At 70.2% G+C, this 40675-nt stretch carries 40 protein-coding genes (1 of these 40 running past the window's edge); 19 read left to right on the forward strand and 21 right to left on the reverse strand.

Annotation, left to right across the window (positions count from 1 at the left end):
- Positions 1 to 940, reverse strand: partial view of a pirin family protein gene (locus tag AB0I59_RS34850; protein ID WP_061256919.1) — the 5' portion only. Its footprint begins 47 nt before the window's first position; 940 of the gene's 987 nt are visible here — the first part of the coding sequence; it begins with the start codon at positions 938 to 940; its stop codon lies beyond the left edge, outside the window.
- A gap of 126 nt (positions 941 to 1066) precedes the next feature.
- Between AB0I59_RS34850 and AB0I59_RS34855 the strand changes: the two genes are divergently transcribed.
- The gene (locus tag AB0I59_RS34855; protein ID WP_061256917.1) at positions 1067 to 1531 is read left to right on the forward strand and encodes a MarR family winged helix-turn-helix transcriptional regulator; all 465 of its coding nucleotides are present in this window, start codon (positions 1067 to 1069) and stop codon (positions 1529 to 1531) included.
- A 24-nt stretch (positions 1532 to 1555) separates the two neighbouring features.
- Here the strand turns inward: AB0I59_RS34855 and AB0I59_RS34860 are convergent, their stop codons facing one another.
- From AB0I59_RS34860 to AB0I59_RS34875, 4 genes are read right to left on the reverse strand one after another with little or no spacing between them, the layout of a single operon-like run.
- Complete coding sequence (locus AB0I59_RS34860) at positions 1556 to 1936, reverse strand: VOC family protein (protein WP_061256915.1); 381 nt, start codon at positions 1934 to 1936, stop codon at positions 1556 to 1558.
- Between the two features lie 18 nt (positions 1937 to 1954).
- Complete coding sequence (locus AB0I59_RS34865; RefSeq protein ID WP_061256913.1) at positions 1955 to 2707, reverse strand: FAD:protein FMN transferase; 753 nt, start codon at positions 2705 to 2707, stop codon at positions 1955 to 1957.
- The gene (locus tag AB0I59_RS34870; protein ID WP_063818792.1) at positions 2707 to 3303 is read right to left on the reverse strand and encodes an FMN-binding protein; all 597 of its coding nucleotides are present in this window, start codon (positions 3301 to 3303) and stop codon (positions 2707 to 2709) included. The genes AB0I59_RS34865 and AB0I59_RS34870 overlap by 1 nt, the downstream gene beginning before the upstream one ends.
- Before the next feature lie 10 nt (positions 3304 to 3313).
- Positions 3314 to 4702, reverse strand: coding sequence for a ferredoxin reductase family protein (locus AB0I59_RS34875; RefSeq protein WP_358139742.1), 1389 nt, complete (start codon positions 4700 to 4702; stop codon positions 3314 to 3316).
- A 149-nt stretch (positions 4703 to 4851) separates the two neighbouring features.
- Here AB0I59_RS34875 and AB0I59_RS34880 point away from each other — a divergent pair, with 149 nt between their 5' ends.
- Together AB0I59_RS34880 and AB0I59_RS34885 are read left to right on the forward strand one after the other, a co-directional pair.
- Positions 4852 to 5580, forward strand: a complete 729-nt coding sequence (locus AB0I59_RS34880; protein ID WP_061256909.1) for a response regulator transcription factor — start codon at positions 4852 to 4854, stop codon at positions 5578 to 5580.
- Positions 5577 to 6998, forward strand: coding sequence for a sensor histidine kinase (locus tag AB0I59_RS34885; RefSeq protein ID WP_358139746.1), 1422 nt, complete (start codon positions 5577 to 5579; stop codon positions 6996 to 6998). The genes AB0I59_RS34880 and AB0I59_RS34885 overlap by 4 nt, the downstream gene beginning before the upstream one ends.
- Before the next feature lie 12 nt (positions 6999 to 7010).
- Here AB0I59_RS34885 and AB0I59_RS34890 read toward each other — a convergent pair whose 3' ends face one another.
- On the reverse strand, positions 7011 to 7955 hold the full coding sequence (locus AB0I59_RS34890) for a GNAT family N-acetyltransferase (RefSeq protein ID WP_061256906.1): 945 nt from the start codon (positions 7953 to 7955) through the stop codon (positions 7011 to 7013).
- 61 nt (positions 7956 to 8016) lie between these two features.
- Positions 8017 to 8388 carry a VOC family protein gene (locus AB0I59_RS34895; protein WP_061256904.1) on the reverse strand — a complete coding sequence of 124 codons (372 nt, stop codon included), beginning with the start codon at positions 8386 to 8388 and terminating at the stop codon, positions 8017 to 8019.
- Positions 8389 to 8767: 379 nt separating this feature from the next.
- On the opposite strand from AB0I59_RS34895, the gene AB0I59_RS34900 reads away from it, so the two are divergent.
- The 5 genes from AB0I59_RS34900 (at position 8768) to AB0I59_RS34920 (ending at position 11214) form a co-directional block, all read left to right on the forward strand.
- The gene (locus tag AB0I59_RS34900; RefSeq protein WP_358139750.1) at positions 8768 to 9283 is read left to right on the forward strand and encodes a phosphate-starvation-inducible PsiE family protein; all 516 of its coding nucleotides are present in this window, start codon (positions 8768 to 8770) and stop codon (positions 9281 to 9283) included.
- A gap of 250 nt (positions 9284 to 9533) precedes the next feature.
- Complete coding sequence (locus AB0I59_RS34905) at positions 9534 to 10085, forward strand: MarR family winged helix-turn-helix transcriptional regulator (RefSeq protein ID WP_358139753.1); 552 nt, start codon at positions 9534 to 9536, stop codon at positions 10083 to 10085.
- A gap of 72 nt (positions 10086 to 10157) precedes the next feature.
- Positions 10158 to 10355 carry a hypothetical protein gene (locus tag AB0I59_RS34910; protein WP_358139756.1) on the forward strand — a complete coding sequence of 66 codons (198 nt, stop codon included), beginning with the start codon at positions 10158 to 10160 and terminating at the stop codon, positions 10353 to 10355.
- The gene (locus AB0I59_RS34915) at positions 10352 to 10531 is read left to right on the forward strand and encodes a hypothetical protein (protein WP_358139759.1); all 180 of its coding nucleotides are present in this window, start codon (positions 10352 to 10354) and stop codon (positions 10529 to 10531) included. Before AB0I59_RS34910 ends, AB0I59_RS34915 begins: the two co-directional genes overlap by 4 nt.
- 155 nt (positions 10532 to 10686) lie before the next feature.
- A complete protein-coding gene (locus AB0I59_RS34920; protein WP_358139762.1) occupies positions 10687 to 11214 on the forward strand; it encodes a GNAT family N-acetyltransferase in 528 nt (175 codons plus the stop codon).
- A 283-nt stretch (positions 11215 to 11497) separates the two neighbouring features.
- Here the strand turns inward: AB0I59_RS34920 and AB0I59_RS34925 are convergent, their stop codons facing one another.
- On the reverse strand, positions 11498 to 12682 hold the full coding sequence (locus tag AB0I59_RS34925; RefSeq protein WP_358139765.1) for a serine hydrolase domain-containing protein: 1185 nt from the start codon (positions 12680 to 12682) through the stop codon (positions 11498 to 11500).
- Positions 12683 to 12723: 41 nt separating this feature from the next.
- Positions 12724 to 13101: a hypothetical protein gene (locus AB0I59_RS34930; RefSeq protein ID WP_061256897.1), complete on the reverse strand. Its 378-nt coding sequence runs from the start codon at positions 13099 to 13101 to the stop codon at positions 12724 to 12726.
- A 172-nt stretch (positions 13102 to 13273) separates the two neighbouring features.
- On the opposite strand from AB0I59_RS34930, the gene AB0I59_RS34935 reads away from it, so the two are divergent.
- The 3 genes from AB0I59_RS34935 (at position 13274) to AB0I59_RS34945 (ending at position 15108) form a co-directional block, all read left to right on the forward strand.
- A complete protein-coding gene (locus tag AB0I59_RS34935; RefSeq protein ID WP_358139768.1) occupies positions 13274 to 13609 on the forward strand; it encodes an aldo/keto reductase in 336 nt (111 codons plus the stop codon).
- Entirely contained in the window at positions 13561 to 14049 is a 489-nt protein-coding gene (locus AB0I59_RS34940; protein ID WP_358139771.1) for a GNAT family N-acetyltransferase, read from the forward strand. Before AB0I59_RS34935 ends, AB0I59_RS34940 begins: the two co-directional genes overlap by 49 nt.
- A gap of 84 nt (positions 14050 to 14133) precedes the next feature.
- Positions 14134 to 15108, forward strand: a complete 975-nt coding sequence (locus AB0I59_RS34945) for an aldo/keto reductase (RefSeq protein WP_061257254.1) — start codon at positions 14134 to 14136, stop codon at positions 15106 to 15108.
- A 58-nt stretch (positions 15109 to 15166) separates the two neighbouring features.
- Here the strand turns inward: AB0I59_RS34945 and AB0I59_RS34950 are convergent, their stop codons facing one another.
- The gene (locus AB0I59_RS34950) at positions 15167 to 15625 is read right to left on the reverse strand and encodes a cupin domain-containing protein (protein WP_358139774.1); all 459 of its coding nucleotides are present in this window, start codon (positions 15623 to 15625) and stop codon (positions 15167 to 15169) included.
- Between the two features lie 136 nt (positions 15626 to 15761).
- Between AB0I59_RS34950 and polX the strand changes: the two genes are divergently transcribed.
- The 4 genes from polX to AB0I59_RS34970 all read left to right on the forward strand — a co-directional run bounded on the left by polX (position 15762) and on the right by AB0I59_RS34970 (position 21176).
- Positions 15762 to 17447, forward strand: coding sequence for a DNA polymerase/3'-5' exonuclease PolX (gene polX, locus AB0I59_RS34955; RefSeq protein WP_061256886.1), 1686 nt, complete (start codon positions 15762 to 15764; stop codon positions 17445 to 17447).
- A gap of 257 nt (positions 17448 to 17704) precedes the next feature.
- On the forward strand, positions 17705 to 17941 hold the full coding sequence (locus AB0I59_RS34960) for a sulfurtransferase TusA family protein (protein ID WP_358139777.1): 237 nt from the start codon (positions 17705 to 17707) through the stop codon (positions 17939 to 17941).
- Between the two features lie 169 nt (positions 17942 to 18110).
- Complete coding sequence (locus AB0I59_RS34965; RefSeq protein WP_358139780.1) at positions 18111 to 19364, forward strand: sulfite oxidase; 1254 nt, start codon at positions 18111 to 18113, stop codon at positions 19362 to 19364.
- Positions 19365 to 19619: 255 nt separating this feature from the next.
- Positions 19620 to 21176 (forward strand): WS/DGAT/MGAT family O-acyltransferase, encoded by a 1557-nt coding sequence (locus AB0I59_RS34970; RefSeq protein WP_063818791.1) that lies wholly within the window; start codon positions 19620 to 19622, stop codon positions 21174 to 21176.
- A gap of 22 nt (positions 21177 to 21198) precedes the next feature.
- Here AB0I59_RS34970 and AB0I59_RS34975 read toward each other — a convergent pair whose 3' ends face one another.
- From AB0I59_RS34975 to AB0I59_RS35020, 10 genes are all read right to left on the reverse strand, one after another.
- Positions 21199 to 21741 (reverse strand): TetR/AcrR family transcriptional regulator, encoded by a 543-nt coding sequence (locus AB0I59_RS34975; RefSeq protein WP_228644681.1) that lies wholly within the window; start codon positions 21739 to 21741, stop codon positions 21199 to 21201.
- Positions 21742 to 21888: 147 nt separating this feature from the next.
- Complete coding sequence (locus AB0I59_RS34980) at positions 21889 to 23499, reverse strand: monocarboxylic acid transporter (protein WP_061256882.1); 1611 nt, start codon at positions 23497 to 23499, stop codon at positions 21889 to 21891.
- The gene (locus AB0I59_RS34985) at positions 23496 to 23828 is read right to left on the reverse strand and encodes a DUF485 domain-containing protein (RefSeq protein WP_061256880.1); all 333 of its coding nucleotides are present in this window, start codon (positions 23826 to 23828) and stop codon (positions 23496 to 23498) included. Before AB0I59_RS34985 ends, AB0I59_RS34980 begins: the two co-directional genes overlap by 4 nt.
- Before the next feature lie 175 nt (positions 23829 to 24003).
- Positions 24004 to 25500, reverse strand: a complete 1497-nt coding sequence (locus AB0I59_RS34990; RefSeq protein ID WP_358139785.1) for a sodium/solute symporter — start codon at positions 25498 to 25500, stop codon at positions 24004 to 24006.
- Entirely contained in the window at positions 25493 to 25915 is a 423-nt protein-coding gene (locus AB0I59_RS34995) for a hypothetical protein (RefSeq protein WP_061256877.1), read from the reverse strand. The genes AB0I59_RS34990 and AB0I59_RS34995 overlap by 8 nt, the downstream gene beginning before the upstream one ends.
- Positions 25912 to 26661 (reverse strand): LytR/AlgR family response regulator transcription factor, encoded by a 750-nt coding sequence (locus AB0I59_RS35000; protein WP_061256875.1) that lies wholly within the window; start codon positions 26659 to 26661, stop codon positions 25912 to 25914. The genes AB0I59_RS34995 and AB0I59_RS35000 overlap by 4 nt, the downstream gene beginning before the upstream one ends.
- A gap of 79 nt (positions 26662 to 26740) precedes the next feature.
- Positions 26741 to 27913 (reverse strand): sensor histidine kinase, encoded by a 1173-nt coding sequence (locus AB0I59_RS35005; protein WP_061256873.1) that lies wholly within the window; start codon positions 27911 to 27913, stop codon positions 26741 to 26743.
- A 10-nt stretch (positions 27914 to 27923) separates the two neighbouring features.
- Positions 27924 to 28349 (reverse strand): HIT family protein, encoded by a 426-nt coding sequence (locus AB0I59_RS35010; RefSeq protein WP_358139788.1) that lies wholly within the window; start codon positions 28347 to 28349, stop codon positions 27924 to 27926.
- A 67-nt stretch (positions 28350 to 28416) separates the two neighbouring features.
- A complete protein-coding gene (locus AB0I59_RS35015) occupies positions 28417 to 28794 on the reverse strand; it encodes a DUF3618 domain-containing protein (RefSeq protein WP_358139791.1) in 378 nt (125 codons plus the stop codon).
- Positions 28791 to 29189, reverse strand: a complete 399-nt coding sequence (locus tag AB0I59_RS35020) for a phage holin family protein (RefSeq protein ID WP_061256870.1) — start codon at positions 29187 to 29189, stop codon at positions 28791 to 28793. Before AB0I59_RS35020 ends, AB0I59_RS35015 begins: the two co-directional genes overlap by 4 nt.
- 364 nt (positions 29190 to 29553) lie before the next feature.
- Here AB0I59_RS35020 and AB0I59_RS35025 point away from each other — a divergent pair, with 364 nt between their 5' ends.
- From AB0I59_RS35025 to AB0I59_RS35040, 4 genes are all read left to right on the forward strand, one after another.
- On the forward strand, positions 29554 to 32004 hold the full coding sequence (locus tag AB0I59_RS35025) for a glycoside hydrolase family 48 protein (RefSeq protein WP_358139794.1): 2451 nt from the start codon (positions 29554 to 29556) through the stop codon (positions 32002 to 32004).
- Positions 32005 to 32116: 112 nt separating this feature from the next.
- Positions 32117 to 34498, forward strand: coding sequence for a glycoside hydrolase family 9 protein (locus tag AB0I59_RS35030; protein WP_358139797.1), 2382 nt, complete (start codon positions 32117 to 32119; stop codon positions 34496 to 34498).
- A 71-nt stretch (positions 34499 to 34569) separates the two neighbouring features.
- Complete coding sequence (locus AB0I59_RS35035) at positions 34570 to 36168, forward strand: cellulose binding domain-containing protein (RefSeq protein ID WP_358139800.1); 1599 nt, start codon at positions 34570 to 34572, stop codon at positions 36166 to 36168.
- Positions 36169 to 36303: 135 nt separating this feature from the next.
- Positions 36304 to 37743, forward strand: a complete 1440-nt coding sequence (locus tag AB0I59_RS35040) for a glycoside hydrolase family 10 protein (protein WP_358139803.1) — start codon at positions 36304 to 36306, stop codon at positions 37741 to 37743.
- Positions 37744 to 38236: 493 nt separating this feature from the next.
- On the opposite strand, the gene AB0I59_RS35045 is transcribed toward AB0I59_RS35040, so the two are convergent.
- Entirely contained in the window at positions 38237 to 40291 is a 2055-nt protein-coding gene (locus tag AB0I59_RS35045) for an HNH endonuclease signature motif containing protein (RefSeq protein WP_358139806.1), read from the reverse strand.
- Between the last annotated feature and the right edge of the window lie 384 nt (positions 40292 to 40675).

The raw sequence follows: 40675 nt of genomic DNA on the forward strand, positions 1-40675 counted from the left end.
TGCTGCCCAGGCGCCCGGCCTGGTAGTCCTCCATCGCGGTGATGATCTCCGCCTTGGTGTTCATGACGAAGGGTCCGTAGGCGACGACCGGCTCGCGGATCGGCAGGCCGCCGAGGACGAACACGTCCAGCCCACCGGTGCGGGAGTCCTGGCGGGCGTCCGCCGCGACGGTGATGGTGTCGCCCTGGCCGTAGACCGCGAGCTGCCCGGCGCTGATGGGCCGCCGCTCGGCGCCGACGGTGCCGCTGCCGCCGAGGACGTAGACCAGCGCGTTGAAGTCGGTACGCCACGGGAGCGTCAGCGACGCTCCGGGCGTGACGGTGGCGTGCACGAGCGTGATCGGCGTGTACGTCGAGCCGGGCCCGGCGTGGCCGCCGACCTCGCCGGCGATGACGCGGACCAGCGCGCCTCCGTCGTCGGAGCTGAGCAGCGCGACCTTGCTGGAGGTGATGTCCTGGTAGCGGGGCGCGGCGAACTTCTGCGCGCGCGGCAGGTTCACCCAGAGCTGGAGGCCGTGGAACAGCCCGCCGCTGGCGACGAGGTACTCGGGCGGGGTCTCGATGTGCAGGATCCCGGAGCCGGCCGTCATCCACTGGGTGTCGCCGCCTCCGATGAGGCCGCCGCCTCCGTGGGAGTCGGAGTGGGCCATCTCCCCGTCGATCATGTAGGTGACGGTCTCGAAGCCCCGGTGCGGGTGCCAGGGCGTGCCCTTGGGCTCTCCGGGGGCGTATTCGACCTCGCCCATCTGGTCCATGTGGATGAACGGGTCCAGGGCGCGCACGTCCACCCCGGCGAAGGCCCGCCGTACGGGGAAGCCCTCGCCTTCGAGCGCGCGGGGCGCGGTGGTCACGGAGACGACGGGGCGGTCGGCGGCGGTCAGCGGGTCGGGCAGGGGGACGCGGGGCAGGGCGAGCGTGTTCTCCACGGTGACGGCGGGCATGGGGGCCTTCCTTCCGGTCTCGCAGTGGTCGCGGGGCGGCGTACGGCACAAGGTCGTTTCGCCGTCAACGACATTCACTCTACCCAATGTCGTTTCGCCGTCAACTATTCCCGTAGGCTGGGCGGCATGGACGAGGTGCGGTGGCTCGATTCGGAGGAGCAGCGGGCATGGCGTGCCTACCTGGACAGCACGCGGCTGCTGATCCAGGCCCTCGATCGCCAGCTCGAAGCGGACTCGGGCGTCTCCATGCTCGATTACGAGGTGCTGGTCGTGCTGTCGGAGGCCCCCGACCGGCGCATGCGCATGCGCGATCTCGCCGACGCCGTGCTGTCGACCCGCAGCGGCGCGACCCGGGCGGTGACCCGGCTGGAGCGGCTCGGCTGGGTACGCCGTACCGACTGCGCGGACGACAGGCGCGGCACGGAGGCCGAGCTCACCGAGGAGGGCCTCGCGAAGCTCGCGGCCACGGCGCCGGGGCACGTCGCCGCGGTCCGTGCCCACATGTTCGACCTGCTCACGCCGCGCGAGGTGGAACACCTCCGCACCGTCGGCACCAAGATCCGCGACCACCTGCAACATCCGGCGTCCTGACCCCGGCCGCGAGCGCCCCTCTGGTCAGATCGGGGCGAGCCGATGGTGCAACAGGCAGAACTCGTTGCCCTCGGGATCGGCGAGCACGATCCACGGCTCGTGTCCCGTCTGCCCGATGTCGGCGCGGGTCGCGCCGGCCGCGAGCAGGCGCACCAGCTCGTCGGCCTGATCCCGGTCGGTCGGGTTCACGTCGATGTGCAGGCGAAGCTTCGCCGGCCTGGGCTCGACCGACGGGTTGAACACCAGAGTCGGCTGGAGCCCGCCGAAACCCCCCTCCGGGGGGCCGATCCGCACGCTGCCCTCGAGCCGGTCGAGCACGGCGAAGCCCAGGACATCGCACCAGAAGGCGGCGAGCCGTTCCGGGTCGCGGCAGTCGAGGACGAGCTCGGTGATACGGCATGCCATGCGGTCGGCATACCCGATTCAGCGCGCGTGGCCCACCACCGGAACCCCGGGAAAACCGGGCGTGCGCCAGGTGCCGCCATCGGACGTGACCGCGAACGCCTCCATCCCGTCGAGTCCCTCCACCCACTCCCTGGCCGCGCCGCCCATGGCGAAGGCCGCCGTCGCGTACGCGTCGGTCATGGTCAGGCTCGCGCCGACGAGGGTGATCGAGGCCAGCCCGGTGGCCGGGCGGCCGGTGTGCGGGTCGAGGATGTGGGGGCCTCGCTCCGCCGTACCCGAGGTGGCCACGGCGAGGCCAGACCCGGTCACCACGGTGGCGAGCTCGCCCGGCCGCAGCGGGTGGGCGACGCCGACGCGCCAGGGCCGCCCGGGGGCGGCGGACCCGGCGAGTTGGATGTCGCCCCCGCCGTTGACGCAGTGGTTCGGCGCTCCCGCTCGGGTGAGGATGAGCGACGCCCGCTCGATCGCCCATCCCTTCACCATGGCGGAGGGGTCGAGCCGGCCTCCTGGACGGGCGGTGAAGTACCCCCGTGAGGCGCGGGCCGCCGATTCGCACAAATCGAGGACACCCGCCACCTCCGCCGGGCAGTCCGCCAGGGCGATCTCGCCCCTGCCGAGCCGGCTGACCGGACTGTCCGTGCGGTACGTCGAGAAGGTCGCGTCGACACGGCGCAACCAGGCCACGGCCTCTTCGACGGCCCGGGTCGCGTCGACGGGGTCCCGTACGTCGAAGGAGAAGACGGTGCCCATGACGTGCTCGACGTGGCGCATCACAGCCCGGCCCTGTCGAGGGCGCTCTGCAACGAGGTGATGTACCCCTCGCTGGTGTAGGTGGCTCCGGAGACCGTGTCGATCCCGGCCGACTGGGCCGAGAGCGCCGCCTGGTTCAGGATCGGGAGCGCCCGGTTGTTGATGGCGATGTCCCTGTGGTTGTTGTCGGGGGCCTGGAGCACCTTGACACCGGTCACCTTGCCGCCGGAGATCACGAGCTCGACCTGCACCGGGCCCCAGCGCGTGTCGGCCGCGTCACCGGTGACCGTCTTGTCGCCGCTCGTCGCGCCCGCGCTCGCGCCGTCACCGGTCCAGGCGCCCGAGTTCGAGGAGACCCCGCCTCCCCCGTGGTCACCCGCGGGAGGACCGAACCCGTCACCGCCGCCGAACCCGTCACCGCCGCCGAACCCGGCACCGCCGCTGTCCTCGTCACCGTCGCCGTGGCCGTCGAACCCGGGGTCGCGGCCGGAGGCCGCATCGGCCCGCGCCCCGGCGGACGGGCGGTCGGCGGACGCGGTGATCTCGTGTGGTTTGAAGGACAACAACAGCACCAGGCCGACGGTGGTGGCGAGCACGGCCAATATCGCTCTGCGCATGAGTCTTCCTTCAGAACTCGAACGATTCGTGGTGGATGCGCCTCTTCGGCACTCCGGCGGCGCGCAGCGCGGACACCACGCTGCGCGTCATGCTCTCCGGTCCGCACACGTAGACCTCGTGCTCGCGCAACCCGGGGACGCGCTCGGTGAGCGTCTCCGGCGTGAACGGATCGCCGATCTCGCTCCGCGGTCCGACGCAGTAGTGCAACGCCGCCCCGCGGGCGGTGGAGATCGCCTCAAGTTCGGCGCGGAACACCAGGTCACCGGTGGTCCTGGCCCGGTAGAGGAGGGTGAGGTCGCCGGGCGCCGCCGGTACCGACTCAAACAGGGCGCGCACGGGCGTGACGCCCACGCCTCCGGCGATGAGCAGCACCTTGCGCCCCTTGAGGCGGCCCGCCGTGAACGCGCCGTACGGGCCTTCGGCGACCACCCGCGTGCCGGGGCGCAGGCGGGCGAGCGCGCGGCTCTGGTCGCCCAGGTCCTTCACGGTGATCCGCAGCTCACCGGGACGCGGCGCCGCCGACAACGAGTAGGGGTTGGGAGACCACCACAGGTCCCTGGTGAGGAACCGCCACCGGAAGAACTGGCCGGGTTCGGCCCCGAGCCTGTCGAGACGGCGCCCGGAGATGTGGACGGAGACGACGCCGGGAGCCTCCTGAACGACCCCGGCGACCCTGAGCCGGTGCCGGAACGCCTGCCGTACGGGCATGAGGAACCGGTACCAGACGACCAGCACCGCCACCGCGACGTAGAGGACGTACCAGGCCGTACGGGCGGCGGGGAACGTCAGGAACTCGCTGCCGTTCGCGAGCTGGTGCCCGAAGGCCAGCCAGGCCACGAGGTACGTGTAGAAGTGCAGGTGGAACCAGGTCTCGTAGCGCAGCCGGCGCCGGACGGCGCGGGCCGAGACGATCCCGACGCCGACCAGGAGCAGCAGGGCCACCGTGGCCTTGAGCACGTCGGGATAGGTGAGGTTGAGCGTCACGGTCTCGCTCACCACGTCGGCGCCGTCGGTGACCGCGTACCCCCAGATGATCAGCAGGGTGTGCGCGACGGCGAGCCCGACGACGTACCGCCCGCCCATCGAGTGCCAGCGGGCGAGCCTGTCGGAGCCCACCCCGCGCTCCAGCGCGGGGACCCGGGCCATCAGTGCGAGCAGCACCGCGAACGCGTATCCGGCGAGGAGCCCGGTGATCCGACCGGCGTTGGTCAGCCAGCCGTCCAGCCCGGAGACGCTCGGCGTGCCCGCCCACCACAGGCCGAGTACGGCGAGCGCGCCCACGGCGACGGCCACCAGGACGGCCTCGGGACGCGCGCGGGCGCCTCGCTGCGGCATGGCCCGGTGCGTGCCGTCGACGGCTCCCCCGTTCCGAACCGGCGACGTGAAGGCGGTGCTCACGGAGATGTCCCCTTTCATCGGTCCGTGGATCACCGTGCCAGTCGAACTTCTCAGTTCCCTATGAGGCGGGGCATACCGGAATGATTCATAGGATTCTCAGAGCCGGCTCAGAGCATCCGCCGGGGAACAGGGAGGACGTTGTCATCACTATGCGTACGACCTCCCGCGATCTCCCTGAGCTGGTCCGCCCGGACGGAACCCCGGTCCGTGTGCTCGTCGTCGACGACGAACCCGACCTCGTCGAGGTGCTCGCCGCCGTGCTGCGCTACGAGGGGTGGGAGGTGCGCTCGGCCGCCGACGGCACGGCCGCGGTGAACGCCGCCCGCGAGTTCCATCCCGACGCGGTGCTCCTCGACATCATGCTCCCCGACATCGACGGGCTGGAGGTGCTGCGCCGCCTGCGCGCCGAGGCGCCGCACGTGTGCGTGCTCTTCCTGACCGCCAGGGACGCCGTGGAGGACCGGATCGCCGGGATCACCGCGGGCGGCGACGACTACGTGACCAAGCCGTTCAGCCTGGAGGAGGTCCTCGCCCGGCTGCGCGGCCTGCTGCGCCGCGCGGGCATGGCCCGGACCTCCCAGGGAGCCCGCCTGGCCGTGGGCGACCTGACCATGGACGAGGACGCGCGGGAGGTGACCCGCGGCGGCGAGCTGGTGGAGCTCACCCCGACCGAGTTCGAGCTGCTGCGCTTCCTCATGCGCAACCCGCGCAGAGTGCTCAGCAAGGCGCAGATCCTCGACCGGGTCTGGTCCTACGACTTCGGCGGCCAGGCCCACGTGGTCGAGCTGTACATCAGCTATCTGCGCAGGAAGATCGACACAGGACGCCGCCCGCTGATCCACACGGTCCGGGGCGTGGGATACGTGCTCAAGCCATGAGACCGCGCACCCTGCGAGCCCGGCTGGTGATCGGCGTGCTCGCCCTGCTCGCGCTCGCCTGCGCCGCGGTCGGCACGGCCTGCTCCCTCTCGCTGGAGCGGTTCATGGTGGACCGGCTCGACGCGCAGCTGTCGATGACGACCGGGAAGTTCGCGGCGAGCCTGGAGCACGGGGGAAGGTACGGCGAGCGCGGCGACAGCCGCGGGCAGTCCCTCGGGACCCTGGGCGCTCGTCTCCTGAACGGCCGGGTGACGCACGCCGCCGTGGTGGCGCCGGACGGAGCGGATGTCAGCCTCTCCGCCGGAGACGCCGCCGCCCTCGCCGCCGTGCCGGCGGACCGGCGCGGCCACACCGTGGAACTGTCGGAGCTGGACGACTACCGCGTGATGGCGATCGAGGGCGCCGACGGCGACGTCCTCGTCAACGGCCTTCCCCTCGAGGGCGTCAACACCACGATCCACCGCCTCCTGATCGCCGAGATCGTGGTGTTCGCCATCGTCATGGTCGTCACCGGGATCGCCGGCGCGACGTGGGTGCGGCTGTCGCTGCGCCCCCTGCAACGGATGGCGGCCACGGCCCGCCGGGTCAGCACGCTGCCGCTGGCCAGCGGCGCCGTGGCGCTGCCGGACCGCGTACCGGACGAGGACCCGCACACCGAGGTCGGCCAGCTCGGGGCCGCGTTCAACCGCATGCTCGGCCATGTGGGCGAAGCCCTCGCCCGGCGGCACACCAGCGAGCAGCGGATGCGCACGTTCGCCGCCGACGCCGGTCACGAGCTGCGCACTCCGCTGGCGACGGTCCGGGCCCACGTCGAGCTGGCCAGACGCCACCCCGGCGAGGTACCGGACGAGATACGGCACGCCCTGGAGCGGATCGACGCGGAGTCCTCCCGCATGGGCACGCTCGTCGACGATCTGCTGCTGCTCGCCCGGCTGGACGCGGGCAGGCCGCTCGCCCGCGACCCGGTGGACCTGAGCCGCGTGGTGATCGACGCCGCCGGGGACACCCGCGTCTCCGCGCCGGACCATCACTGGCGGCTGCGGCTGCCGGAGGAACCGGTCACGATCACCGGCGACGCCGACCGGATCCACCAGGTCGTCGCCAACCTGCTGAGCAACGCACGCGCCCACACCCCGCGGGGCACCACGGTCACCGTCTCCGTACACGTCCCGGCTCCGGGAGCGGCGGAGCTGGTCGTGCACGACGACGGGCCGGGCATCCCCGAGGAGGTCCAGGGAGAGATCTTCGAGCGGTTCGTCCGGGCCGACAAGGCGCGCGCGCGTGCCTCGGGCGGCAGCGGCCTCGGGCTCGCCATCGTCAAGGCCGTGGTCGTCTCGCACGGCGGCACCGTGTCCGTGGAGAGCCGCCCCGGCAGTACGGACTTCCGCGTGCTTCTTCCCGGCCGGGCGGCCGGTTGAGTCACCGTGGAGTCACCTCAGGCCGGTCGGCAGATCCGCCCGCCAGGCGTCGATGGCGAGCACGGGGCGCATCCCGACGGACAGGTAGAGGTCGAGCGCGGGCGTGACGTTGTTCGAGTCCACGTGCAGGATCGTGCCCGCCCGGCCACGCCTCGCGTCCGCCGCGAACGCCTCGCGCAGCAGGAGCCTGCCGAGCCCCCTGCTCCGGAAGGCGGGCAGCACGGCGAGGGTGCGCACGTAGCCGCAGTCCTCGTCGGACACGAAGTGGTTGGTCCCGAGCAGCATCGCGGCCGGCTCGCCGTCCACGCGGGCGACCAGGAGCTGGCTCCAGTCGTTCGCGCTGGACGCCTCCATGTCGGAGATCCACTCGTCGAACGTCCTGGGCACGAACCCGAAGTGCCGGGCGAAGCCCTCCTGCTGGATCCGGTGGGCCGTACGGAGCCTCTCCTGGTCGGGGTCTCCGCGCTCCACGGTCACGCCGGACGGGATCCCGGGCCCGGCGACCTCCGCGTCCATCGCGTGGTCGATCCGCATGCGGTGGAAGCTGGTGGCGGCGGCGAGGCCGCGCTCCTTGGCCGCCGCCCGCAGCGCCGCGTCCTCGCGGTAGACGCCGATGTCCACCCGCGCCTGGGCGTGCCCGAGGTCGCGGGCGATCTCCACCGCGCGCTCCAGGACCCGCTCCCACAGCCAGTCCCCGACGTCGGCCACGCGTGCCTGGACGTCGATGTCCACGTTGTCGCTCGTCCCCTTGGGGGAGGCCCACCCCCAGCCCACCAGCCGCTCGCCGTCGTACACCAGCCAGCCGTCGGTGGCGAGCTCCAGCTCGCCGAGGATCTCGGCGACGTCCTCCAGGGTGGCGTCGGGCTTGCCGAGGATCCTGGTGTCGTGCTCGGCGACCAGCTCGTGGATCGCCGCCGCGTCGGCCTCGGTGGGCCGCCTGATGTCGTATCCGTTCACCCTGCGGTTGTACCGTCCGCGACTTGGCGGGGGCTTACTCGCGGATTGGCGGGCAGCACGGTCAGGCGTACGGCTGGGTGATGACCTCCATGTTGTGGCCGTCGGGATCGTCGAAGTAGACCCCGCGCCCGCCGTACAGGTGGTTGATCTCACCGGGCTTCTCGTGGTGCGGGTCCGCCCAGAAGTCGAGTCCCCGTTCCCTGATCCGCCCGAAGATCACGTCGAACTCGGGCTCGGTGACGATGAAGCAGTAGTGGTTCTTCTGGACCTCGTCGACGTCCATGTAGTCGAGCGTGACGCCGTTGGCCGTCTTGATCGGCACGAACGGCCCCCACTGCGGGGCGGCCGAAAGGCCCAGGATCCCGGCCAGGAACTCCGCCGACGCGCGCTTGTCCCTGCTGGGCACGATGGTGTGGTTGAGATCGACGGACATCGAAGGCACCCTCCTGTCCCGTTTCAGCGAACCGGCTCTCCGGGGAACCGGATGCCGGGGAGGGGCATTCCCTCGCCGGTGGGAGCCTTCCTCGGTTCTCCCCCGATCTGATGACATTCCCGCACCTTGGGGCATATTTCCCGGTCCGCCACCATAAGGTCGCCACGATTCGGGCAATCTCCCTGCGGTGGCGCACACACGCGATTCCGACGAACGCCGAAAAGATCGGCAAAGACCGGCATCGGCCGCCATATCGGGGTACTCCTGAGAAAGCATCCGCGGCGGGCGACGGCGCGCGACGCCAGGCACGCCGATCCGGTTCCGGCCCGACCCATGGACGACGCCGACCTATGGAAGCGACCTATGGATGAGCCGACCTATGGATGATGAGACACGCGCATCGGCCCCGGGGGGCACGCCGAGACCGCCGGCCAGGATCGCGCGGAGCAGGCTGGAGTCCCTGCTGCTGCGGGTCCTCACCCGCGTCGAACGGGCGCTCCTCTACGTGGTCGCGTTCATCCTGCTCGCCATTGCGGGCGGCGTCGTGGTCATGATGTTCGTGACCGCGATCCAGACCCCGGCGAGTTGGGGCGACACGGCCATCGCCCTCCTGGAGGAGCTTCTGCTCGTCCTGATCGTCATCGAGATCTTCGTGACGGTGCAGACCCACCTGGAGGGCGGCCATCTCCAGGTCGAGCCCTTCATCATCATCGGCGTCATCGCCGTGGTCCGGCACATCCTGTCCGTGGTCGTACGGCTCAGCGTGACGATGACGCCGGAGCAGACCCGGGAGGAGTTCACGGAGCTGGCCGCCTACGCGGGAGTGACGTTCGTGCTGGTCGCGGCGCTGGCCCTCGCGCGCTGGTCGAAACGGGCCTCCGGCCCGGACTCCTGACCGCCTGCCCGGGTGTGGCCGAGCCCGCGTTCGCCGTGCCTTTCGGGGACGACCATGTGGCCGCTCACGCTGTCGATCGATCGTCGGTTTCCCCGCCGAGGGAGTGCCGGTCGAGCGGGAGCCAGGGTGTGCCGATCGTCCCGGCGCCGCTGCCGCCCGGCTCCGGGCACGAGCTTGGGATGGACATTTAGTGAAGTAGGTAATAAAGTCCCGCTTCATTATGAAGGACGTACATAAATCATCGAGCGGCGTGAGCGGCTTCGAACGCGACCACGACGACCACCTCTTCGATCCGCGCGCCAGGGAGGCCATGACCCGCTTCGCGGGCGGGGAGGACACCCTCGCGCTGGAGGCCGCGGCCGCCGTACGCACCGCCGTCCACGCCGTCGAGCGCATGCGCTCCCACGGAGCCGAGGGCCGCGGCCTGAGTTCCGGGGCGCTCGACATCCTGATCCGCCTCAGCGCCACGCCCGACGACGGCATCAGCATCGGCGACCTGGCCCAGGCGGCCGGGGTGAGCTCCCGCAACGTCACCGGGCTGGTGGACACCCTCGAACGCGACGGCCTGGCCCGCCGGGTCCCCGACCGCAACGACCGCAGGTCCGTGCTCGCCCAGATCACGCCTGACGGGCTGGCGTGGATCGAAGCCTTCCGCCGTCCGACGCAGGTCGCCATGGCGGCGATCTTCCGGGGGTTCACGCCCGCCGAGCTCACCCAACTGCGACATCTGTGCCTGCGCCTCGCCGACAACCACCGCCAGCTCGCCGACCACCTGAGCCGCACGGCCGACCGCACCACCTGAGCCCGCAGCACCCGAGCCCGCAGCACCCGAGCACCGCCACCTGAGCGGCACCACCGACACGAACGGAGTGCGATGATCACCGACGCCACCCTGACCCGGCAGGCCGTACGCGGCTATCACGACGCCCGGTTCCGCGGGGACGTGCCCGCGGCCACGGCCCAGCTCGCCGAGACCTTCGCGTTCCAGAGCCCGATGATGAGCTCCGCTGACCCGCCGGGCACCTGTCCGGCCTCCCCGGCTTCCTCCAGATCATCACCGGAGTCGACATGATCAGCGAGCTGTACGGCGAGTCCGAGGCGACCCTCGTCTACGACGTGCACACGGCCACCCCGGCCGGTACCCAGCGCACGGCCGAACACTTCCGGCTCGACGACGGCAAGATCACCTCGATTATGCTGATCTTCGATGCGACGCCGTGGCAGCCGATGAAGGCGATGATGAGCTGACCCGGGCTCCGCACGGCATTCCCGGGGTCGGCCGGACGCCCGGCCCCGCCGGGCGTTCCGAGGAACACGCTCACCAGAACCTGTGTCAAAGCAGTTGCTCGATCATCAACGCATCTGGTGATCTTTCCCGTGATCGCTTACCAAAGGAGCAACACGTGCTGATCGGGAACCTCGTACGATTTCGGCCGATGGAGCCGGGGGACGCGGAAGCGCTCTGGCGCTGGAACAGCGATCCCGAGGCCATGCGCTGGCTCGACGACGGCTATCCGGAGTCCCTGGCCCAGGCCACGGCCCGTCACAGCGAACGTGAACGAAACTTCTACGGACACGTGCTCTTCGGGATCGAGACCATCGCCGAGGGCCGGCTGATCGGCCTCGTCCGGCTCAGCGGCGCGGAGCCCGAGACAGGCGACGCGGACCTCGACATCTACATCGGGGAGAAGGACTGCTGGGGTCGTGGGTACGGCACCGAGGCCACACGCATGATCTGCCGGTACGGCTTCGCCAAGATGCGGCTGCACCGCATCACTCTCTGGGTGGCGGAGGCGAACGCCGCCGCGATCCACGTCTACAAGAAGGTCGGCTTCGTGGAGGAGGGACGAGCGCGCGAAGCCTTCCGCCGGGACGGCGACTGGCACGACCTGATCCTCATGGGCCTGCTCGACGGCGAACTCGACGCCTGAAGCCGAGCCTTGGACCGCCGACCAACGGTGGAGCACCCGCCGCGCATGAGGATTGCGCGGCGGCCGAATGGCCGTGCTGACGCGGCCCGAGATCAACATCGACGGCGTGGCGTGGTCGACGCCCGCCTCGACAACGACGTCCCACCGGACTCCTCAGATCAGCCCCACAGCCGAGGTCCGTATGCGATTCGGTGGCGCAAGCCATGTCGGCCGGCGAGGCTCACGGTATGCCGGAGACGACCAGTTGATGCGCCGGTGCATGGAACAACGGGAGACCGGCGTCTTACCGGACCTGAGCCTTGATCGCGCTGTGGACCGCGTCCAGGAGGGTGGCGGCTCGCCGGTCCGGAACGCCTTCCTGAATGTGGTTCATGACATAGCCGAAAGCCAGGCCGCTCGCCGGGTCGGCGAAGCCGAGTGATCCGCCGTAGCCGGGAAACCCGAAGGCGGTAGGGCTGTACCAGAAGGCGTCGGGTGTCGGCAGGCCGAAACCGGTGCCGATCCGGACGGGAACCCGCAGGACGCAGTCGGTACCACTGACCTGTTCCGCGGTCGCCGCCGCCAGGGTCTCGGGTGTGAGGATGCGATGCCCGTCGACCTCGCCGATGAGCGCGGCGTAGAAGCAGGCCAGTGCGCGGGCCGTGCAGATGCCGTTGGTCGAGGGCATCTCGGCGGACTGCTCGCTCGGGTCGTCGTGGTTCAGCAGCGGCGTGACGACGGTCATCGACCGCATGGTCAGTGACGTGGGATCGGCATAGGCTCTCATCACCTCGCGCGCGGGTTCGGGAAGGGCGTCCAGGTCGATCCCGGCCAGTGCGTCCGGGTCGATCGGGTCGGCGACGATGCGGCTGACCCGATGCTGCTCGGCTTTCGGCAGCCCGATCCACAGGTCCAGGTCGAGCGGAGCGGCGATCTCTTCGGCGAGGAACGTGCCGATGCTGCGGCCGGTCACCCGGCGGACGACTTCGCCGACCAGCCATCCGTAGGTGTGCGCGTGGTAGCCATGCTCGGTGCCCGGCTCCCAGAATGGGCGCTGGGCGGCCAGCGCGGTCACCATCGGGTCCCAGGCGATCGCCTCCGCCGGAGTGATCGGGCGGTCGATCGCGGGCAGTCCGGCCTGGTGGGTGAGCAGCCAGCGGACGGGGATGCGCTCTTTCCCGTTGGCCGCGAACTCCGGCCAATACTCGGCGACGGGTGCGTCGAGGTCCAGTTCGCCGCGCTGGGCCAGCAGGTGCGCGCAGGCGGCGGTGACGCCCTTGGTGGTGGAGAACACGACCTGCAAGGTGTCGCGCTCCCAGCGGCGGCCGGTCTCGGGATCGGCGATTCCGCCCCACAGGTCGACGACTTTCCGACCGTGCAGGTAGACGCAGACCGCGGCGCCCACCTCCTGCTCGCCGCCCAGATTGGCCGCGAACGCCTCACGTACTCCTTCGAATCCTGGTGCGGTACTCCCGCCGATTTCGGGCATGCGTCATCGCCTTCCGTGTAGGACTGTGATGCCGGGAAGTGCTACCTGCGCCAGTGCCCGATGAGCCAGGCACAGATTTCCGGCTCGGTCATCTCGGGAAACTCTTCGGTGAACGTGACGAGTGCGCGCAGCGCTTCGTCGCGGTCCATGCCACGCTCCGCCGCTTCCTTGAGGTACTCCTGACGTGCGGCGGAAGGACGGCCTCCGCCCGCGCCACGGCCCGGTAGGCCGTTGCGCCACTGCACGATTTCCTCTAGCCGATCAGCCCGCCAGCCGGGGGCTCCGTCGACGTCGACGTCGGGCTCGGGAAACGGGTGATTCGAATCGCTCGGATAGCGGGAGCGCCACTTGTGCACCGCGTGCCGGCTCACCCCCAGCGCCTCGCCGATGCCGAGAACGCCGAGGAAGTGCTCGGTCATGGTGCACCAACTTGTCTGTCCGGCCTCCTCCGTGGATCTCATTACTACCACGCCCGAGGCGGAGCCCCGCGCCCGCGCAGGTGAACATCGTCTCTGGCAGAGACAACATTAGGCCGGGCATGGAAATATCGTCAACAACGAAGACGAAGTTATCCCGAAGATTCCGGGCATAATGGTCGTCGCGGCCCGGCGGAACCTAGGGCGATTAGCGTGCAGGATCTGCCTCGGCATGATGAGCTACGGCGACCCCGACAAATGGGGCGGCTGGGTACTCCCCCAGGACCAGGCCGAACCCATCGTCCGCAAGGCCGCCGACGGCGGCGTCACCTTCTTCGACACCGCCGACGTCTACTCCCAGGGCGTCAGCGAGGAGATCACCGACATCGCCCGCGGACGCCAAGACGCAGGAAGGACACGAAAATGCGGCACGACCACCATCACACATCCGCTCGACCACAGGTGGCCGTCCGGACCGCCGTTGAAGACGACGAACGGGCACTGGCGTTGATCGACCACGCTACCTGGTCGTTCGAGGCATCCCCAGCGCCGCTCTGGCCGCTCGAGACCCCATTCTTCGACGACCGGACGGCACCGGAAAACGTCCTCGTCGCGCATGAGAACGAGCACATCGTCGGCTACATCAAGCTCCGACCGGCCCCCATGGCCGCATCCAGCGGACACGTCCAAGAGGTCAACGGCTTCGCCGTCGCCCCAGCCCACCAAGGACGAGGCGTCGGCCACCTGCTCCTCAACGCAGCACGACAGGAAGCGGTCAACCGGGGAACCCGCCGCATCACCCTCAGAGTGCTGGGCACCAACACCCGAGCCCAAGCCCTCTACCTCGCGCACGGCTACCGCGTCGAAGGCAGGCTCAAAGACCAGTTCCTGCTGCAGGGCCGCTACGTCGACGATGTCCTCATGGCACTCGAGCTCCCGGCCCCGGCCTGACACTCCGTCAAACCGAAGCAACCCAGAGCGGGTGTGCCTCGCCCGTGTGTTCACAGCGACCGGACGGAATCTAGGGTGATCGACATGGATTACGTACGGCTGGGCAACACGGGCCTCAAGGTCAGCAGGATCTGCCTCGGCATGATGAGCTACGGCGACCCCGACAAATGGGGCGGCTGGGTACTCCCCCAGGACCAGGCCGAACCCATCGTCCGCAAGGCCGCCGACGGCGGCGTCACCTTCTTCGACACCGCCGACGTCTACTCCCAAGGCGTCAGCGAGGAGATCACCGGCAACCTGCTACGCGCGATCTTCCCCCACCGCGAGGACTACGTCGTCGCCACCAAGGTCTACTTCCCCATGGGCACCGGCAAGAACGACTGGGGACTGTCACGCAAACACATCCACGCCGCCGTCGACGCCTCACTCCGCCGCCTCGGCACCGACTACATCGACCTCTACCAGATCCACCGCTGGGACGACGAGACACCCATCGAGGAAACGATGGACGCCCTCAACGACGTCGTCCGCGCCGGAAAAGCCCGCTACATCGGCGCCTCCTCCATGTGGGCATGGCAGTTCGCCAAAGCCCAGCAGGTCGCCGCCGACAACGGCTGGACCAGATTCGTCTCGATGCAGCCGCACTACAACCTCCTCTACCGGGAGGAGGAGCGGGAGATGATCCCGCTGTGCCAGGACCAGGGTGTCGGGCTGATCCCGTGGAGCCCGCTCGCCCGGGGCCTGCTCGCCCGCGCGGGCGTCCCGGCCGAGACCGTACGCCAGGTCGGTGACGGCGCACGGCAGGAGCAACTCTACGGCGGCGCGGCCGACGCCGCGATCATCGACCGGGTGGCCGAGACGGCGCGCGAGCGCGGCGTGGCCCCGGCGTCGGTGGCCCTGGCGTGGATGCTGCACCGGCCCGGCGTCACCGCGCCGATCATCGGCGCCACCAAGGAGCGGCACGTCGACGACGCGCTGGTGGCGGCCGGGCTCGAACTCTCCGACAAGGAGATGGCCTACCTCGAGGAGCCGTACCAGGCACGGGCCGTCCAGTTCTGATCAGGGCGGCGCCCGCGTCGTCCCTGCGCGGGCGCCGCCGCCCCACCGCCCCGCCGGGCTACGGGAGCCCGTCCGGGTTCCGGAAGTCGATGATGTACGGCGGGGGAAGGGGGTCGTCCTCGGTGCCCGGGGCAGGGCTGCGTTCCAGCAGCCGCGTCCCGACCACGTGTCCGGCGAACACGGCGTGCAGCCTGACGCCGCTCCCGGACCGGTTGCGGAACCCGTGGGCGACGCCCGGCGGCACCAGGATCACCGATCCGGGGCGCACGGGCCTCCACTCCCCGTCGTAGAACGCCTCCGCCTCGCCCTCGTCGATGATGAGGACCTCCTCGTTGGTGTGCGCGTGCACGGGGATCACCTCGTCCGACGCGAGATGCTCGAAGTTCACCACCAGGTCTTTCACGTAGCGCCCGTCGGGGCGGACCGGGTCCAGCACGAGGCTGTAGCGGGAGTTCGGTTTGTGATTGTGCGGATCCGCCGGGAAACGGCGGTATTCCGGCTTCTGAATGACGGTCATGCCGACCAGCATGGTCACGGACCGGCTCCCGGGGCAGATCGCACTTTCCGGTAACTCCGTCACACCGGGGTAACCGTCCACGTCGGCGGCGAAGGCGGAATCGAAGATTGTCGGGGGCACCCCGTACGCTGCTGGCATGGGACGGTCGAACGACGAGGCGGCTGCCGCCATCGAGGAGTACGCGGAGCTTTTTGCGCTGAACGGCGGGGACGCGTTCCGGGTGCGGAGCTACCAGAAGGCGGCGAAGTCGATCGCCGGCTTCCCTGAGGATCTCCGCCAGACGGACGTGCGCACGATTCCGGGCGTGGGCGAGGCGATCGCCAAGAAGGTCGAGGAGTTCCTCCAGCGGGGCAGCTTCCGCCAGCTCGACGATCTGCGCGCCGTCGTTCCGGAGGGGGTGCGCGAGCTCACGAAGGTCCCGTCGCTCGGGCCGAAGAAGGCGCTGTTCCTGTTCCAGGAGCTCGGCGTCGACTCCCCCGCCGCGCTCGCCGAGGCGATCAGGGGCGGGCGGCTGGCCGGGCTGCGGGGCTTCGGCCCGAAGACCGAGGAGAACCTGCTCAAGGGCGTCGAGCAGCTCGAGCAGTCGGGCGGGCGGGTCCACATCGGCATCGCCATGGATCTGGCGGAGCGGGTCATCGCCTCGCTGCCCGCCGAGCGGATCGCCTACGCCGGTTCGCTCCGGAGGATGCGGGAGACGATCGGCGACGTCGACATCCTCGCCGTCGGCCCGGTCGAGCTGATGGCCACCTTCGCGTCGCAGCCGTACGTCACCGAGGTGATCGCGCGGGGCGACCGCAAGACGTCGGTCCGGACCGATCGCGGCCTCCAGGTGGACCTTCGCGTGGTCCCGGCCGAGTCGTGGGGGGCCGCGCTGGTCTACTTCACCGGTTCCAAGGAGCACAACGTCCACATCCGCGAGATAGCGGTGAAGAAGGGGTGGAAGCTCTCCGAGTACGGCCTGTTCGACGGGGAGGACCACGTCATCGCCTCCGAGACCGAGGAGGACATCTACCACGCGCTCGGCATGCAGTGGGTGCCGCCGACGCTGCGCGAGGACGGCGGCGAGGTCAAGGCCGCGCTCGAAGGCCGCATCCCCCGGCTGGTCGAGCTCGACGACCTCAAGGGCGACCTGCACACGCACACGAACCTGACCGACGGCATCGCCTCGCTCGACGACATGGTGGCCGCGGCGGCGGCGCGGGGTTACGCCTACTACGCCGTGACCGACCACGCGCCCGAGCTGTTCATGCAGCGGATGACGCTGGAGAAGGCGCTCCAGCAGCGCGCCGAGATCGCCGCGTTGCAACGGAGCTATCCGGACATGCGGTTGCTGCACGGCACCGAGCTCAACATCGCCCCCGACGGCTCCGTGGACTGGCCGGCCGAGGTGTTGGAGGGGTTCGACATCTGCGTCGCGTCCGTCCACTCGCACTTCGGCCAGAGCCGCGAGGAGATGACCCGCCGCTTCATCGCCGCGTGCGAGAACCCCAACGTCCACATCATCGGCCACCCGACCACACGGAAGATCGGCAAGCGGCCCCCGGTGGACGCCGACTGGGACGAGGTGTTCCGGGTGGCGGCGCGCACCGGCACCGCCATGGAGATCGACTCCTTCCCCGACCGGGCCGATCTCCCGTCCGACCTCGTCCGGCTCGCCCGCCATCACGGCGTCAAGTTCTCGATCGACAGCGACTCGCACGCGATCCCGCATCTGGCCAACGAGAGGTTCGGCGTCGGCATCGCCCAGCGCGCGTGGCTGACGACGGACGACGTGATCAACACCTGGCCGCTGGACCGCCTGCTCGCGTTTCTCGGCCGGTAGGCCGGTCGCCGTCTATCGGGCCTCGCCGGGCCGGGGATCGGGCGAGCGTAGCGGGCCGTGATCCAGGTGAACGACTGCACCTCCCCGCCGGGGGTGCGGTGCTGTCCGGTGCGCTCGCCGACGAGGGTGACGGCGTCGCCGAGCTCGGCGGCAAGCACCTCGGCCGGCTCCTCGGGTTCGGATGACTATTGGAGGTTGGGATGGGGCCGACATCGGCGAGTGCGCCGGTCGTGATCGACGGAGGCGACCGGACCTGCGTGAGGCTTCTGCTTGAGCTGCGGAAGCGCATCACGGAGCTGCCCCCGGGCACGACGATCCACCTCATCGCGTCCGACCCCGCCGCCCCGGTCGACCTCCCCGCCTGGTGCCATCTGACCGGCCACACCTACCTCGGCCCGCTGCCCGACGCCCCCATGCCCACGTACGCGCTGCGCACGACCGACCGGCCCGCCGCCACCGGGGCCGAGGCACCCTGGCACCGGGACGGGACCTGACCCGCCGGGACCGCGACGGAACCCGGCTCGGCACGCCTCCCTGACCGGACACGTCATCCCAAGCCGAAAGGGCCCACATTCCTGGTGGACCAGGCCCAGGGTCCCGCCGCTTTCGCAGATTCAATGGTTTCCTGGTAGGTAATAGGTACATGGAGGAGGGGTGGTCCACATGGATCTCGAAGACCTGACCGGCGCGTCCGTCTCCAGGACCCGCGTCCCGCACCCGCGAGAGGAGATCCGCTGTCCCCCGGGGGTCCCCTCCCCCCTCGGCGAAAGCGACCCCCACCAACCCGAACCCGGAACCGACGGCCCCGAACGCGGCGATCCCGGACCCGGCCGCCCCTTCGTCAAGCCGATGCCTCCCGAACTGTTCGACGTGCACGGATCCTGCGCCGAGATGCGGTGGGAGGCGATGCGCGGCCGGGGCTTCCACGTCCCCAACGACCGGTTCTTCGTCAGGAACCACACCTCGACCCCGCTGATCGACGCCGCCACCTGGCGGCTGCGGCTGCACGGATCCGGGCTACGCTCCCCCCGCCACTTCACGTACGACGAACTGCTGGCCCTGCCGCCGCGGACCATGGACGTGGCGATCGAGTGCGCGGGCAACGGGCGGTCCTTCTTCGCCGCCCAGCAGGGCCTGCACACCCCGGGCACACCCTGGGGGCTCGGCGCGGTCGGCGTCGCCCGCTGGCGCGGTGTGCCCCTGGCCACGATCCTCACGCTGGCCGGGGTCACCAAGGACGCCGTGGACGTCCTGCCGAGCGGCCTCGACCCGGAGTACGTCGACAACGGCGTGAACCTCGGTCATGTCCGCCGTCCGCTCCCGATCGCCAAGGCACTGGACGACGTGCTCCTCGCCTACGAGATGAACGGCGAACGACTGCCGCCCGACCACGGCTTCCCCGCCCGGCTGGTCGTCCCCGGCTGGACCGGGATCGCCTCGATCAAGTGGGTGGGGGACATCGAGGTCTCCACCACTCCGCTGGCGTCCCCCTGGAGCACCGACCTCTACCGGATGCTCGGCCCCGGCCAGTCGGGGGAACCGCTGACCACCCAGGTGGTCAAGAGCGCGTTCGAGCTGCCCTGGAACGCGACACTCCGGCTCGGGCACCGGCAGGTCCTGCACGGCAGGTCCTGGTCGGGCAACGGCCGCGTCGTCAGGGTCGAGGTCAGCTTCGACGGCGGGCGGTCGTGGCGGCGTGCCCTCACCCGTGGCCAGGGCGTGGCGGCTGGCCAGGGCGTGGCGGCGGCCTGGACGCCGTGGCACATCACCTGGTTCCCGAGGGAGCCCGGCCCGTACGTCCTCCTGGCCCGCGCCACCGACGAGACCGGGGCCACCCAGCCGACGCGCACGCCGTACAACACGCTGGGCTACCTCTTCGACGGGATCGTTGAACATCACATCACGGTGGCCGACTAGAAGAGCCGCCGAACGGGAATGTCACCACGAGGCCACCTCACCTGCATCGGGCGAGGTGAGGCGCGTCCGACCGGCACTGGTCTCGCTCTCGTGGCCTTTCCCCGGCACTATGCCGGGGTCGCGCGCGTCTGAAGTCGCTCCCCGGAGACGTGCGGGAAACGCGGCGGTAACCCGGCGCGGAGATGATGGTCACACTCCGGAAGTGGACGATGATCGTCCGCCACGGAGCACGGAGGCGAGCAGGGAGGATTGCCGATGCGCCAGCTGACGGCACTCGACACGCAGTTTCTGAGCGCGGAGTCGCAGACGACCGCGTCGCATGTCGCGGGCGTGGCCATCGTCGATCCGGCGACCGCCCCGACCGGGACGATCACCCGAGAGGGACTGATCAGCCTGCTGCGCGAACGCCTCCACCTCGCCCCTCCGCTGCGGATGCGGCTCGCCGACGTGCCCTTCGCGCTCGACCGGCCGTACTGGACCGAGGCCCCGGACCTCGACCTTCGCGACCACGTGCACGAGTCCACGCTGCCGGCCCCGGGCGACGACGACCAGCTCGCCGAGCACGTCGCCCGCATCCACGCGCGCCGGCTGGACCGGGCGCGGCCGCTGTGGGAGATGCACCTGATCCACGGGCTGCCGGACGGCCGGGTGGCGCTGTACACGAAGGTCCACCACTGCGCCATCGACGGGGTCTCCGGCGCCGAGATCCTGGTCTCCTTGCTGGACCTCTCCCCGGAGCCGCGGCTGGTCGAGACTCCCCCGGACGTCCCGGCGGAGCGGAGGCCGGATCCGGTCGCGATGCTGGCGGGCGCGGTGGCCCGCTCGGTCGCCCACCCCGTCGCGGCGCTCCGCTCGTTCACGCGGGCGGCGGCCGACCTCGACGCGATCCCCCTGGCCTCGGCCCTGCCGGGCGCCCGTCTCATCGCCCGCACGACCCGGCGGCTCCTCGGCGACGAGCGGCCCCGGCCGGAACTCCCGCCGCTCGCGCCCCCGCGTACGCCGTTCAACGGGACCATCTCCGGCGAGCGGAGCTTCGCCTTCGGCTCGATCCCGCTGGTCGAGATCCGGCGGGTCTCCCGGACCTTCGGGATGAGCGTCAACGACGTCGTCATGACCCTGTGCGCGTCCGCGCTACGCCGCTGGCTGGTCTCGTGCGACGCGTTGCCCGACCAGCCCCTCATCGCTGCGGTCCCGGTCGCGGTCCGTACGGCACGCGGCAGCGAGACCATCGGCAACCAGATCTCCGCGATGATCACCCCGCTGGCGACGCACGTGGACTGCCCGAAGGAGCGGCTGACCATGGTGCGCGCCGCCATGCTGGCCGCCAAGCGGCGTTTCGCGGTGTCCCCGGCGACCTGGCTCAGCGACGTCTGCGCGATGTTCCCCGCGCCGTTCTCGGCGCTGGTCACACCCACGCTGTTCCGGCTGGCCGGCATGGTGGGGACCGGGGTGAACCTGATCGTGTCCAACGTTCCCGGCCCGCCGTTCCCGCTCTTTCTCTGTGGTGCCCGGGTGTTGTCGTACTACCCGATGTCCGTGCTGACCGACGTCACGGGAGCGCTCAGCATCACCTGCATCACGTACGACGGGCGGCTGGACCTCGGAGTGGTGGCCTGTCCCGACCGGGTGCCCGACGTGTGGAGCCTGATCGGCCACATCGACGAGGCGATGGAGGAGCTCACCACGCTGGCCAAACGGGAGCGGGCCGGGGAGACGGAGAGTGAGGACGGCTCGGGGGACGAACCGGTCGCGGCAGCCGAGCCGGTCACCGTGGAGCGGAGCGCCCCGGCCGTGGAGAAGGTGCCCGCCTGACCCGGCGACGCCGTACGGACGGTCAGCCCAGCGCATGGACGATCAGCTCGGCCACCGCGTCCGGGTCGATGTGGTGGCCGGTGAGCTGGCAGAGGCTCTCCTGGTAGAGCAGGACGGCGGCGAACGTGGCGGCGGCCGCCTCCAGCCTGGCCGCGTCGCCGCGTCCGCCCGGCATGGCGAGCTCCAGGGCGAACCGCGCCCTCCTGATGATCTCGGCGTTGAGCCGGCCCAGCCGCTCGCGCACCGATCCGTGCGTGTCGGCCTCGCGGAACAGGATCCGCCGCATCGCGGGCGACGCGTGCAAGGGCAGCCGGCGGGCCAGCCGGGACAGGGCTCCCGCGGCGTCGCCCGGCACCGCCTCGACCTCCTCCTCGGTGACCAGGGTCCGCTCGTCCACCAGCGAGATCAGTACGTCGATCTTGCGGGGAAAGTAGTGGAAGAGCAGACCCTTGGGCACCCCGGCCAGTTCCGCGATCCGCGCCGTCGGGGTCGCGTCGTACCCGCCGCCCGAGAAGAGTTCCTCGGCCGCGTCGAGAATCCGGGTTCTGGCCGTCTGCCGGTACACAAAACCGACAATAACCATGCGAGATCCGGCGTACCATCCCGCGGCGGACAGGTGACCCTTCATCCCGGCCGCGTCAGCCCGCCGCGCGTGAAGCGGCCCGGCCGCGGGCTCTGCGCCACCCGCGACCGGGCCTGACCTGAGGCGGGATCAGTGCTCGGCGGCCTTCTCCGCGCCGACACCGGTGAGCGAGCGGACCTCGATCTCGGCGTACTTCGACGCGTTGAACTCCTTGCTGAGGACCGTCCCGATGTATCCGGCGAGGAAGCCGATCGGGATGGAGACGATGCCCGGGTTCGACAGGGGGAACCAGTGGAAGTCGGTGTCGGGGAACATCGACGTCGGCGCCCCGGAGACCACCGGCGAGAAGATGACGAGCACGACGGACGAGACCAGGCCGGCGTAGATCGCCGAGACGGCGCCCGAGGTGTTGAACCTCTTCCAGAACAGGCTGTAGAGGATCGCCGGAAGGTTGCCCGACGCCGCCACCGCGAAGGCCAGCGCCACCAGGAACGCCACGTTGAGCGACTGGGCGAAGATGCTCAGCGCGATGGCGACCGCACCGATCACGAAGGCGGAGATCCGGGCGACCACGACCTCCTGACGCTCGGTGGCGTTGCCCCGCTTGAACACGTGGGCGTACAGGTCGTGCGCGAAGCTGGAGGAGGAGGCCAGGGTCAGACCGGCGACCACCGCCAGGATCGTGGCGAACGCGACCGCGGCGATGACCGCGAGCAGGATCGTGCCGCCGACCTCGCCGAAGATCAGTTCACCGACCGCCTTGGCGAGCTGCGGCGCCGCCGTGTTGCCCGCCTTGTCCTGGGCGGTGATCGCCTTGCTGCCGACCAGCGCGGCGGCGCCGAAGCCGAGCACCAGGGTGAGCAGGTAGAACACGCCGATGATGCCGATGCCCCACTGGACGGACTTGCGGGCGTCCCTGGCGGTGGGCACGGTGTAGAAGCGGATCAGGATGTGCGGCAGGCCGGCGGTGCCGAGGACGAGGGCCAGGCCCAGGCTGATCAGGTCGATCTTGCCCGCGATGCCCTGGGCCTCGGTGCCGTACTTCAGGCCGGGCTCCAGGAACGCGGCGCCCTTGCCGCTCTTCTCGGCGGCCTCGCCGAGCAGGCCCGACAGGTTGAAGCCGTACTTGCCGAGGACGAGCAGGGTGATCAGCGTCGCGCCGGTCATCAGCAGCACGGCCTTGACGATCTGGACCCAGGTGGTGCCCTTCATCCCGCCGAACACCACGTAGACGATCATGAGCAGGCCGACCGCGATGATCGTCCAGATCTTCCCGGCCTCGGAGTGCACGCCGAGCAGCAGGCCGACCAGGGCACCCGCGCCGACCATCTGGGCGAGCAGGTAGAAGATGCTCACCACGATCGTGGACACGCCGGCCGCCGTACGCACCGGGCGCGGCCTCATCCGGAACGCGAGCACGTCGGCCATCGTGAACTTGCCGGAGTTGCGCATCAGCTCGGCGACGAGCAGCAGCGCGACGAGCCAGGCGACGAGGAAGCCGATCGAATAGAGGAACCCGTCATAACCGGACAGCGCGATGATGCCGGCGATGCCGAGGAACGACGCGGCCGACATGTAGTCGCCGCCGATCGCCAGGCCGTTCTGCAGGCCGCTGAACGAGCGGCCACCCGCGTAGTAGTCCGCGGCGGTCTTGGTGTTCCTGCTGGCCCAGAAGGTGATGACCAGCGTTCCGGCGACGAAGACGACGAACAGGATCGTCGACAGGGTCTCGTGCTTCATGCGGCCGTCTTCTCCTCGACCTCGTTGCGGAGCTCGTCGGCGAGCGGGTCGAGCTTGGCCGCCGCGTGCCGCGAGTAGGCCCAGGCGATCAGGAACGTCGAGACGAACTGCAGGATGCCGAAGACCAGGGCGACGTTGATGTTGCCGAAGAGCTTCGTGCCCATGAAGCCCCGCGCGAAGCCGGACAGAACGACGTAAAGTACGTACCACACGAGGAACGCCACAGTCGCCGGGAAGACCCAGCCCCGAAACCTGCCGCGCAGTTCCTTGAACCGCTCGCCGGCTTGAATCTCCTCATAAATCGATGCGTCATGTTGCCGAGTCGTCACGCGACCTCCAACGGCTGTGATCTGGATCACGCAGAGCGTAGGAGCGGACGGTGCCCCGCGACGAGACGCCGGAGCGGGTTCTTCGGTGAGCCGCCGACACGCGGCGGTCAAGCAGGTACGGCCTGCGATGAGTGGTCCCATCAATGCGCCCAACGGTCGGCCGGGCCGCCGGACGTCAGACCGAACGCGGCCGCCAGTCGCCGCGGTCCACGTCCAGCGTCTCCGGGGTGTGCAGGCGGACCATCGTCCTGGCCACGTTCCTCGGCACGCGGGACGGCGTCAGCAGCGAGACGACGATCATGACGGTGAAGGAGATCGGGACGCTCCACGCCGCCGGCTGGGCCAGCAGCGCCTCCGGCCATCCCGTGTACGGCCCGCCGATGATGGTCGCGATGACCGCGGCGCAGGCCAGCCCGCCCCCGGTGAGGAGCCCGGCCAGCGCGCCGACCGTCGTGAGCCGCCGCCACCAGATGCCCAGCACGAGCAGCGGGCAGAACGAGGACGCGGCGACCGCGAACGCCAGCCCCACCACGTCGGCCACCGGGAGCGTCCGCGCCATCCCCGCCAGCGCGAACGGCACGGTCACCGCGAGCACCGTGGCCACGCGGAACGGCCGTACCCCGCCGCCCATGATGTCCTGCGCGATCACCCCCGCGACCGACACCGCCAGCCCGGACGACGTCGACAGGAACGCGGCGAACGCCCCCGCCGTCACCAGCGCGGTCAGCAGCTCCCCCGCCGTCCCGCCGACCAGCCGTCCCGGCAGGGTGAGGACGACGGCGTCCGTCGCGGGCAGCCCGTACACCCGGCCGAGGTAGCCGTACACCGCGGGCATCAGGTAGAAGGCGCCGAGCAGCGTGAGGACCAGCAACGTGGTCCGGCGGGCGGCCCGGCCGTCGGGGTTGGTGTAGAAGCGGACCAGCACGTGCGGAAGGCCCATCGTCCCGAGGAACGTCGCCAGGATCAGCGAGTACGTCGCGTACACCGGATGCTCGCGCCCGTGCAGCGGCAGCGCCCACGGATCGCCGGGCGGCAGGCCGGGCGACCCGTCGGACCGCCAGGCGATCAGCATGAACACCAGCGGCACCGCCAGCGCGGTCAGCTTGATCCAGTACTGGAACGCCTGGACGAACGTGATCGACCGCATGCCGCCGGACAGCACGTTGAGCGCGACCACCACCGCGACGAGCAGGCCGCCGGCCCAGGTCGGCGCGCCCGTGATCGTACGGAAGACCAGCCCGGCGCTCTGGAACTGCGGCATGAGGTAGAGCCAGCCGATCAGCACCACCAGCACGCTCGACGTGCGCCGCACCACCATCGACTCCAGCCGCGCCTCGGCGAAGTCCGGCAGCGTGTACGCCCCGGACCTGCGCAGCGGAGCGGACACGAGCACGAGCAGCACGAGGTATCCGCCGGTCCAGCCGACCGGGAGCCACAGCATGTCCGCGCCGTAGGTGAGGATCAGCCCGGCGACCCCGAGGAACGAGGCCGCCGAGAGGTACTCCCCGCCGATCGCCGAGGCGTTCCACAGCGGGGACACCGTGCGGGACGCGACGTAGAAGTCCGAGGTCGTCCGGGACACCCGGATCCCGAATGCCCCGATCAGGACCGCCGCGAGCAGCACGAGCACAACCGCGGTCACACCGTACGCGGGGCTCACCGGGTCATTCACGCTCCATCAGGTCGGCGAAATGGCGCTCGTTCCGCTCCGCCTGCCGTACGTAGAGCCAGGCGCCGACGACGAACGCGGGATAGATGAGACCGGCGAGCACCATCCACGGCAGCGGCAGGCCGAACAGGTCGGCCGAGCGCAGCTCGGGGACCAGCAGGAACAGCAGGGGAAGCCCGCCGACCACGCAGCCGAGCACCGAGCAGACGAACAGCCCCAGCCGGAACTGGGTGCGGACCAGCGACGCCATGTAGACCTCGCCGAGCCGCGTCTGCTCGTCGATCTCCGTGGTGAGCGGGCGACGGGGCCGGCGTGCGGCGGCCGTGCGCGGGCTGGTGACGGCGACGCGGCGCGGCCGGTCGGCGTCGGCGGCGGACCGGTTCACCCGCAGCAGATCCGAGATCCGCTTCTCGGTCATCGGGGCCCGGCCTTCCGCGCCCGGCGGACCAGCAGGTCGCGCAACTCGCGGGTGTGCCGCCTGCTGACGGGGATCTCCGTGTCGCCGATCCGCACGACGCACCGGCCGGAGTCGATGTGCAGCTCGTCGATGTGCCGGAGCGCGACCAGGTGGCTGCGATGAACGCGGACGAAACCGGCCGACGCCCAGCGTTCCTCCAGCGCGGCCAGCGGGATGCGCACCAGGTGGCTTCCCGTCGCGGTGTGCAGCCGGGCATAGTCCCCGCGCGCCTCGACGTACCTGACCTCGGTGCTGGTGACGAACCGGGTCACCCCGCCCAGCTCGACCGGGATCGTGTCCGCCTGCGGCCCGGCCTCCGGCACCGTACGGCTTCCGCACACACGCCTGATCGCCTCGGCCAGCCGTTCGGGCCGGACCGGCTTGAGCAGGTAGTCCTCGGCCTTCAACTCGAACGCGTCGACCGCGTGGTCCTCGTAGGCGGTCACGAACACGATCTTCGGCGGCCGGGTGAACTGCGCGAGGAGCCGGCCGAGCACCACGCCGTCCAGGCCGGGCATGCGGATGTCGAGGAAGACCGCGTCCACGGGCCTGCCCTCGGCCATCGCCCGGTCCAGCAGCTTCAGGGCCGCCGCGCCGTCGCGCGCGGTCAGCACCTCGCCGATGCGCGGGTCCGCTCTGAGCAGGTACGCCACGTCCTCCAGGGCGGGCTGCTCATCGTCCACTGCCAGGACCCGCAGGCCGGTCACAGGCGTCCTCCTTCACCACCGAATCCCATAGAGCGTGATGAATCAGGACAGCCGAAGTCAACGCCCGGCCCCACGGTTCTCACGCCGAGACGCCGGGGTGGTATTTGGGGAGGCGGATGCTGACCTTGGTCCCGGCGTCCCTGGCGGTCTCCACCACCAGGCCGTACTCGTCGCCGTACACCTGGCGCAGCCGCTCGTCCACGTTGGCCAGGCCGACGCCGGTGGCCCGGTCCTCTCCGGAGAGGATGCGGCGCAGCCGCTCCGGGTCCATGCCGATGCCGTCGTCCTCGACGCTGATGCCGCACTCGGCCCCCGCGTCCTCGGCCAGGATCGAGATCCGGCCGGCACCCGGCTTGCTTTCCAGGCCGTGCCGTACGGCGTTCTCGACCAGCGGCTGGAGGCACAGGAACGGCACGGCGACGGCCAGCACCTCGGGGGCGATGCGGAGCGTGACCTGGAGCTGGTCGCCGAACCTGGCCCGTTCGAGGGTGAGATAGCGCTCGATGGAGTGCAGTTCCTCGGCGAGGGTGGTGAAGTCGCCGTGCCGCCGGAACGAGTAGCGGGTGAAGTCGGCGAACTCCAGCAGCAGTTCCCTGGCCCGTTCCGGGTCGGTACGGACGAACGACGCGATCGTGGTCAGCGAGTTGTAGATGAAGTGCGGCGAGATCTGCGCGCGCAGCGCCCTGACCTCGGCTTCCATGAGCATCGTCCGTGAGCGGTCGAGCTCGGCCAACTCCAGTTGGGAGTCCACCCACCGCGCCACCTCCTGCGCGGCCCGCACCAGCCCCGCCGAGGCGTGGTCGCCGTACGCGGCGAGCGTGCCGACCACGCGGTCCTCGGTGGTGAGGGGCACGACCACGGCATGCCGGATGGGGCACTCCAGCAGGTCGCAGTCCAGCGCGAGCACCTGGGTCCTGCCGTCCTCCAGCGTCCTGGCGGCGTGGCCGAACGCCTCCTTGGCGTGGTGGTCGCCCTCGCCGTCGTAGACGAGCAGTTCCTCGCCGTCGGTGATGGCGATCGCCGGGGAACCGAGGAGTTCGCGCAGGTAGCGCGACGCCTTGAGCGCGCCCGCCTGGGTGAGCCCGGCGCGCAGCGGCGGCGCGGCCAGCGACGCCGTGTGCAGGGTCTCGAACGTCGCGCGTTCGGCCGGGCTGCTGCCGAGCTCGCGCCGGCCGCGCAGCACGCGCCACAGGACGATCGACGGCACGCCGATGAGCCCCGCCACCACCAGGACCGCCACAACGGGTTCCACGCCGCGTCCTTTACGTTGTAGATTTCTTGACTGCGGCCTGGATCCGCTCGGCGTACTCCCTGGCCTCGCCGTCGTCGGCGTACTTCACCCGGGGCCAGAAGAAGCCGCGCAGCCCGTCCTTGCGGTTGCGCGGCACGACATGGGTGTGCAGGTGGGGGACGCTCTGGCTGACCCGGTTGTTCAGCGCGACGAAGGTCCCCGCGACGCCGAGGCCCTCCTCGACCGCGCGGGCCACCTCCCGCACCCGCTGGAAGTACGGTCCGACGTCGGCCACGGGCAGGTCCGACAGGGTCTCGACATGGGTCCGCGGCACGACGAGGACGTGCCCCTTGAAAACCGGCCGCGCGTCGAGGAAACCCACGGCCACATCGTCCGACAGCACCGTCGCGGCCGGTGTGCGGCCCGCCACGATGGCACAGAACACGCAATCGTCCACGCGCGCCCCTTCTCGTGATCCTCTGGACATCGTCCCACTGGAGGACCACGGCCGGGGCGGCGCCGGGTCAGGCCGGCCGCCGCCGGCCTCGCCGCATCAGCCGGCGGAGGAGCACCGCCGCCGCCATCCCGGCCACGGCGACGATCAGCATGGGTCGCGTCCTGCCCGCCGCCCGGCGGGCCTTCTCGCCGGCGCGGCGCCTGACGTCGAGCCGGGACTTCAGGGCGGCCACGGTACGGGCGAGCTCCGCGCGGTCGCGCTCGATGTCGGCGAGCACCGCCGCCTCCTCGGCTTCGGCCGGCTGCCACACGACGACGACGCGCTGCAACGACTCGTTCAGGGTGTCGCCGGGCTCGCTGACCGCACCACCCTTCACGAGCTGGCTGTGCACCCCGACCTCTCCCGCGGTGTCGTCGCGGTCCAGCCAGGGGTCGGTCTCGCTCACCTGCGCGCTCCCTCACGCACGACGCCGATGTCACTCCTGACGCTCCGCATCGTCCGGCGCGGGGTCGGCGGCGTCGCGGCGGACACCTGCTGCTTGCCCACCACACCGAGCACGGCGGCCAGGAAGAGAAGCCCGCCGCCGACGGCCAGGGCCGCCGCCCAGGCGGGAATCACGAGCGCCAGGGCGAGGATCGCGGTGGCCACGAGCGCTCCCCCGCCGAGCAGGGCGATCACCCCGGCACCGCCGAAGAGCCCGGCGCCGATCCCGGCGTGCCTGCCCTTCTCCGTGAGCTCGATCTTGGCGAGCCGCAGTTCGTCCCGGACCAGCCGGGACATCTGCTCCGACATCTGCCGGACCAGCTCGCCGGTGGACGGAGCTTCCTTGGTGTGAACCATGGGTGCCTCCCATGTCGGAAGATGCGTATCCGCCTACCCCCGGACGCGGACCCAAACCACGGCCGTGACCGCTGGAGCGAACCTGCCGCAACAGCTGAAACTTTCACCCACCGCGCGGTCGCCGTACGGGGAGGTTCCGGCAAAAGACCAGCCCCGTGAGGGTGCCTCACCTACGCGGGACGGGGCCCGGTGAGCGGCACGCAACAGGTGATTGACATCCACACCGGCGCTCCCACAATCCTGAATGGGAGCGCTCCCATCCTACCGGTTCCACCTAGCCATCACTCCGCATCGCGCACCGCGTTCGCCACCTGGCGTTCCATCCGGGCGATGCACCCCCCGACACCTTGGAGAACCCCCGAAAATGCGCAGAAGAGCCCCTAGTACGGGAGCGCTCCCACGATCTCGGAGACGGATCGCCCTGGTCGCCGCGGCCGGCGTGTCCGCCGGCGTGCTGACCGGTCTGGCGCAGACCCCCGCGTCCGCCGCGGTGTCCTGCGACGTGGCGTACGCGACCAACGAGTGGACGTCCTCCCCCGGCCAGGGCGGGTTCACCGCCAACCTCACCATCAAGAACCTCGGCGACGCCGTCAACGGCTGGACGCTGAAGTTCACCTTCCCCGGCAGCCAGCAGGTGACGCTGCCGGGCTGGTCGGCGAACTGGAGCCAGAGCGGCGCGGGCGTCACCGCGACGAACCTGTCGTGGAACGGCAGCCTGGGGACGGGCGCCTCCACCAGCATCGGCTTCAACGGAACGTGGAGCGGCAGCAACCCCAAGCCGACCTCCTTCACGATCAACGGGGTCACCTGCGGCGCCACCCCGTCGCCGTCGGCGTCCCCATCCGCCTCGCCGTCCGCCTCTCCCTCGGCCTCTCCTTCGGCGTCGCCGTCCGCATCGCCTTCGGCCTCGCCGAGCGTCAGCCCGCCGGCCAACGCGTACGTCCAGAACTTCCTGACGATGTACAACAAGCTGCACGACCCGGCCAACGGGTACTTCTCGCCCGAAGGCGTGCCGTACCACTCGGTCGAGACGCTGATGGTGGAGGCCCCCGACCAGGGCCACGAGACGACCTCCGAGGCGTACAGCTACTACCTGTGGTTGGAGGCGATGTACGGCAAGGTCACCGGCGACTGGAGCAAGTTCAACAACGCGTGGACGTCGCTGGAGAAGTACATCATCCCGTCCACCGCCGACCAGCCGACGAACTCGTTCTACAACCCCAGCAAGCCCGCGACGTACGCCGGGGAGTGGGAGGACGTCAAGCAGTACCCGTCCCAGCTGGAGTCGGGCGTGAGCGTCGGCGTGGACCCGATCGCGAACGAGCTGAAGACCGCCTACGGCACCAGTGACGTGTACGGCATGCACTGGCTGCTCGACGTCGACAACACCTACGGCTTCGGCCGGTGCGGCGACGGCACGACCAGGCCCGCGTACATCAACACCTACCAGCGCGGCCCGGAGGAGTCGGTCTTCGAGACGATCCCGCAGCCGTCCTGCGACACGTTCAAGTTCGGCGGCACCAACGGCTTCCTCGACCTGTTCACCAAGGACGCCTCGTACGCCAAGCAGTGGAAGTACACCAACGCCCCCGACGCCGACGCCCGCGCCGTGCAGGTCGCCTACTGGGCGCTGCAGTGGGCCAAGGACCAGGGCAAGGAGGCGCAGATCTCCGGCACGGTCGCCAAGGCCGCGAAGATGGGCGACTACCTGCGCTACTCGATGTACGACAAGTACTTCAAGAAGCAGGGCTGCACCAGCACCACCTGCGCCGCCGGCACCGGCAAGGACAGCGCGGCGTACCTGCTGAACTGGTACTACGCCTGGGGCGGCGCGAGTGACACCTCCGCCGGCTGGGCGTGGCGGATCGGCGCGAGCCACAACCACTCCGGCTACCAGAACCCGCTCGCGGCGTACGCCCTGTCGAACGTGACCGAGCTCAAGCCCAAGGGCACGACGGCCGTCACCGACTGGTCGACGAGCCTCACCCGCCAGCTCCAGTTCTACAAGTGGCTGCAGTCGGCCGAAGGCGCGATCGCCGGCGGCGCGACCAACAGCTACCAGGGGCACTACGCGGCACCGCCGTCCACCCTGCCGACCTTCTTCGGCATGTCCTACGACTGGCAGCCGGTCTACCACGACCCGCCGTCCAACCAGTGGTTCGGCTTCCAGGCCTGGTCCATGGAGCGCGTGGCCGAGTACTACTACGCCACGGGCAACGCCGACGCCAAGACCATCCTCGACAAGTGGGTCACCTGGGCGCTGGCGAACACGACGGTGAACGCCGACGGCACCTACCAGATCCCGTCGACGCTGCGCTGGACCGGCCAGCCGGACAGCAACTTCAGCGGCCCCGGGATGCCCCCGGCCAACACCGGCCTGCACGTCTCGGTCGTCGACCACACCACCGACGTGGGCGTCGCCGGCTCCTACGCCAAGACCCTGATGTTCTACGCCGCCAAGTCGGGCCACGCGGCCGCCAAGTCCACGGCCAAGGCGCTGCTCGACGGCGTCTGGAAGAACAGCCAGGACAGCAAGGGCGTGTCGGTGCCCGAGACCAAGGCGGACTACAACCGCCTCGACGACCCGGTCTACGTCCCGGCGGGCTGGACCGGCAAGATGCCGAACGGCGACACGATCAACTCCAACTCGACCTTCATCTCCATCCGGTCCTGGTACAAGAACGACCCGGACTGGCCGAAGGTCCAGTCGTACCTGAACGGCACGGCCCCCGCGCCGACGTTCAACTACCACCGGTTCTGGGCGCAGGTCGACGTGGCCACCGCTCTCGGCCAGTACGGCCTGCTCTTCCCCTGAGATAGGCCCGGGGGTGCGGTGTCGCCTGACCCTTCACCGCACCCCCGACACCCCCGACACACCCCGGCTCACCCCTGACACCCCCCGACACCCCGTAACACGAGGCATCCACATGCGGCGTACGTTCACGGCCCTGGCCGCCCTGCTGGTCGCGGCCGCGCTCTCCCCGGTGGTCCAGAGCGCGGTCCTCACCCCCGCCGCCTCGGCGGCACCCGCGTTCAACTACGGCGAGGCGCTCCAGAAATCCCTCTTCTTCTACGAGGCGCAGCGGTCCGGGAAGCTGCCGTCCACCAACAGGGTGACCTGGCGCGACGACTCGGCCCTCGACGACGGCAAGGACGCGGGCCTCGACCTGACCGGCGGCTGGTACGACGCGGGCGACCACGTCAAGTTCGGCCTGCCGATGGCGGCGTCCACCACCATGCTGGCCTGGGGCGCGGTCGAGTACCGCGACGCGTACGCGTCGTCCGGCCAGCTCCCCTACCTGCTGGACAACCTGAAGTTCGTCAACGACTACTTCATCAAGGCGCACCCCTCGGCGAACGTGCTGTACGGCCAGGTGGGCAACGGCGGGACCGATCACGCCTGGTGGGGCGCGGCCGAGGTCATGCCGATGACCCGCCCCGCGTACAAGATCGACGCGAGTTGCGGCGGGTCGGACCTGGCCGGTGAGACGGCGGCGGCGATGGCCGCGTCCTCGATCGTGTTCCGCCCGACGAACCCGGCGTACGCCGACACGCTGGTGGCGCACGCCAAGCAGCTCTACACGTTCGCCGACACCGTGCGGAAGAAGTACAGCGACTGCATCACCGACGCGGCGGGCTACTACCAGTCCTGGAGCGGCTACAACGACGAACTGGTGTGGGGCGCCCTCTGGCTCTACCGCGCCACCCAGGACGCGTCCTACCTCACCAAGGCCGAGTCGTCCTACGCCAACCTGGGCACCGAGCCGCAGTCCACGACCAAGTCGTACAAGTGGACGATCGCCTGGGACGACAAGTCGTACGGGTGCTATGTCCTGCTGGCCAAACTGACCGGCAAGCAGCAGTACGTCGACGACGCCAACCGGTGGCTGGACTACTGGACCGTCGGCGTGAACGGCCAGAGGGTCCCCTACTCCCCCGGCGGCCAGGCCGTGCTCGACCAGTGGGGGTCGCTACGCTACGCGGCGAACACGGCGTTCGTCGCCCTCGTCTACAGCGACTGGCTGACCGCCGACGCCACCCGCAAGGCGCGCTACCACGACTTCGGCGTCCGCCAGATCGGCTACGCCCTCGGCGACAACCCCCGCAACTCGTCGTACCTGATCGGGTTCGGCGCCAACCCGCCGAAGAACCCGCACCACCGGACCGCGCACGGGACCTGGACGAACAACCTCAGCGGTGAGCCCGCGCAGAGCAGGCACATTCTCTACGGCGCGCTGGTCGGCGGGCCGAAGTCGGCCGACGACGCCTACGCCGACAGCCGAAGCGACTACGTGATGAACGAGGTCGCCACCGACTACAACGCGGCCTTCACCGGCGCGCTGGCCCGGCTCTACAAGGAGTACGGCGGAACGCCGCTCGCGAACTTCCCGCCGGTGGAGACCCCGGACGGGCCCGAGATCTACGCCCAGGCGTCGGTGAACGCCGCGGGCGCGAACTTCACCGAGATCAAGACGCTGATCGTCAACCACTCGGCGTGGCCGGCCCGGGCGCTGGCCGACGGCGCGTTCCGCTACTACTTCACACTCGACGGCGACACGACGCCCGCGCAGATCACCCTGACCTCCGCGTACAACCAGTGCGCCGCCCCGGCGGGCCCGACGCAGTTCTCCGGACGGATCTACTACGTCACGATCGACTGCTCCGGCCAGGTCATCGCTCCCGCGGGCCAGTCGGAGTCGCGGCGGGAGGTCCAGTTCCGGATCGCCAGCTCGGGCTCCTGGGACCCGGCGAACGACTGGTCGTACACCGGCGTCTCCACCACGCCGGGCTCCACACCGGTGACCGTGCAGAACATCACGATCCACTCCGGTGGCGCGAAGATCTGGGGGTCGGCTCCCGGTTCCGGACCGTCGCCCTCGGCGTCCCCTTCCGCTTCCCCGTCCGCTTCCCCTTCGGCTTCGCCGTCTCCCTCGGCTTCTCCGTCTGCTTCACCGTCCGCTTCGCCGTCTGCCAGCCCCTCCCCCAGCGTCTCCCCGACCGGCCGGGCGTGCGCGGCGACGTACAGGGTGGCGAACTCCTGGCAGGGCGGATTCCAGGGTGAGGTCACGGTGGCGAACAGCGGCTCGGCGGCGATCAGCGGCTGGACCGTGGGCTGGACGTTCCCGAACGGCCAGGCCATCACCCAGCTCTGGAACGGCACCCTCAGCCAGTCCGGGGCGAACGTCACCGTCAAGAACGCGAGCTACAACGGCGCCCTCGCCGCGAACGCCTCGACCACGTTCGGCTTCACCGGCGACTGGTCCGGCACGAACGGCGCCCCCACGTCGATCACCTGCACCCCCGCGTAATCCCCGCGCTCCCGCGTCCGCGCGTGTCCGTCCGTGGAACGCGCGGGCGCGGGCCCCAAAGGAGATCACGAATGCGCACGAAGGCACTGGCCGTGGCCGCGATGCTGCTCGCGGCGACGGCGGTCGCACTGCACGCCGGCACGGCCGAGGCCGCGCCCAGCGGGTTCGTCACCCGCTCCGGGGGCGGGTTCGTCCTGAACGGCCAGCCGTTCCGGTACGGCGGGACCAACAACTACCATCCGATCTTCGCGAGCCAGACCATGGTCGACGACGTCTTCGACGACGCCAAGGCGATGGACCTGACCGTGATGCGCGCCTGGGCCTCCCTCGACATCGGCTCCCTCGACGGATCCGTCCCGCACGTGGACGGCGAGGGCAAGAAGGCCGGCGTCTACTTCCAGTACTGGGACACCGCGACCGGCAAGCCCGCGTACAACGACGGCGCCGACGGCCTGGAGCACCTCGACCACGTCATCTCCAAGGCCGCGCAGTCAGGCGTCCGGCTGATCCTTCCGTTCGTGAACAACTGGAAGGAGTTCGGCGGCATGGACCAGTACGTGAAATGGGCCAGCGGCCAGTATCACGACCAGTTCTACACCAACGCCACGATCAAGGGCTGGTACAAGAACTGGATCAGCCACCTGCTCAACCGTACGAACACCGTCACGGGCGTCACGTACAAGGACGACCCGACGATCTTCGCCTGGGAGCTCGCCAACGAGCCGCGCTGCATCAACGCCAACCTGCCCGCCTCCGGCACCTGCGCCACCTCGACCCTGACGGGCTGGGCGGGCGAGATGTCGGCGTACATCAAGAGCCTGGACGCGAACCACATGGTGTCGGTCGGCGACGAGGGCTTCCTCAACCAGGGGAACGCGAGCGACTGGCTCTACAACGGCGCGGACGGCGTGGACCACGAGGCCCTGACCAGCCTTCCCGGCGTCGACTTCGGCACCTACCACCTCTATCCGGACGGCTGGGGCAGGTCCGCCGACTGGGGCACCCAGTGGATCAAGGACCACCAGGCCGCCGCCCAGGCGTACGGGAAGCCGGTGATCCTGGAGGAGTTCGGCATCACCGGGAGCAGCCGGGACACCGTCTACAAGACGTGGACGTCCACGGTCAGGAACGGCACCGGCGACGGCTGGAACTTCTGGCTCCTGACCGGAGTGGACTGGGACGGGGTGAGCCTCTATCCCGACTACGACGGCTTCCGCGTCTACTACCCGAGCGCGACCGCCACGGTGCTGGCCGACGAGGCGCGGGCGATCGGGGGGATCGCATCGAGCCCGAGCCCCAGCGCCAGTCCGAGCCCGAGCGCGAGCCCCAGCCCCAGCCCCAGCGCGAGTCCCTCGCCTTCGGGCACGGTGTGCGTGGCGACGTACCGGACCGTGGGCCAGTGGCCGGGCGGATTCCAGGGCGAGGTGACGGTGAAGAACACCGGCGGTCCGGCCATCACCGGCTGGACCGTGACCTGGACCTTCCCGAACGGGCAGACCATCACCCAGCTGTGGGGCGGCAGGCACACCCAGAGCTCCGCCGACGTCACGGTCACCAACGAGAGCTGGAACGGCGGCCTATCCTCGGGCGCCTCGGCCACCTTCGGGTTCCTGGCCGGCTGGTCGGGGACCAACGCCACCCCCACGGGCGTCAGCTGCGCCGCACGCTGACCCTCCCATGACCGCCCGCCTTTCCTGAAATCCCGGCCCCCCAGGAAAGGCGGGCATTCACCCCCCGGCGGCGTCCGCCACCGGGGACACCCCGCAGAAGAACACACAGAAGAAGGACAAGAGGTGAGGCACTCCATGATGGAAAGCGTTTTCCGTCCGCCTGCCAGAACCCTGGCGGGTCTCGCCGTGACGGCCCTGGCCGCCACGGCGCTCGTCGCCGTGGCCACCACCACCTCGGCGACGGCGGCCACCGGCCTCGGCCAGCTCGCCGCGGCCAAGGGCAAGTACTTCGGCACCGCCCTGGCCAACAACCACCTCGGCGAGTCGGCGTACGCGACGGTCGCCGACCGGGAGTTCAACTCGGTCACGCCCGAGAACGAGATGAAGTGGGACGCCACGGAGCCGTCGCGCGGCTCCTTCAACTACACCGGCGGCGACGCCATCGTCAGCCATGCCCAGGCCCACGGGCAGAGCGTGCGGGGGCACACCCTGGTCTGGCACAGCCAGCTCCCGTCCTGGGTGAGCAACGGCGGCTTCAACTCCAGCACCCTGACCTCGATCATGCAGAACCACATCAGCAACGTCGCCGGCCACTACCAGGGCAAGCTGTACGCCTGGGACGTGGTCAACGAGGCGTTCAACGACGACGGCAGCCGCCGCCAGTCGGTCTTCCAGACGACGATCGGCGACAGCTACATCGCCACCGCCTTCCAGGCGGCGCGCGCCGCCGACCCGAGCGCCAAGCTCTACTACAACGACTACAACATCGAGGGCGTCAACTCGAAGAGCACGGCCGTGTACAACATGGTCAAGGCGTTCAAGCAGCAGGGCGTCCCGATCGACGGCGTCGGGTTCCAGGCGCACTTCATCCTCGGCCAGATCCCCTCCGACCTGCAGGCCAACCTCCAGCGTTTCGCCGACCTCGGGGTGGACGTGGCGCTGACCGAGGTGGACGTCCGGATGCAGACCCCGGCCGACTCCACCAAGCTGGCCACCCAGAGCAGCAACTACAACACGCTGACCAAGGCGTGCCTGAACGTCACGCGCTGCGTCGGCATCACCGTGTGGGGTGTCACCGACAAGTACTCCTGGGTCCCCGACGTGTTCTCGGGGTACGGAGCGCCCCTGCTGTTCGACGACAACTACAACTCCAAGCCCGCCTACACCGGGGTGAGCAACGCGTTCGGAGGCACCACCTCCAGCCCGAGCCCCAGTGCGAGCCCCTCGGCCAGCCCTTCGGCCAGCCCGTCGTCCTCGCCTGGCACCGGCAAGGCGTGCTCCGCGACGTACGCGCTGGTGAACCAGTGGAACACCGGCTTCCAGAGTGAGGTCACGGTCAAGAACTCCGGCTCGGCGGCGATCAGCGGCTGGACCGTGAGCTGGACGTTCCCGAACGGCCAGACCATCACCCAGCTCTGGAACGGCACCCTCAGCCAGTCCGGGGCGAACATCGCCGTCAAGAACGCGAGCTACAACGGCGCCCTCGCCGCGAACGCCTCGACCACGTTCGGCTTCACCGGCAACTGGTCCGGCACGAACGGCATCCCGTCCTCCGTCAGCTGCACCGGAGCCTGACTCACCACGCCCATGGGAAAGTACGAACGTGCCTTCCCACGGGCGTCTCCGAAAATTTCGGCATCCAATCCGAAATTTCTCGATGAGACGCTTCCCGACTCCGGCCGTGACGGGGCACGGCCGGCCCATCTCCGAGAGAGCAGATCGAGACCTTCCGCGCCCAAGCCATGGACAGCGGCCCGAATGCGTTCGTACGGCTGGACCCTGCTGGACGCGTTGACCCAGACGGTGCGTGAGGGAGGACGGACCGTCAACGTTCATCCCCGCCGGACGTCGCCTTCCGGGAGGGCGGGGACGCGCACGGGAAGGACAGGAAACCTCGTACGGATGTCGAGGTCGGCGAAGTCAGGTCATGGCGCTCAAATCGGGCACGTCAGGTTGGGGCGGCCAGGACGGGTGGTCACGTCCGAGTAGCCAGGTCGGGGACATATCCGCACCGCCCTACAGGCATCGGGACCACCGGGACCGCCCCCGTCGGGACCCCGGTCCCCGTTCAGAAGGGTGGGATCTCGTCGTCAGGGTCGGGGACAGGACCAGGCGGCGCCGCGTCTTGCGACGCGGGATCTGGTTCGAGCGCGGGTTCTTCCCACCAGGCGGGTTCGTAGTTCCACGTCGGAAGAAACGGGAGTTCGTCGTTGATCGGGTCGGTGATGCTGCCCGCGCCGTACCCGCTGACCGCAAGCCCGCGTGCTCTGCTCCCGCCCCCGTCGTTCCCGGTTGCTCCGCTGGTCCCGGTTGCTTCGCTTGTCCCGGTTGCTCCGCGCACGGCTGCTTCGTACGCGTCTGCATCGGACCTCCACGGTCGGCATACGGCGTACCCGTCCACGTCACGGCTGACCGGGGGGTGTTGGCCTGCATCAGTTTCAGCCACACGCTGATCGCCCACAGGGTGACCTCCTGAATCGTGGGCCCCACGTACCAGGTCACCACCTCCGTCGGCCGCGCCAACCCCACCCCCACATCCATCGGCTCCGCGGATCTCGTGGGCACCTCCGTCGGCCCCGTGCACCCCACCCCCAGATCCGTCGGCTCCACGGGCCTCGTCCCCACCTGCACGGTGCTTGCCTCCGCAATGGTCGGCTGCTTCGTGTCCGGTGGTGTGACCTGCGCTCCCGGGGCCTCGGCTCGTCTGGTGGGTACGGGGTGTTCCCGGCTGGTTGGGGGTGGTCCAGCCGTTGGGGGTGAAGGGTTCGGGCATGGGTTCGATGATCGGTGGCGGCTCGGCCGGGTAGCGGTGGCCGGTCCGGCTGATCCAGGTCACATGTCCGGGGCTGGTCTGGATGACCTGCCAGCCGTTGTCGCGCAGGTCGTGGTCGTGCGCGCACGCGGCGGCGAGGTTGTGTTCGGTGGTGGGGCCGCCGTGGGCGTACTGGCGGGTGTGGTCCATCTCCGACCGGGCGGCTGGTGCACGGCATCCGGGATGGGAGCAGACCCTGTCGCGGATCTCGATCCGTCGCCGCAGCCCGGCTGTGGGGAACCGCCGCCGCTCATCCCCGGCAGCCTTCTCGCCGCCGGTGACCGTGTCCCGCGCAGCATGGGCTGCAGCACCATGATCCGTAGCACCGCGAGCCGTAACCCCGCGAGCCGTAACCCCGCGAGCCGTAACCCCGCGAGCTCCAGGATCAGCGGACTGGGCGTCCGCGAACTGGGCAGCGCCGAAGCCACTGGTGCTGCCGCCTTCGACGGTCGGGGTGACGACACTCGCGCTCTCACCGCCGCTGTCGCCATCACCACCACCACCGCCACCATCACCGCCGCCACCATCACCGCCGCCACCGCCGCCACCACCGCCATCATCACCATCGCCGTGGAGGCTTCCGCTGCCGTCGGCGTTTCCATCCCCGTGGACGCTTCCGTTGCCGTGGCCGTTTCGAGGGCTGGATGGGGAGTGGGAGTTCTGCCCTGTGGCTTGGCCGTATTGGCGCATGATGTCGGCGATGACGGCGGCCCAGCCGCCCTGGGCGTAGATGTCGGCGTACAACTCGTGCAGCAACGCCAGCGGGAGCTGGAGTTCGACGATCCCGCGACGGCGAACCGAACCACCACCCGGACCGCTCGCGGAGCCGGCCCCTGGAGGGGGGGTCGGATCGGCAAAGCGAGATGCGGGAAAGGTGTCCGGGGCGGCCGGATCGAATGCAGGAGGGGTGCCCGGGGCGGCCGGACGGGACGCAGAAGAGGTGCCTGGTTCGGCCGGACGGAATGGCGGTGTGGGCGCTGGATCAGCCGGGTGGGGCGCAGGATCTGGTACCGGGTGGCGGGGCCACCCTGCGGGGCGGCGTCGGGTGATCCCGGCGTGGAGTAGGTGTCCCTGTTCGTCGCAGACGGCGAACCGCCATTCCCCGCCGATCTGTCGTTTGGCGAGTCTGCGAGCCAACTGCGCGTGGATGGGTCCCCATCCGGCGAGTTCGGCGGGCAGGTCGTCCAGGTGCATCAGCGTGGAGACCTGGACCCGTAGCTCACCGGCCGCGAACCCGACCGACCACGCCGCACCGGCGGGCCCCGCTGCGCTGGGCGTAATGCCGTCTTTGGTCTCCGTGCTTCCCGTCATGGTGCCCGCGCCTGACAGGCCCACCTGAAGGTTGCCGCTACCGGTCTCAGAGCCAGGGGCGGCGTTGGATTCGATCCCCGATCCGGGACCAGCATCGGGACCGGAACCCGGGGCGGGGCCGGCGGGGCCACCATCGCCAGGACCATCGCCAGGGCCAGGACCAGGACCACGACCGGGATCGGGATCGGGGCCGGGCGGACCCGCGTCAGGGTCGCTGTCGCGGGGCTCGGGGGTGCAGACGTCGCCGCCGTTGTCGAATGGACTGCGGGGAATCGCCTCGAAACAAGGAGCGTCGCTACCCCCGAGGGGATCTCTGAGGCTCGCATTGGGGCCGAGGTCGCCGCCACCGGCGCCGCACGCGTCCGACGTATCGATGCCGTCGCC

This window comes from Microtetraspora glauca, from assembly GCF_040656155.1.
GTDB lineage: Bacteria > Actinomycetota > Actinomycetes > Streptosporangiales > Streptosporangiaceae > Microtetraspora > Microtetraspora glauca.

What these genes read in the sequence shown, in the direction of transcription:
- AB0I59_RS34930 (WP_061256897.1), bottom strand. Translation starts at nt 13,101, where the DNA reads ATGACCGAGCACTTCCTCGGCGTTCTCGGCATCGGCGAGGCGCTGGGG.
- AB0I59_RS34900 (WP_358139750.1), top strand. Translation starts at nt 8,768, where the DNA reads ATGGATGATGAGACACGCGCATCGGCCCCGGGGGGCACGCCGAGACCG.
- AB0I59_RS35030 (WP_358139797.1), top strand. Translation starts at nt 32,117, where the DNA reads ATGCGGCGTACGTTCACGGCCCTGGCCGCCCTGCTGGTCGCGGCCGCG.
- AB0I59_RS35025 (WP_358139794.1), top strand. Translation starts at nt 29,554, where the DNA reads ATGCGCAGAAGAGCCCCTAGTACGGGAGCGCTCCCACGATCTCGGAGA.
- AB0I59_RS35045 (WP_358139806.1), bottom strand. Translation starts at nt 40,291, where the DNA reads ATGACGGGAAGCACGGAGACCAAAGACGGCATTACGCCCAGCGCAGCG.
- AB0I59_RS34965 (WP_358139780.1), top strand. Translation starts at nt 18,111, where the DNA reads ATGGATCTCGAAGACCTGACCGGCGCGTCCGTCTCCAGGACCCGCGTC.
- AB0I59_RS35035 (WP_358139800.1), top strand. Translation starts at nt 34,570, where the DNA reads ATGCGCACGAAGGCACTGGCCGTGGCCGCGATGCTGCTCGCGGCGACG.
- AB0I59_RS34865 (WP_061256913.1), bottom strand. Translation starts at nt 2,707, where the DNA reads ATGCGCCACGTCGAGCACGTCATGGGCACCGTCTTCTCCTTCGACGTA.
- AB0I59_RS34925 (WP_358139765.1), bottom strand. Translation starts at nt 12,682, where the DNA reads ATGCCCGAAATCGGCGGGAGTACCGCACCAGGATTCGAAGGAGTACGT.
- AB0I59_RS34910 (WP_358139756.1), top strand. Translation starts at nt 10,158, where the DNA reads ATGATCACCGACGCCACCCTGACCCGGCAGGCCGTACGCGGCTATCAC.
- AB0I59_RS35020 (WP_061256870.1), bottom strand. Translation starts at nt 29,189, where the DNA reads ATGGTTCACACCAAGGAAGCTCCGTCCACCGGCGAGCTGGTCCGGCAG.
- AB0I59_RS34855 (WP_061256917.1), top strand. Translation starts at nt 1,067, where the DNA reads ATGGACGAGGTGCGGTGGCTCGATTCGGAGGAGCAGCGGGCATGGCGT.
- AB0I59_RS34945 (WP_061257254.1), top strand. Translation starts at nt 14,134, where the DNA reads ATGGATTACGTACGGCTGGGCAACACGGGCCTCAAGGTCAGCAGGATC.
- AB0I59_RS34915 (WP_358139759.1), top strand. Translation starts at nt 10,352, where the DNA reads ATGATCAGCGAGCTGTACGGCGAGTCCGAGGCGACCCTCGTCTACGAC.
- AB0I59_RS35040 (WP_358139803.1), top strand. Translation starts at nt 36,304, where the DNA reads ATGATGGAAAGCGTTTTCCGTCCGCCTGCCAGAACCCTGGCGGGTCTC.
- polX (WP_061256886.1), top strand. Translation starts at nt 15,762, where the DNA reads ATGGGACGGTCGAACGACGAGGCGGCTGCCGCCATCGAGGAGTACGCG.
- AB0I59_RS34860 (WP_061256915.1), bottom strand. Translation starts at nt 1,936, where the DNA reads ATGGCATGCCGTATCACCGAGCTCGTCCTCGACTGCCGCGACCCGGAA.
- AB0I59_RS34895 (WP_061256904.1), bottom strand. Translation starts at nt 8,388, where the DNA reads ATGTCCGTCGATCTCAACCACACCATCGTGCCCAGCAGGGACAAGCGC.
- AB0I59_RS34995 (WP_061256877.1), bottom strand. Translation starts at nt 25,915, where the DNA reads ATGACCGAGAAGCGGATCTCGGATCTGCTGCGGGTGAACCGGTCCGCC.
- AB0I59_RS34980 (WP_061256882.1), bottom strand. Translation starts at nt 23,499, where the DNA reads ATGAAGCACGAGACCCTGTCGACGATCCTGTTCGTCGTCTTCGTCGCC.
- AB0I59_RS34970 (WP_063818791.1), top strand. Translation starts at nt 19,620, where the DNA reads ATGCGCCAGCTGACGGCACTCGACACGCAGTTTCTGAGCGCGGAGTCG.
- AB0I59_RS34935 (WP_358139768.1), top strand. Translation starts at nt 13,274, where the DNA reads ATGGTCGTCGCGGCCCGGCGGAACCTAGGGCGATTAGCGTGCAGGATC.
- AB0I59_RS34870 (WP_063818792.1), bottom strand. Translation starts at nt 3,303, where the DNA reads ATGCGCAGAGCGATATTGGCCGTGCTCGCCACCACCGTCGGCCTGGTG.
- AB0I59_RS34950 (WP_358139774.1), bottom strand. Translation starts at nt 15,625, where the DNA reads ATGACCGTCATTCAGAAGCCGGAATACCGCCGTTTCCCGGCGGATCCG.
- AB0I59_RS34880 (WP_061256909.1), top strand. Translation starts at nt 4,852, where the DNA reads ATGCGTACGACCTCCCGCGATCTCCCTGAGCTGGTCCGCCCGGACGGA.
- AB0I59_RS34885 (WP_358139746.1), top strand. Translation starts at nt 5,577, where the DNA reads ATGAGACCGCGCACCCTGCGAGCCCGGCTGGTGATCGGCGTGCTCGCC.